Source organism: Pseudomonas sp. yb_5 (assembly GCF_043103865.1).
In the GTDB taxonomy this organism is placed as follows: Bacteria; Pseudomonadota; Gammaproteobacteria; order Pseudomonadales; family Pseudomonadaceae; genus Aquipseudomonas; species Aquipseudomonas putida_Y.
In genome coordinates this window covers 1-53,689 of the sequence record NZ_JBICKE010000030.1, presented here as the reverse complement: position 1 = coordinate 53,689, position 53,689 = coordinate 1, and the positions used below count along the sequence as shown (strand labels likewise).

Here is a 53,689-nt window from a genome sequence, read left to right as displayed (position 1 = left end):
GGGCCGGGCCTGCTAGCCAGTTTCCACCCGCCGTTCACCATTGTCGCAGCTACCGTATTCGCGGGTAAACCCGCTCCTACAGGGCCTGTGTAGGAGCGGGTTCACCCGCGAAAGGGCCGTGCCTGCTGGCCAATGTCCACCCGCCGTTCACCATTGTCGCGGCTACCGTATTCGCGGGTAAACCCGCTCCTACACCGGGGGTGGACATACATCGGTTTAGCGGCGAAGAGGCCCTGCCTGGCGAACTCAGTGCGGTCCGCGCGGGATGGTCTTGAGCAAGTCTTCCGGGCTGATATGCCCCACCACCTGGGCCACCGCGCTGCCCGGGGTCGGCAGGTCGATGATGTGGCTCTTCATCTTGCCGATCACATGCATCTCGCACGGCTTGCAGTCGAACTTCAGGGTCAGCACTTCGTCACCCTGAATCAGCTGCATCGGTGCCACCTTGGTGCGCACGCCGGTCACGCCCTTGGCCTGCTTGGGGCACAGGTTGAAGGAGAAGCGCAGGCAGTGCTTGGTGATCATCACCGGCACTTCGCCGTGTTCTTCGTGGGCTTCATAGGCCGCATCGATCAGTTGCACGCCGTGGCGGTGGTAGAAGTCGCGGGCCTTCTGGTTGTATACGTTGGCCAGGAATGACAGGTGCGACTCGGGGTACACCGGCGGTGGTGTGCTCTCGGCCTTGCGCCCGCCACGCGGATGCGCCTGCACACGCGCTGCAGTCAGCGCCTCGATGGCTTCGCGGCGCAGGGCCTTGAGCTGCGAGTTGGGAATGAAGTACGCCTGTGGGGCATCCAGTTCGATGTGGTCGGCGTGGTACAGGGTGGTGCCCAGCTGGCCGAGCAGGTCGTGCAGCTGCTCCAGTGCCTGCTGCGGCTTGTTGGCTACGCCGAACGGGCCGTCCAGGGCCACCTGCACACTCACGCCTTCTTCACTGCTCAGGGTCAGCATCAAGCGCTGCTCGCGCAGGAGCGCGTGCCACTCCACGCCGACCCGGCGTTCGGAGGAGGTGCGTTGCAGGGCCTGTTGCCAATTGTGGTCGAGATTGCGCGACAGCGGGTGGTTGGGCCGCAGCTTGTGCAGGCCTTCGGGCATTTCGTTGGGTTCGACGCGATAGCGGTAGCGCTTGTGGCCGTCTTCTTCGAATTCGCCCCGCGGTTCGGCGATGTTGGCGCGGAAGCCCACCACTTCGCGCTTGACCAGCACATTGAGGCCGTCGCCGTTGGTCAGCGGTACGTCGGTAACCACGTGCATGTCACGCTTGCCGACCTTTTCCACTACACCCACCGGCAGGCCGGTGAAGGTTGGCGAGTCGAAGGCGCCGATATCGACCTTACGGTCGGTCACGAAGTAGTCGGTGCTGCCGCGGTGGAAGGTTTTATCCGGGTCGGGCAGGAAGAAGTGTTGGGTACGGCCGCTGGACGCGCGGGCGTACTGAGGGCGGTCTTCAAGGATGGCATCGAGCTCTTTGCGGTAATGGGCGGTGATGTTCTTCACATAGCCCATGTCCTTGTAGCGGCCCTCGATCTTGAACGAGCGCACGCCGGCATCGACCAGGTCAGCCAGGTTGGCAGTCTGGTTGTTGTCCTTCATCGACAGCAAGTGTTTCTCGAACGCAACCACGCGGCCCTGGTCATCTTTCAGCGTGTAGGGCAGGCGGCAGGCTTGCGAGCAATCACCGCGGTTGGCGCTGCGGCCGGTCTGCGCATGGGAAATGTTGCATTGGCCGGAGAACGCCACGCACAGTGCGCCGTGGATGAAGAACTCGATGGCAGCATCGGTTTCGGCGGCGATGGCGCGGATTTGCTGCAGGTTCAGCTCACGCGCCAGTACCAGTTGCGAGAACCCGGCCTGGTCGAGGAACTTGGCCCGCTCCAGAGTGCGGATGTCGGTCTGGGTGCTGGCATGCAGCTCGATCGGTGGGATGTCCAGCTCCATCACCCCGAGGTCCTGCACGATCAGCGCGTCAACGCCGGCATCGTACAGCTGGTGAATCAGCTTGCGCGCCGGTTCCAGCTCGTTGTCGTGGAGGATGGTGTTGATGGTGGTGAACACGCGTGCATGGTAGCGATGGGCGAACTCGACCAGTTCGGCGATATCGCTGACTTCGTTGCAGGCGTTATGGCGCGCGCCAAAGCTCGGGCCGCCGATATAGATGGCGTCAGCGCCGTGCAGGATCGCTTCACGGGCGATGGCCACGTCACGGGCAGGGCTGAGCAGTTCCAGGTGATTCTTTGGAAGGGACATGTCGTTATATTTTCGGGCTGTCACGGTTTAGGCGGGCATTGTAGCGGTGAAACGGGCTGGCGGCATCATTGGGGTGCCGGGAGGTGCGGGATCGGCTGGGAGTACGCGCAACTGTGGGAGCGGCTTTGGGTCGCGAACGGGCCGCAGAGCGGCCCCGGCGATTTTGCGGTCAGTCAACGATGTCGGGGGCGCTGCGCACCCCGACAAGCGCAGCTCAGCGCTTGGCAGCCATCGCCGTCACTTCCACACGCATGCCTTCAAATGCCAGCGAAGCCACGCCCACCGCCGCACGCACCGGCCAGGGCTTGCTGAAGAAGCGCTGGTACACTTCGTTGAACGCCGCGCGGTCGGCCATGTCGGTCAGGTAGATGGTCAGGTGCAGCACGCGGTCCATACCGCTGCCGGCCTTTTCCAGGGCCACTTTCAGCGCCTGCAGGGTGCATTCGCTCTGCTCGACGATGCCGCCCAGTTCCAGGCTGCCGTCGGCGTGGGTCGGGATTTGCGTGGTGACCAGTACGCCGTTGTACTCGGCAACGTCCGAGGAAATCGACTCGGCGTCCGGGTCCGGGGTGTAGATGATGTCTGCATTTGCCATGGTGTGTTTGCCTTGCAACGGAAGGAAAACGGCAAGCCTACGCGAGCGCACCGGCCCGGTCGAGGGTGCCTCGGCGTTTGAAATGCGCGGCGTTCGCCGTCAGAATCGCGGCCGATTGCAAAACCAGGGGTTTACGTTGAACGAACAGACTTTGTCCAGGCGCCTGGAGCGCGTGGCCGCCCATGTACCGCAGGGCGCGCGCTTGGCCGACATTGGCTCGGACCACGGCTACCTGCCGGTGGCCTTGATGCTGCGTGGCGTGCTCGAGGCCGCTGTAGCGGGTGAGGTGGCACAGACGCCGTTCGCCTCGGCCCAGCGCAATGTGCGCAAAAATGGCCTGCAAGAGCGGGTCACCGTGCGCCTGGCCGATGGGCTGGCAGCGGTCGAGCCGCAAGACCGTATCTCGGTGGTGAGCATCTGCGGCATGGGCGGCGACACCATGTGCGAGATCCTCGAGGCCGGCAAGCAGCGCCTTGGCGGCGTCACGCGCCTGGTACTGCAGCCTAATGGCGGTGAGCGCGAACTGCGCCAGTGGCTGGCGGGCAATGGTTACCAGATCGTCAGCGAAGAGCTGTTACGGGAAAACCGCTTCGATTACGAGATCATCGTCGCCGAGCCGGGCAGGGGGGTGTATAGCGCTGAACAACTGTACTTCGGCCCCGTGTTGATGCAGGAGAAAAGCGAGGCGTTTGTGGTCAAGTGGCGGCGCATGCTGCGGCAGAAGCAGCAGACCCTGGCCAATTTCCAGCGGGCCCGCGATGCGGTGCCTCAGGCGAAGATCGACGATTTCAATCAGCAGGTGGGCTGGATCACCCAGGTGCTGGCCTGATTCACTGCTGCGAGCAGTTGCCCATTTCCCGGTAGTCGATTTCGCGCTTCTGGCCCTGATGGTCGACGTACACCATGTGTGCGGTGCCCACCTGGCAGTCGGCGGCGTTACTGGCCGGGGTGATGGAGATGACCTTGGCCACGTCCAGCGGCATGCCGTATTCATATTGGCTGCTGACTGGCTGGTTGTTGCCGGCATCGGCAAAAGCACCGAACGAGGCGAAGGCAGCGGCAATGGCAAGGACAGCGATCGAGCGTTTCATGACAGGCTCCTTTTTTAATGGATGGCTAATGATCTATTCATTGGTCATCCACAATAAATGGGCTAAACCGTGATAGATTCCTGCTTTTGACGCAACAATAAGGAGCACCCCTTCATGGACATGCTGCATGCCATGCGTACCTTCACCCGGGTGGTGGAATGTGGCAGCTTCGCTGCAGCTGCCAATGCTCTGGATATTTCTGCAGCGCAGGTTTCGCGCATCGTTGCCGAGTTGGAGAACCAGTTGCAGACCCGCCTGCTGCACCGCACCACCCGGCGCTTGCGCATGAGCGAGGCGGGTGAGCGGTTTCTGGAGCGTGCGCGGCAGATCATGCTGCTGACCGAAGAAGCCGTGGGCGAAGCGCGAGGGGCGCACCTCACGCCTCGCGGCCATCTGCGTTTGCACTGCCCACACGGCATGGGGCTGTTGCTGATGCCGCTGGTGGCCGGCTACAACATGCTTTACCCGGAAGTGGTGATCGAGCTGACGCTGTCGCAGCGCAACCCCGACCCACTGGCAGAAGGGCATGACGTGGTGATCACCGTGGACGGTGCGCTACCGGATTCGCAACTGATCGCTGTGCCACTGGGCAACATTTTCAGCATCCCCTGCGCGGCCCCCGGTTACCTGGATACCCACGGTGTACCGGAGCGCCCCGAAGACTTGCACGGCCATCGCTGCCTGCGCATGGCTTACCCGATGTACGAAGGTGACTGGGTGTTCCCGCAAGGGGTTGACCAGTGCGTGATCGCGCCAAACGACAGTTTCTCTACCAACGTCGCCGACGCCATGCTGGTGGCCAGCGAGCTGGGCATGGGCATAGGCCTGCTGCCGTTCTATACCGCCAGCCAGGCGATCGGGCAGGGGCGCTTGTGCCGGTTGCTGGCACCGTATCGGCTGCGGGAAAGTGCGCTGTATGCGATGTATCCGTCACGCCATTACCTGGACGCCAAGGTGCGCACCTGGATCGATTACCTCAAGGAGCAACTGCCGGCGCTGTTCGAGGGGCATGCCAGGGTGGTGGATGATACGCGGTATTGGCGCTGAGGCGAGAAGTTTGCCGCTGATACATCCCGGTGGGAGCGGGCGCGCCCGCGAACACCGGCAAAGCCGGTGCCATCCACCGCGTCGCCCGCTCCCCCAAAAAACCGCGCTGCCTTTGCGTTACAGCGGATAGTGCTTCAATTCCCGCGCAATCAGCATCCGCTGGATCTCGCTCGACCCTTCATAGATCTGGGTAATCCGCGCATCCCGGTAATAGCGCTCCACCGGGTAATCTTCCAGATAACCATACCCACCATGCACCTGGATTGCCATCGAGCACACCCGCTCGGCCATTTCCGAAGCGAACAGCTTGGCCTGTGACGCTTCCGACAGGCACGGCTTGCCGGCGCTGCGCAGGCGGGCGGCATGCAGGATCAGCAAACGTGCGGCGTTCACCTGCACCTGCATGTCGGCCAGCAGGTTGGCGATGCTCTGGTGTTCATTGATCGGCTTGCCAAACTGTATGCGCTCACGTGAGTAGACCAGCGCCGCTTCGAATGCAGCGCGGGCGATGCCCAAGGCCTGGGCGGCAATGCCGATACGGCCGCCTTCGAGGTTGGACAGGGCAATGGCCAGGCCCTTGCCACGCTCACCGAGGATATTGGCGGCAGGAATGCGGCAGTTGTCGAAAGTGACCGCGCAGGTGTCGGAGGCGCGGATGCCCATCTTGTGTTCGCTGCGGTCAACCTTGAACCCAGGGTTGTCGGTGGGCACCAGGAACGCCGACAGGCCTTTCTTGCCCAGCTCCGGGTCGGTCACTGCGAAGACGATCGCCAGGCCGGCACGGCGGGCATTGCTGACGAACTGCTTGGCACCGTTGATGACCCACTGGCCATCCACCAGTTCGGCGCGGGTGCGCAGGTTGTGCGCCTCGGAGCCAGCCTGTGGTTCGGTCAGGCAGAAGCAGCCAATCACCTCGCCGCTGGCCAGGCGTGGCAGCCACTGCTGTTGCTGTTCGGCGGTGCCGTAGGCCAGCAGCGGGCCGCAACCTACCGAGTTGTGGATGCTCATCATCGCCCCGGTGGCGCCGCAGCCGGCGGCGATCTCTTCCACGGCCAGGGCATAGGCGACATAGTCGGTGTAGCTGCCGCCGAAGTCCTCTGGCACCACCATGCCCAACAGGCCCAGTTCGCCCATCTTGCGCACCACGCCATCATCGATCCAGCCGGCCTTTTCCCAGGCCTGGGCATGGGGTGCGATCTCGCCACGGGCAAAGTCCCGGGCCATGTCGCGGATCATGATCTGTTCTTCGCTCAGTTCGAGGTCTTGCATCTGTGTACTCCCGGGCTCACAGGCCTTCGAAGAATTGTTCGACCCGCTGGCTTTGCAGCGCGGCCAGGGTCGGCGGGTTCCAGCGGGGCTGCTTGTCCTTGTCGATGATCAGGGCACGCACGCCTTCGATGATGTCGCCGTGCTGGAACCACTGGCGGTCCAGGTGCAGTTCCATGGCAAAGCAGTCGTCAATGCCCAGCTCGCGCCCTCGGCGCAGCATCTCCAGCGTAACCGCCATGGCCAGAGGCGAGCGTGTTTCCAGCTGATCGGCGGTGGCCACCGCCCAGGCGTGGCTGTCGCCAAGGCTCACCGCACGCAGTTGCTCGACGATGGCTGGCAGGTCGGGCAGGGCGAAAAAGTGGTCGATGACCGGGCGCAACTTTTCCAGTGGCGCATCGTCCAGTACCTGGGTACCGAGCCTGGCCAGCAGGTTTTGCAGGTCCTTCAGCGGGTGGTCGCTGAAGTCGAGCTGGTCGAGGCCCTGGTCGAGGGCGGCGAGCTGGTCGCTGGCCAGGTACCAGTCGGCCAGGCCGCAATACAAGGCGTCGGCCGCCTGAATCTGGGCACCGCTGACACCCAGGTAGATGCCCAGCTCGCCGGGGATGCGCGAGAGGAAGTAGCTACCGCCTACGTCCGGGAAGTAGCCGATGCCGACCTCGGGCATGCCCAGCCGGCTGCGCTCGGTGACCACGCGCAGGTCGCAGCCCTGGGCCAGGCCCATGCCGCCACCGAGGGTGAAGCCGTCCATCACCACCAGTATTGGCTTGCGGTAGCGGTGGATGACCAGGTCGAGGGCGTACTCTTCGACGAAAAAGGTTTCATGCAGCGTGTCGCCGGCCTTGAAGCTGTCGTACAACGAGCGGATGTCGCCACCGGCACAGAACCCCTTGGGGCCTTCGCCGCGCAGGACCACGGCGTGCACGTGCGGGTTGTCGGCCCACTGATCCAGGTGCTGACGCAGGCTGCGCACCATGTCCAGGGTCAGGGCATTGAGACCGGCCGGGCGGTTCAGGGTCAGGTGGCCGATCTGGTTGCGGACCTCGGCCAGTACGTGGTCGGTTGCTGCCGGGGTATGAGCGTGCGCAGTCATTGCGTTCTCCCTGCTTTGTTATTGATTTTCCAAGTGAAGTCTGGAGTTCGCTGGAGGATCGCTGGATCCTGGCATGCGAATTTGCCTTGTACAATCGACAATTGTGCAAGGGTACCGTGCGTTTTTACCTTGTGCGAGGCCAGCGCGCGCCTGTGGCGTAGCCTTTACCCTCACGGGATTTCGCCCCCCGATTCGGGGGAACCCGCTGGGGGATCCTCCCCAACCTGATTCGGTTGACATCGCAAGTTGCTGACGGATATGAAATTTTTCTTCTGGCACACACCTTGCTCCAGCTCCCCACAGAGATCCTGTGTCCCGGAGGTGCAGCATGTCGACGCCGCTCAAAGGCCCCATCGTGTCATCACTCGTACTGGCCTTGCTTGGCTGGGAAGCAACCAGCGAGGCGGCTGTGCAGTGCCAGCGCACCCTGGTCGCCAACGTGGTGGCACTGGATCAGCCACTGATGTTCAACCGCCTAGGCGCGCAGAACGCCAACGGCATGATGTTTGCCCTGCGCGAGGATGTGGTGGACGACAAGCTCGTCCCGCTGAGCATGGGCGGGGCCGCCGTGCCGGGCAAGGTCACCCTGCGCCCGGACAAGCGCCCGCGGCCTATCGTGCTGCGCGTGGCGGCCGGTGACTGCCTCACGGTCAACTTGACCAACCTGCTGGATTACAAGGCGAACCCCAACAAGCACGGCATCGAGGCCGAAGAGCCCGAGGGTGAGGAAGAGGGGCCGGAGGTTGAAAACGAAGGCGGCGAAGGCTTTGTCGCCGACGAGCAGGTGGCCGAGCGCATGGTCGGCTTCCAGGTCAACGGCATGCAGGCGGTGAACAGCATTGCCGATATTTCCGCCTATACCGGGCGCAACGGCAACTTCTTCGTCAGCCCCGGCAGCACCCGCAGCTACACCTTGTATGCCGAGCGCGAAGGCGCCTTTGCCGCCACCAGCAAAGCCGCTACATTCGGCGGCGAGGGCACGGCGGGCAACGTTTCCAATGGCCTGTTCGGCCAGGTGGTAGTGGTGCCCAAACTGGGCCGTACCTACCGCAATACCCTCACTGAAGAAGAAATGCGCCTGGCCACCACCGGTCGAACCGCCACCGGCCAGCCCGTGATCGACTACGAAGCCCGTTATCCGCAGGTCGAGCCGTGGATCGCCGAAGGCAAGGCCGGCAAGCCGATCATTGCCATGGTCAACGGCAACGAGATCATCAGCAGCGAGACCGATGCCATCGTCATGGGGCCCAACCCCGACGGCAGCTTCCCCAGCTCTACTTACCCGCTGGAAAGCACGGGCAAACGCAACCCGGCGCTGCCCAACCGACTGGAGGCGTTCCGTGATTTCGCCTCGCAGTTCGCCGACGAGGTTGCCGGTACCCAAGCCTTCCCTGGCTACTGGGCCGACCCGGTGATGGGCCATGTGCTGGAGCCTACGCGCGATTCGTTCATGATCAATTACGGTTCTGGTGGCATGGGCGCCGAAGTGGTGGCCAACCGCTTGGGGGTGGGCCCGATGCACGATTGCCTGTCGTGCGCCTATGAAGAGTTCTTCCTCAGCGCCCACACGGTTGGCGATATCGGCACCCTGGTGGATGTACCGGCAAACGTCGGCCTGGAACACATCCGCCCGGGCGAAGTGCCGCCGGCCAGTGCCGTCGGGGTCAAGGCCAGCATGGCCCTTTACCCCTCAGAGCCTGCCAACGTGCACCACAGCTATATCGGTGACTTCACCAAGTTCCGCAACACCCACAACGGGCACGAGCAGCACATCTTCCACTTGCACGGCCACCAGTGGCTGTTCAACCCCAATGACGACAACTCCGACTACATCGATGCCCAAGGCATCGGCGCTGGCGTCGGCTACACCTACGAAATCGCCAACGGTGGATCGGGCAACCGCAACCGTGTTGCCGGTGATGCCATATACCACTGTCACTTCTACCCGCACTTCGCCCAGGGCATGTGGGCCATGTGGCGGGTACATGACGTGTTCGAAGAAGGCACGCGCCTGGAGGTAAGCGGGCAGGGCGAGAATGGCTTCCACAGTACCCCGTTCGCCCTGCGCAGCGGTAAGCCGGCCGTTGGCGCCCGGGCCCTGCCCGATGGCGAGATCATTGCCGGTACGCCTATTCCGGCCATCGTGCCGTTGCCCGGCAAGGCAATGGCGCCCATGCCCGGCAAAGTCGTGGTCGTGCCCAAGCTCTCCGAGGCGTTGGTTGCCGCCAACGATGATGACCACGAAGACGAGGATGATGACGACTACGCCAGTGAGGCGCCCGTGCGCAAGGCCGTGGGCTCGCTGGCGCTGGTCGACCGCACCGAGGCCAACCGCAACGCCGACGGCACGTTGAAAAACCCAGGCTACCCGTTCTGGATCGGCGGTATGGAAAGCAGCGTCGGCAATCGCCCGCCAACCCCGCCCCTGGACATGCTCGACCCGGCCCTGGCCCGGCAACTGAAAGACAGCGGTAAAGCCCTGTGGGCCAACCTGGATGCGAACCAGGTCGATGGCTGGGACGGCGGCCTTGGCCGCCATGCACTGGACGGTGTGTCCGCCGGTGGTGTAGCGGATACCACCACCACCAAACTGGACTTCACCAAGGTCGTGCACAAGGCCAAGCCCATCTACCTGCCTGAAGAGGGCACCGATGTCGAGCAGGCAGCCATGCAGTTCCACGCCATGGGTGAACACCCCAGCTATGCACTGATCCCCGGTAACCAGCCAGTGGCCAAGGCGTTCCGCACCAACGGCGCCTTGCCGACTGCGGGTGCGCCGTACTACGAGCCCTGCATGGATGACCGTGGAAAACGCCTGACGCAGTCCTCCGGGGTCGGTGAGTTCAACAGTGGAGAGAGCCTGACGGGTGTGAACTTCCGTGGCGCCTCGGCCTTCACTGCCGACCGCCCACGCATCTACAAAGGGGCCAATATCCAGTTCGACGCGGTGTACAACAAAGTGGGCTACCACTTCCCGCAGGCACGCATCATCGCCCTGTGGGAGGACGCCTGGCCGGTCATTACCAAGCAGCGCCCGCCAGAGCCGCTGGTGATGCGCATGAACACCTTCGACTGCGCGATGTACCAGCACACCAACCTGATCCCAAACATCTATGAGATGGACGATTACCAGGTGCGCACCCCGACCGACGTGATCGGCCAGCACATCCACCTGCCCAAATGGGACCTGACCGCCGCCGACGGCTCGGCCAACGGCTGGAACTACGAAGACGGCATTCTTTCGCCCGGTAGCGTGGTCGAGCGTGTGCATGCCATTCGCACTTACAACGGTTGCACCGAAGGGGATAGCCGCGATGGCACCGCTGCCTGCCCGAAAGCCAGGCAGCACCCGTACTTCGGCCGCTTTGGCCGCGCCGACTGGCTGGGCGCACGTACAGCCATGCAGCGCTGGTTCGCCGACCCGCTGGTGAACGTGCATAACGTCGACCGTGGCCTGGGCACCATCTTCACCCATGACCACCTTGGCCCATCGACCCACCAGCAAGTGGGCCTGTATGCCACCGTGCTGGCCGAACCGGCCGGCTCCACCTGGTACCACGCCGAAACCGGCGAGCAGCTGTACAACCCGGCCACGCGCCAGGACGGCGGCCCGACCTCGTGGCAGGCGGTGATCCAGACCGGCGACCACGATGGCGACGGCAAGAACGACAGCTACCGCGAGTTCTTCCTGGAGTACAGCGACTTCCAGCATGCCTATGAAGCCGGCGTGTACGTTGGTGCCGGGCCGGACGGCATTCCCAATGCCCAGTCGTACCCGGCCACCGCCGACAGCTTCCGCTACGCCATCAACCCGCCCGTGCGTGGCAAGGCGTCGAGCCTGCTTGAGGCCATCGTCGAGGAACGTGGTGGGATCAACCCTGGCTGCCCAAGCCGGCCATGCCCGCAGGCGATCTCGGTGGATGACCCGGGGATGTTCGTCGTCAACTACCGTAACGAGCCCCTGGCCCTGCGCGTGTATGACCCGAACAAGGTTGGCCCGGACGGCAAGCGTGGCATGCAGGCCGACGGCCTGGCCGGCGACCTCAGCTATGCCCTGCAAACCCGTACCGACCGCGCTATCCCGGCGATGAACCTGTCGCCATCGGCGATCACCTCAGCGGTCGGCCCCACCGGCGGCACCACGCTGTTCCCGCCACATATCAACACGGCTGGCGCCGAGCCGGGCGACCCGTTCACCCCGTTGCTGCGTACCTACTCCGGTGACAACGTGCGCCTGCGCATGCACGCCGGAGGCCACGAAGAGGAGCACAACGTCACCCTGCACGGCGTGAAATGGCTGCAGAACGGTTCTGGCTTCGGTAGCAGCTCCAACTCGGGCTGGAAGTCGTCGCAAATGATCGGCATCTCCGAGCAGCTGGGCTTCATGGCGCCGGTGTCGATGATCTCCAGTTCGGCAGCCACCAACGGCGACTACCTGTACTCGCTGGACGCCGCCCTGGAAGGCTACTGGAACGGTATCTGGGGCATCATGCGCAACTACACCGCGCAGCGTGCCGACCTGTTCCCGCTGCCCAACAACCCGCAGCCGGTGGCCATGCGCAACACCGTGAACTTTAACGGCATCTGCCCGAAAACCACGGCCAACCCCAACGGCATTGGCACCCGCACTACGGTCAAGCGCAACTACGAGATCGTCGCTGCGCTGGCCAACGACATCCTCGAAAACCGTAACGGCGTCAGCATCAATGACCCGGCGGGCATCGGCCAGCATGTCGGCGGCGCGCTCAAGGCCGACGGTGGCACCCTGGTGTTCAACAGCCGCAAAACCGCCATCCCGCTGGTCAGTGGGGTAGACCCTGAAGATGGGGCGACCTTCACCATCGGTGGCCACAGTGCGCCGCTGCATGACCCGACTGCGATCCTGTACGTGCGCAAGGCTGACCTCGATACCACCACCGGTAAGCTCAAGCCGGGTGTCCCGGTAGAGCCCCTGGTACTGCGCGCCAATGCCGGCGACTGCATCAGTATCACCCTGGAGAACCGCTTGCCACTGGTGATGCCAGACCTGTCGAGCACTGCAGTAATGCACAACGTGGTCAAACGTGACCGCTTCGACAGCGAAGGCTCCACCGCCTTTGCCAACAACCTGATGCGGCCGTCCAGCCACGTGGGCCTGCATGCGCAACTGCTGGCCTACGACATCACCAAGTCCGACGGTGCCAACGTTGGCCTGAACCCGGTGCAGACCGTGCCACCGCGTGCCGGCACCAGCGGCGCTTACCCGACCAAGGAGTATCAGTACTACGCCGGCCACCTGGAGCGTGAAGGCAAACCGGTGTCGCAATTGGGCCGCACAGTGGACAACATCAAGACCACGCCTATCGAGTTCGGTGGCCTCAACCTGACCCCGTCAGACTTCATCAAACAGCCGCAGAAAGGTCTGGTGGGTGCCATGAGCATCCTGCCGCAAACCGCCACCTGGACCGAGGATACTGCGACCCGTACCCAGGCCACGGTGAAGGTCAGTGGCCAGCCGGACTACCGCGACTTCGTCACAGTGTGGCAGCGCGCACTGAACATGCGCTGGGCCGACGGTCGTCCGGTAGAAGGTATCAATGTCGAAGGCAACGGCGCTGCCGGTGACCCGCAAGACAACGGCAACATGGCGGTCAACTACAAGACCGAACCGTTGTGGCTGCGCTTCGGCATGGCGCCCGACTCGCCATTCGGCCGCGCCAATGGCCTGGGCTTTGGTGATGTACCCAACGCCCACATGGCCTACGCCAACGCCCTGGTCGGTGGCGACCCGCAAACCCCGGTGCTGTACGCCAAGCCTGGGCAACCGGTGCGCAACCATATCGTGATGCCCAGTGGTGGCAGCCGCGGCATGGTCTACCAACTGGACGGGCACGTATGGCCACTGCACAACTACCAGGCCGAGAAGAGCGATGCGGACGGTTACCCGATGAGCATGCCCGGTATCGGTTCGGTGCGCTTTGGCTACAACCCGATGGCCATGTACATCGGCGCGCAGGAAAGCGTACTGCCAGCGGCGCACTTCAGCTTCATGCTGCCGAGTGCCGGCGGTGCCAACGCGGTGGCGGGTGACTACCTGTTCCGCGACTACGCCGCCTACGGCAACCTCTCGGGGCTGTGGGGGATCTTGCGGGTGACCAACGAAGCGCCGCCGGCAACGGCCCCGGCGCAGTGACGGAAGGGGAACGCGAGCATGAACAAAAAGACTCGCCCTGCTTACCTGGGGGTAGTGTTGGGGGTAGCGCTGATCGGCCTGGGCGTGGCGTACGAAAAGCTATGGTGCGACCCGCGCGAGCTGTTGCAGGAACGGGCCAATCCGCAGGCCTTGCACCGGCTCAGCCGGGACGGCGTAACCGTGGAGTTCGAGGCCCGGCCATTGGCCGGAGGGGAACTGAAGGAGGGCGATTTCGCCAACATCCGCTTCAAGCTCAGCGACCAGACCAGTGGTCAACCGCTGTCGGGCATGGCCCCGGGAGCCTGGATCGACCCGGTGCAGTCGGCCCCGGCGGGGGACCGCGAGCAGAGCTGCAAGGCGCGTGTGGCGCTGTTTCTCAAGAGCAGCATCGGGGCCCGGCCGCTGCTCGACCTGAACAGCTACTTCTTGCTGATGTTGAACAATGACGCCAGCCTCACCGTGATCGACCCGACGGTGTCGGTGGGCGGCGTGACCAGCACCATGGCCCGCATCGAGCTGCCAGGCCGGCCCATGGACTGGGCGGCCATCAGCGATGACAAGCAGGTTTTCGTGTCGATACCAGAGCGGGGCAAGGTTTCGGTGATCGATACCGAGACCTTCACCCGCGTGGCCGACCTGGATGCCGGTGACCAGCCGCTGCGCGTGGCCCTGCAGCCGGACCAGCTTCGGCTGTGGGTCGGCAACAACAGCAGCGACCCGGCCAAAGGCGGGGTAACAGTGATCGACGTGCCGGGGCGCAGCGTCCTGAAACACTTCAACACCGGAACCGGGCACCACGAAATCGCCTTCAGCGCCGACTCGCGCTACGCCTACGTCAGCAATCGCGACAACGGCACCCTGAGCGTCATCGGCATCCCGGAAATGCGCCTGGCCAAGACCATCAAGGTGGGCCCGCACCCGCTGTCGGTCAGCTATTCGGCGCTGTCCCAGGCCGTGTACGTGGTCGATGGCGAGGAGGGCAGCGTAAGGGTGTTCGATGCCCGCAGCCACCAGTTGCGCCACACGGTCCAGGCCGAGCAAGGCCTGGGGCCGATGCGCTTCAGTCAGGATGGCCGCTACGGCATCGTGCTCAATACGTTGGAGAACCAGGCCCTGGTCATAGACGCCAGTACCGACAAACTGATCCACCACGTTCCGGTGGCGGCCGAACCGTACCAGCTGACGTTCACCAAAGGCTATGCCTATGTGCGGGGCCTGGCCTCACCGAGAGTGAGCATGATCAATCTGGCCAGCCTGGGAGAGGGGCGCTCGCCAATCGTGCAAAGCTTCGAGGCCGGCCCGGCAGCGCCGCGCCAGGCCGGTGACCTGCCACTGGCTCAAGGGCTGTCGGTATCGCGTGATGACAATTCGGTGTTCGTGGTCAACCCGGTGGACAACAACACCTACTTCTACACCGAAGGCATGAATGCGCCGATGTCCGGCTACAACAACCGCGGCCACCAGGCCCGCGCCGCCCTCGTCGTTGACCGCAGCCTGCGCGAAGTGGCACCTGGGGTGTATGGCTCGACGGTGAAGCTGCCCGCTGCCGGCAAGTTCGACGTTGCCTTCCTGCTCAACCAGCCGCAAATCATTCATTGCTTCAGCACCGAGGTGGCCGCAGGGGCCAATGCCAGCAAACCCAAAGGCGCGCGTGCCGAGTTCATCGGCCTCGACCAGCCGCTGCCGCAGCACAGCGACTTCACTGCGCGAGTGCGGATTGTCGGTGACGACGGGCAGCCGCGCCTGGGCCTGAACGACCTGAGCCTGCGCTACTTCCTGGCGCCATCGTCGATGCCGCGCAACCTGCAGCTGCAAGAGGTGGGCGAGGGGGTCTACCAGGCGGCGCTGAACTTGCCTGAGGCCGGTGCCTGGTACCTGCATGTGCAGTCGCCCTCGTTGGGGCGCAAGTTTGCCGAAGAAAACTACACCAGCCTGCGCGTTCTGCCGGCTGCTGCAACCAATGCTTCCCAGACTGACGTGAGGAATGTGCGATGAACGCCAAGCATGCTTGCACACTGTTGGCCCTGAGTCTGGCATTTGCCAGCAACCTGGTAATGGCCCACGCCGGTCACGACCATGACGGTCACGCCGGACAACCGCCGGCGGCGCATCAGGAAAAGACCAGCGTGCGCTTTGCCGATGTTTCGCTGCTGAACCAGGACGGCATGCCGGTACGCCTGGAGAAAGACCTGGTGGATGACCATCTGGTGGTCATGGGCTTCATTTACACCAGTTGCACCACGGTATGCCCGGTGGTGTCGTCGATCATGGGCAAGGTCCAGCAGCAACTGGGTGGCCGGGTAGGCGAGGAGGTCCGCATGGTGTCGATCAGTGTCGACCCCCAGCGTGACGACGCCAAGCGCCTGCAACATTATGCCAAGGCATTCCAGAAGGGGCCGGGCTGGAGCTGGTTGACTGGTACCCCGTACGCCATCACCGAAACCCTGAAGGGGCTGGGCAGCTTCAACGCCGACCTTAGCCAGCACCCACCGCTGATACTGGTGGGTGACGGGCGTAGCGGGCACTGGACGCGTTACTACGGCTTCACCGACCCGGCTGTCTTGATCGAAGAGATCAACCGCCTCAGTGCGCGCCGGGTACATGCCAAGAGCACCGCCATCGCCGACCATCACGAGGTGCAACCATGAGCACTGCAACCGCCCACCGCGCTGGCATGCGTGCTTTCGACTGGCTGGTGCTGGGTAGCTGCCTGTGGATCCTCACGTCGGTGGCGTTCGCCCACGAAGGCCATGCGCCGCAACCCCCGGAGCCGCAGCCGGCACCGCAGGCGATGGCCAGTGGTGGCGGTACCCGCGACGCCAAGACGTGGTTCACCGACACCGTGTTGAAGGACCAGAATGGCCGCGAGCTGCGCTTTTACAGTGACGTGCTCAAGGACAAGGTGGTGATGCTCAACGTGATCTTCACCCACTGCACCGATGCCTGCCCGCTGATTACCCGCAAGCTGCGCGAGGTGCGTGAGGCCATGGGGCCAGCGCTGGCCGGCCAGGTGACCTTCGTGTCGATCAGCAGTGACCCGCTGAACGACACCCCCGAGGTGCTGAAGGCGTTCGCCGCCAAGCAGGGGGTGGAGGGGCCGAACTGGTTGTTCCTGACCGGCGACAAGGCCAACGTCGACTTGGTGCTTGGCCGTATAGGGCAGTTCCTGCCGAGTCCCGAGCAGCATTCGACGCAGCTGATTGCCGGTGATGTTGCAGGTAAACGCTGGAGCAAGATTCGCCCGGATGCACCGCCAGCGGCGATTGCCCAGCGCATGCAGCTGCTGACCCAGCCACTGGCAGGTCGGTGAGTATCATGGGCCGCCTGGGGAATTGGCGTCTGTGGCATCAGCTGTTGTGGGAGCGGCCTTGCGTCGCGAAAGGAGCGCGCAGCGCTCCCCTCTTTCTGCGCTTGAGCTGCCACTGCCGGGGCTGCTGCGCAGCCCTTTCGCGACGCAAGGCCGCTCCCACAGGGCTTGCGATTTGGCTCACATGCGCGCTTGGCATGGCATCTTCGACCTCAGCCTTGGCCCTGAACCTGACCGACCACGAACAAGCCGGCAAACGCCTTTACCGCGAGGGCGTTTCCAGTAGCGATGCTCAATTGCAAGCCCGGGTGGGCGCCAGCGACATCACAGTCCCCGCCAGCGTGCTGCCCTGCGCCAGTTGCCACGGCAACGATGGCCGTGGCCGTGCCGAAGGCGGTGTGCGCCCCCCCGGCCTCGACTGGCAACGCCTGGCACTCGGCCAGGGCCTGCGCGAGGCCAACGGCCGTCGCTACCCGGCCTATACCGACAGCAGCCTGGCGCGGGCCATCCAGCAGGGTATTGACCCGGCTGGCAATCGCCTGGACCCGGCCATGCCACGCTTCGAACTGACCTTGGCCGACCAGCGCAACCTCACCGCCTATCTCAAACGCCTGGCCCAAGAACGCGACCCTGGTGTGGAGGAGGGCGTGCTGCGCCTTGGCACCCTGCTGCCCGCGAGCGGTCCGCTGGCCGAAGCCGGGCAGGTAGTGCGTGCCGTGCTGGAAGACGGCGTGGATCAACTCAATCAGCAAGGCGGCATTCACGGGCGGCGCCTGGAACTGGTCGTACTAGACCCAGGTTCCGACCCGGTCAATGCCGAACGCGCCCTGCAACAGTTGCTCGAGCAAAAGCGGGTGTTCGCCCTGATCGCGCCATTGGCGCCCATGCTGGACCTGCGCCTGACGACCTTGTTGGCGCCACAGAACGTGCCGATGGTCGGCAGCACCCCACGCAGCGGCGGCAGCGAACAGATCTTCGACCCGCTACCCGGCTTGCCCGAGCAGTTGCTGAGCCTGGCGGAGCATGCCCGTGGAGCGCTGGGCCTGGCACCGGATGAGTTACGTGTAGTGTTTGCCGGTAACGAACACGCAGCCTTGGCCGAGCAGGTACGCGAGCGCTTACGACAGCAGGGCTGGGCGCCACCCGCTATCCTGGCTTTCGACGGCCAGGCCGTGGACGGGCAGGGCATCGTCTTTCTTGGCCGCGCCCAGGCCTTTGCCGAGTTGGCGGCGGCGTTGCAGGAGGCCGGCCGCGAGCCCTACCTGTTCGCCGCCTCCAGTCAGGTAGCCGGCGCTGTGGCGCGATTGCCGGCGCAGTGGTCGCAGCGGCTGTTTCTGGCCTACCCCTACGTGCCTGAGGACTGGACCGAGCAAGGCCTGGCTGCGCTCGCCGGGCTTCAGCAGCGCCAGGGCCTGGACCCGCGTCAGGCGTCGTTGCAGGTCAATACGCTGTGCGCGTTGCGCCTGCTGAGCGAAGCGCTGAAGCAGATTGGTCGTGATGCCAGCCGCGAGCAACTGATCGCTGCGCTCGAAGGCCTGCACGATGTGCCCACCGGCCTGACCCCGGCACTGGGCTTTGGCCCTGGTCGCCGCCAGGGCATGGCAGGTGCCCATGTGGTGGCGGTGGCCCTGCCCGGGCCGCGCTTTACTTCGGTCAGCCCCTACCGGCCAGTGCCGGTCAGCCCTTGAGCGGAGGTTGTCATGCGTATCCTGTGGTTGTGCCTGTTGCTGGTGCTGACCAGGGCGAGCTGGGCCGATGTGCCGGCGGCGCGGGTCAATGGTGTCGAGATCGGGTTGATGCGCCTGGAACGCTACTTCAGCGAGTACCTGGACGCCCAGGGGCGGGCGGTGACCAGCATCCGCAACCCAGGCCTGTATAAACGCCTGCGTGACCAGGCGTTGGACGAGCTGATCGACAAGGAGCTGTTGTGGCAGGAAGCGCAACGCCAAGGCATTGCTGTCAGCGATGAACAAGTGTCGGCGCAGGTTGGCGAGATCGAAGCGGCATTTGGCAGCCCGGCGCTATTCGAAAGGCGGCTGGCAGAGGCGGGCTTCGACAGGGCGCAGTACACTGAATACACCCGGCATGAGATGGCGGCACAGCAAGTGTACGCCCTGCTCAGCGCAGTCGACGCGCCGAGCCAGGGCGAAGTGGAGGCATTTTATGATGCCAATCAGGAGAGGCTGCAAGGAGCGCAGAACCAAAGTGATAATCCATCGGTCATACGCGAGCAAGGCCTGGCCTTGGCCAGGGCAACGCTCATCGGTCAGCGGGAGGCGCAGGCGCGCCAATCCGTGCGCCAACGTTTGCGCGAGTCCGCTAAAGTGGAAATCGCCGACTGAGCCCGTTGATGGCGCTTGCCCCAATGCTGGGGAATTAAGGTTTGGCAATATGCCATCATTTTCCCCGCTTGTGGGGAACGGGTGGGGTGCGCCTGCTCAGCGTATGTCGGTTACTGGCCGGCACCCTAGTAAAATCAGTGGCTTACAGTGGTGCAACATGACTATTCACGCCTGGCACGAAGCCTGCTCAAGTCTTTACAAGGGCGTACTTCGCAGACCGGGGAACCGGGCAGTATTTGGGAGTCGACCTTGGTGAACAGAGTATTGGTAGTCGATGACGAACAGACTCTTGCGCAGAACCTGCAAGCGTATCTGCAGGCGCAAGGCCTGGAAGTTCATGTTGCCCACGACGGTGCCAGTGGTATCGAACAGGCTGAAAGCCTGGCACCGCAAGTAGTTGTGCTGGATTACCGCCTGCCCGACATGGAAGGTTTTCAGGTGCTGGAGGCTGTACGCAAGAACAGGCAATGCCACTTCGTGCTGATCACCGCCCACCCCACCGTCGAGGTGCGTGAGCGGGCCGCCGAACTCGGTGTGAGTCACGTCCTGTTCAAGCCGTTCCCACTGGTGGAACTGGCGCGTGCGATCTTCGACCTGCTGGGCATCGAGCGCCGGCGCAGGGCTACGGACAATCCGGCCGAAGGGTTCGTCGAACGACGCCAGAACAGGAACGAATCGTTCCCCCTGCAGTTGTACGATGGAAGCTGGGTGCTGGCCGACCGCCGCCGTAATGGCGCCAAGCCACCGGAGCCCGACGACGATCAACTGCTCACAGGGGAATAGCGGCGCCCGCACCCCTGGCCGAGCCAGCCTGCGACGCGCCCCTGAGCGGAGTCGCAGGCCATGCCAGAAGCATTCGATGCAACCCCGGAATCTGCAAAGCCTGCACCGATGTCTTCGCGGGCATGCCCGCTCCCACAGGATGTATGCAGCCCACAGACCTGTGATGTACCTGTGGGAGCGGGCATGCCCGCGAAGAACCCAGCAAAAATTTCCGCCTACCCCCGCGAACTGCTGGCCCAGGCCCGTTTGCAAGCCACTGACGAGCGCCTGCTCGACTGCCTGGAACGCCTGGCCTGCGACACCCCCGACACCTTCACCCGGCGCCTGGGCCTGACCCTGCATTATCCGGTACTCGACAGCCACAGCCTGCTGGCCAGCACCCCACGCTTCGACAAGGTGGCCTTGGCCCAGTGCCTCAAGCGCGAATGTGTGCTGATCGAAGAGGGCGGCCAGTTGCTGGGCGTGTTCGCCGACCCCTTCGATCCCGCTCGCCTGGCCTGGATCGACGACGTACTGCAAGGCGCGCCGCTTTACCTGGCCCACGCCGCCGACCTGGCCACCTTCCTGGCCCGTCATGAAGAAAGCTTCCACGCTGTCGATGCCCTTGACCACGACGCTGAAGCCAGCAGCGAAAGCGACCCGCTGCAACGCCTGTCGCTGGCCAGTATCAGCGAAGATCAGAGCCGCGTGGTCAAGCTGGTCAACTCCACCCTGTACGACGCCCTCAAGCTGCACGCCAGCGACATCCACCTGGGCATGACCGGCCAGGGCCTGACCATCAAGTACCGCATCGACGGCGTGCTCAACGGTGCAGGCAAGGCCAGTGGCAGCGCCTTCGCCGACCAGGTGATCTCACGTATCAAGGTCATGGCCGAGCTGGACATCGGCGAAAAACGCGTGCCCCAGGACGGCCGCTTCAAGGTGGCCGTGGGCGACCGGCAAATCGACTTCCGGGTGTCGATCATGCCTAGCATCTTCGGTGAAGATGCGGTGCTGCGGGTGCTCGACAAGCAGGACTTGTCCGACCGGGTCAGCGGCGTGCAACTGCAAGCCTTGGGCTTTGCCGACGAGACCTTGCGCGCCCTGCGTCGGTTGGCGGCAGAACCCTACGGCATGATCCTGGTCACCGGCCCTACAGGCAGCGGCAAGACCACCACCCTGTACGCCATGATCAGCGAGATCAACCATGGCATGGACAAGATCATCACCATCGAGGACCCGGTCGAGTATCAACTGCCCGGCGTCCTGCAGATCCCGGTCAACGAGAAGAAGGGCCTGACCTTCGCCCGCGGCCTGCGCTCGATCCTGCGTCACGACCCGGACAAGATCCTGGTCGGCGAAATCCGTGACCCTGACACCGCCCAGATTGCCGTGCAATCTGCGCTCACTGGCCACCTGGTGTTCACCACCATCCACGCCAACAACGTGTTCGACGTGATTGGCCGCTTCAGCCAGATGCAGGTCGACCCCTACAGCTTCGTTTCCGCGCTCAACGCGGTGCTGGCCCAGCGCCTGATTCGCCTGGCCTGCCCGCACTGCGCCACGCCCTGTGAACACGATGACGACACCCTGTATGGCTCAGGCCTGACCCGCGAGGGGGTGGCCGGCTGGACGTTCGTCCGCGTCAAGGGCTGCGGCCATTGCCGTGGCAGTGGTTACCGCGGCCGCAGTGCGATTGCCGAACTGCTGCACCTGGATGATGACCTGCGACAAATGATCGTGGAGCGCCGCCCGCTGGCGCAGATCAAGACGCTTGCCTGTCAGCGCGGCCTGCGCCTGCTGCGGGCCTCGGCCCTGGACCTGGTCCGCGATGGCCGCACCACCCTTGAGGAGATCAACCGTGTCACATTCATCTGACCGTTACTGCGCCGTATTGGGCGCCGAGGGTGTCGGCCTGGGTCGCTGGCACAAGAACCACCACCAATGGCTGGGCAGCCGCGCGTTCAGCAGCGACGCCACCCAACCGGCCTGGGATGCTGCCGTCGACGGGTTGGCCGCGCTGCTGGCCGAGCATGCGGTGCGGGGTGCCCAGTTGCGGGTGCTGCTGTCCGCCCGCTACAGCCGTTTCTGCCTGGTGCCCTGGAGTGACGCCATCGGCCACCCTCGCGAGCTGGACGCCTATGCCCGCGCTTGCTTCGAAAACCTCTACGGGCAGCCGTTGGACGACTGGCGCATCGTGCTGTCACCGGAGCCTGCCGGTGCCGCCCGCATCGCCACGGCGCTGCCCGAAGCCTTGCTGCGGCGGCTGCAGGCACTGGGCCAGGAAAGCCGCCTGAGCCTGCGCTCGGTGCAACCATACCTGATGGCTGCCTACAACCGCTGCTGGTCACAGCTGGAGCAGGGTGACTTCCTGTTCGTGCTGGCCGAGCCGCGCCGCAGTGTATTGCTGCTGGCCGCCGGCGGTGCCTGGCAGCAAGTGCTGGCACAAGGCTGCGCTGACAGCGACCAGGCCTTGCAAGCACTGATCGAGCGTACCTGTGAGCTGTACGGCGAGCACCTGCCACGGGTGTACCTGCATGCCCCGGGCCGCTGCGACGTGCCGCAACTGGCGGCCGTGCAACTGTGCCAGCCGGCCGGCGAAGCCGACCCGCTGTGCGCCATGTGGCGGGCGGTGGCCTGACATGCGCCGCCTCGACCTGGAATTTCAGCCACGACGCAGCGGCCCGCTGGTTTGGTCGCTGCTCGTCCTTGCCAGCGCCATGGTCGCCGGCCTGGTGCTGCTGCAGCAACGCTTGCAGACCGAGCAAGTGGCGCTGGAAGCCAGCGTCCATAGCCTGGAACTGCAACTGGGCCGCCGCCCGGCCAGCACCGAACCCAGGAACAGCGCCGCCAGCCGGGAGCAGGCTGAGCGCCTGGCACAAATGCGCAGTGTGTCGCAGCAACTGCAACGCCCCTGGCAGCAGCTGTTCGCCATGCTTGAAGCCATGCCGCAGGACGACGTCGCGCTGCTCGGTCTGACGCCGGATGCACGCAAGGGCCAGGTGCGCATCACTGCCGAGGCGCGCAACCTCGAGGCGATGCTGCAGTACCACCAGCGGCTGGAAGCCAGCGACGAGCTCAGCGACGTGTCGCTGCTCAACCACGAGGTGCTCGCTGCGCGGCCCGAGCACCCGGTGCGCTTCACCCTCACCGCCACCTGGGAGACCGGCCATGCGCGCCCTTGAATCGTTCAGCAGCCTGATCCTCCAGGAGCGCCTGCGCATTGTCGGCCCGGTAGGCCTGGCTGCCGTAGCCGTAGGCCTGCTCGCCATTGGCGTGGGGTGTGCCGGTGTGCTGCCGCAATGGCAAAGCGTACGCGAACTACGCGCCACCGAAGCGCAGGCCAGCGTACAGGTAGGGCGTGTCAAGCGGGGTGAGCTGAAGATTGCGACCCAGCCCGAGCAGCAGGCCCTCGACAGCCTGCGACAGCAACTGCCCGGGCAGCCCCAGGCCAGCGAACTGATCGAGCGTCTGTACCGCCTGGCCAGCGCCGAGCGCATCAGCCTGGCCCGTGGTGAATACGCGTTGGGCATCGACCCCAAGACCGAGCTGGCCCGCTACCAGATCGTGCTGCCTGTGCGCGGCAGCTACCCGCAGATTCGCGGCTTTATCAAAGGCCTGCTCAAGCAACTGCCGACCCTGGTGCTGGAAGACCTTGAGCTGCAACGCAAACGCATCGGCGACAGCGAGCTCAATGCCCGCCTGCGCATGACCCTTTACCTGTCGAGGTCGTGATGAACACACAACGTGCAGTCATCTGGGCCGGCTTCCTCGGCGTTAGCGCGGCACTGGCCTGGGCGCCGGACCATTGGTTTGGCCAGGACGATGGCGTCGCGGCCTTCGCGGGTAAACCCGCTCCTGCAACAGAAAGCGCTGCGCCCATCGTAGGGGCGGGCTTGCCCGCGAAAGGGCCGGAGCAGGCCTCCCGCGACCTGTTCCCAACCCAGCAATGGACCAAACCCAAAGCCCTGGCCACGGTCATCGAACAGCCCGTGGTCGCCGCGCCAGTACTGGCACCCGCTCCGACCGCCCCAGCCTTGCCATTTGAATTCATCGGCCGCATGGGTGACCGCGACGACCTGCAGGTCTTCCTGCAGAGCGGCGAAAAACTCTACGTCGTGCGCCAAGGCGACGTGATCGAAGACACCTATCGCCTCGATCGGGTATCGGCCAGCGAGCTGAACCTGGTCTACCTGCCTTTGCACCAGTCGCAGACCTTGTCTGTCGGGAGCGCACCATGAAGTCGTCAAAGCTGTGCAAGCCTGCTCCGTTTCTGCTCGTTGCGCTGTGCGTGGCCATTGCCGGTTGCGGCTCCAGCGCGGTACGCAAGGACAGCGATCAATTGATGAAGGAGGGCCAGTACGAAGCCGGCATCGCCCGCCTGGAAGAGGCGTTGCGCGACGACCCGCGTGACACAGAGCTGAACATCGCCCTGGCCCACAGCCGCCAGGCGGCTGTCGAGGCCCTGATTACCCAGGCCGACAGCGACCGTGTCCGCCACGACTTCGCCAACGCCCGCATGGGCTATGGCCGGGTGCTCACCCTGGAGCCGAACAACCGCCGTGCCCAGGAAGGCATTCGCCAACTGGAGCTGATCCGCACCCTGGACGAACGCGTCGCGCTTGGCCAGGCGGCACTGCGCCAGGGCGACCTGTTCGGTGCCGAACGCTACATGCGCGAAGTCTTGCGTCTGGACCCGCAGAACCAGAAGGGCATGACCCTGCGCAGCGACATCGAAAACGTGCAGGCACGCACTGCGCAGCCGTACCCGCAATTGCGCAGCAAGCTCGAGCGGCCGGTCACCCTGGAGTTTCGCGATGCCAACCTGAAGACCATCTTCGAAGTGCTGTCGCAGGTGGCCGGCATCAACTTCATCTTCGACAAGGACCTGCGCCCGGACATGAAGGCCACCATCTTCGTGCGCGAGGTGCGCATCGAGGACGCGATAGCGCTGCTGCTGGAACAAAACCAGCTGCGCCAGAAGATCGTCAACGACAACACCGTGATGGTCTACCCCGACTCGCCGCAGAAGACCAAGGACTACCAGGAACTGGTCATGCGCACCTTCTACCTGACCAGCATCGATGCCAACACCGCGCTGAACATGGTCAAGACCATGCTCAAGACCCGCGACGTGTTCGTTGACGAGCGCCTCAACACCCTGACCATGCGTGACACCCCGGACGCCGTGCGCATGGCCGAGAAGCTGCTGCAATCGCAGGACCAGTCCAATCCCGAGGTGGTGCTGGAGGTGGAAGTGATGGAAGTCGCCACCTCGCGCATCCTTGACCTCGGCCTGCAATGGCCCAACACCTTCGGCGTGCTGAGCAACGACGGCAAACCGGTCAGTGTGCTTGACCAACTGAGGGGCATCGACTCCGGCCGCATCAGCATTTCGCCGTCGCCGCAGGCCAAGATCAACGCCCAGGACAAAGACATCAACACCCTGGCCAGCCCGGTGATCCGCGTCAGCAACCGCGAACAGGCGCGCATCCACATCGGCCAGCGGGTACCGATCATCAGCGCCACCTCGGTGCCGTCAACCCAAGGCCCGGTCATTACCGAGAGCGTCACCTATCTGGACGTCGGTCTGAAGCTTGAAGTGCAGCCCACCGTGCACCTGAACAACGAAGTTGCGATCAAGGTGGCGCTTGAGGTGAGTAATGCCACGCCGCTGGAAGCCACGCGCCAGGGCACCATTCCGGTTCAGGTCGACACCCGCAACGCGCAGACCAGCCTGCGCCTGCATGATGGCGAAACCCAGGTGCTGGCCGGCCTGGTGCGCAACGACCACAACGCCAGCGGCAACAAGATCCCCGGCCTTGGCGACATCCCGGGCCTGGGCCGGCTGTTCGGCAGCAACAAGGACGACATGAGCAAGAGTGAGCTGGTGCTGGCGATCACCCCGCGCATCGTGCGCAACCTGCCGTACCAGAGCCCGTCGGACATGGAGTTCTCCACGGGCACCGAGTCGGCCATGCAGGTGCGCCAGATGGCGCCACTGCCGCCGATGGACATGCCCGGGAACGCGCCGGCCACTGATGCACCGGTCGTGGACAGCCAGATGGCGGTCGTCCCGACCAACGTGAGCCCACGGCCATGAACACCCGGCGCCGCATGCACGGCTTCAGCCTGATCGAGGTGGTGCTGACCCTGGCACTGCTCGGGCTGCTCGCCAGCATGGCCGCGCCGCTGACCGAAACCGTGGTACGCCGCGGCAAGGAGCAGCAACTGCGCGAGGCGCTGTACCAGATTCGCGACGCCATCGATGCCTACAAGCGTGCCTTTGACGCCGGCTACATCGAGAAACGCCTGGATGCCAGCGGCTATCCGCCGAACCTGCAGGTGCTGGTAGAGGGCGTGCGTGATGTGCGCAGTGCCAAGGGCGCCAAGTTCTACTTCCTGCGGCGCATCCCGCACGACCCGCTGGTGGCGGCAAAGGATGAAGACGAAGGCGGCTGGGGCCTGCGCGCCTACGACAGCAGCCCAGACAACCCGCGCGAAGGCGAAGACGTGTTCGACGTGTATTCCAGGGCCCGCGGCAAAGGCCTGAACAACATCCCTTACGGCCAATGGTGACAGCCATGAAACGCAGCAAAGGCTTCACCCTGATCGAACTGCTGGTGGTGATGGCGATCATCGCCACGCTGATGACCATCGCCATGCCGCGCTACTTCAACAGCCTGGAAAGCTCGCGCGAGGCCACCCTGCGTCAAAGCCTGGCAGTGCTGCGCGAGGCGCTGGACCACTACTACGGTGATACCGGCCACTACCCCGATTCACTGGAACAACTGGTGGAACAACGTTACCTGCGCAACACGCCGGTCGACCCGATCACCGAGCGCAGCGATGCCTGGCAGTTGGTGCCACCGCCCGAGGGCGTGGCCGGCGGTGTGGCCGATATCAAGAGCGGTGCCACAGGGAGGGCGCGTGATGGCAGCCTCTTCGCTGAATGGTAAAGCCAATGACGGCTTCACCTACCTCGGTGTGCTGCTGCTGATTGCGGTCAGCAGCGTGGCCCTGGCCGCCACCGGCACGATCTGGGCGAGCGCCGCCCAGCGCGACCGCGAACGCCAGTTGCTGTGGGTCGGCGGCCAATATGCCCAGGCCTTGCGCAGCTACTACCGCGCCTCGCCAGGGCTGGCCCAGTACCCCCAGGATCTGGCCGACTTGCTGCAGGACAACCGCTTCCCGCAGGCCAAACGGCACATCCGCAGGCTTTACCCTGACCCGATCAGCAACAGCGACGAGTGGGGCCTGCTGCGCTCGATCGACGGCCGTATCACTGGCGTCTACAGCCGCTCGGACGCCACCCCTTTCAAGCGCAGTGGCTTCAGCGCCGAATGGAGCGGTTTCGAGGGGCTGGAACACTACAGCGACTGGCAGTTCGTCGCCGAGCAGGCCTTTACCGAAAGTGCACGCGGTGTGCAGACGAATGCAGGCCCGGGAGACACGCCATGAAGCGCCTGGCTGCGCTGTGCCTGAGCCTGCTGCTGATGGCAGGGGTGGCCACCTGTGCCAAGGCGGGTGCCGAAGACGAGATGCAGGGCTTTATCGTCGATAACACCATCTCGCACATCGGCCACGAGTTCTACTACTACTTCGCCGACCGCCTGCGCGCCACCAGCCGTCTGGACTTCAACCTGGTGGTACGCGAACGCCCCGATGCCCGCTGGGGCAGCCTGGTGACGGTGGAATTCGAGCGTGAAGTGGTGTATCGCCGGTTCCTGCCACCGAACACCACCGAGCTCAAAGACGAGGCCGTCGCCGCCGCCGACCTGGTCAAGCAGCAGATCATTCAACGCAAGCTGCAGCGCCTGCTACAGGACACCACCGACTTGGAGAGGGACGAGCTATGAACCACCGCATTCCACGTTGCATTGCCGCCTGCCTGCTGGCCAGCGCCTGTGCTGCCCAGGCCACCGAGCTGGTGTACACCCCGGTCAACCCGGCCTTTGGCGGTAACCCGTTGAACGGCACTTGGCTGTTGAACAACGCCCAGGCGCAGAACGACTACGACGACCCGGACCTCAAGGACCGTGCCTCGGCCTTTACCGGCACCACAGCCCTTGAGCGCTTCAGCAACCAGCTGGAGTCGCGGATGTTGTCGCAGTTGCTGGACAACATCAGCAACGGCAACACCGGCAGCATGGCGACCGATGCGTTTCTCATCGACGTCATCGACGATTCCGGGGCCTTGAGCATCAAGGTCACCGATCGTGCCACAGGAGAAATTTCGATCATTGAGGTCAGCGGCCTGAACCCCTGAGAGGGAAGGGCTTTTATGTTGGGGAGAGAACACCATGAAACGTCTGCTGAGCACGCTGCTGATCCTCACCGCCCTGGGCCTGCAAGGTTGTGGCCTGCGCGAACCGATGCCCGCTGAACAGGACTCGGAAACCCCGACCCTGACCCCAAGGGCCTCGACCTACTACGACCTGATCAACATGCCACGCCCCAAAGGCCGGCTGATGGCCGTGGTGTACGGCTTCCGCGACCAGACCGGGCAGTACAAGCCCAACCCGGCCAGCTCGTTCTCCACCAGCGTCACCCAGGGCGCGGCCAGCATGTTGATGGATGCCCTGAGTGCCAGCGGCTGGTTCGTGGTGCTGGAGCGTGAAGGGCTGCAGAACCTGCTGACCGAGCGCAAGATCATCCGTGCATCGCAGAAAAAGCCGGATGTGGCGGAAAACATCATGGGCGAGCTGCCACCGTTGCAGGCCGCCAACCTGATGCTCGAAGGCGGCATCATCGCCTACGACACCAACGTGCGCAGCGGCGGCGAAGGCGCCCGCTACCTGGGGATCGACATCTCCCGCGAGTACCGGGTGGACCAGGTCACCGTCAACCTGCGCGCCGTGGACGTGCGCACCGGGCAGGTGCTGGCCAACGTGATGACCAGCAAGACCATCTATTCGGTAGGGCGCAGTGCCGGGGTGTTCAAGTTCATCGAGTTCAAGAAGCTGCTGGAAGCCGAGGTGGGGTATACCACCAATGAACCGGCGCAGCTGTGCGTGCTGTCGGCGATCGAAGCGGCGGTGGGGCACTTGCTGGCGCAGGGGATCGAGCGGCGGCTGTGGCAGGTGGCGGGGGATCCAGCTGATGGCAAGGCCACGGTGGACAAGTTCTTGAGCCAGAATCTGCAGCCGTGATTGACTGTTAGGGAAGCTCTGATCAATTCAGCACAGGCCGCCTGACCTGTGCTGAATTTGCTTGAAAACATTGCGAATTTCAGGTTTCGGGCAACTTGATTGGAGTTTCCCTAAAGCATTTCGAGACTTTAGCTTGTTCGATGCAGGCAATAGTACAAGCTACCGGCTAGGCGATCGGCTTTCATTGAGTTAGTGAGAAGTTGAAATGGGATGAGTGCGTTCTGTTTCTTAGTATTTTTACCTGCTCCTGATAGTTGCGCCCGTGAAGCGCACTTGGCCTGCTGAGTAGAGTAGTGGAACCCACTGTAGGGGGGGCATATAGGTTACCGATCTCAAGCAATCCACGGTATAGTGGTATGATTTCAGGGTCTGTCGGGGGCTTGCCAAGATATATCGCATCTCTAGCTTGGTCTCGTTGCTCTAGTGTAACTTCGTCGATACCTGCTAATATTAAGCGGTCTCGGTGCTTCTTTATTACCAGACGGCTGAAATCTTTGCTTCTAACCGAAAAGTAAGCATCACGTGCCGACGCTTTGATCATGACTTCTGTGTGTGGTCCCTTGAATATTTCGAGACTCTCCATGGTGTAGAGGTTTGGCTTTTTTTTGTTTAATATTTTTATGTAATCATCATACATTAATTGGGATGACCGCAGGTTGGATGCTCTTAAATTTCCTAGCCTTGACGAAGGCGGTAATTTTTGCGCGGCCAGAATTTGTAGTGGCAGAACGCTGGAATGGCCACTTGGATCAACAAAGTTGATCGGGTCTCCTTGGCAGTAGGCGTAGCTGTTGATGCCGCCTGATTGAAATGGACTTAAATTGTCCGGCGAACAAAAGCGCATCAAGCACGGCTTGTATCCGCGCCGACCATTCCCAAGTAAATATCCATCGGATATTTTGTCGAGCGGCTGATCGTTGAATGCGAGGGTTGAGTGGTTAGCCGCCATGTGCCAACCATAGGGGGTATAGCGTAGCATCGATCATTGCCCCTGGTTTATTTAATATTGTAGGTATATATAGATTAGTGAATAACGGGCCGCAATCGTTATTTTTAACAGTTGACATATACTGTTGGGGTGTGTGGCCCCCGGGTTAATCCATGCCAGTGGCTCTCACAGTGTTACCTAATATCGCCTCCGGCGCTCAAAGAGGATCTGGTAAGTATGCCCCGCGAGGGGGGACGGTCCCCGAATGAGATGGTGCGGATTGATAGGGAATCGCTCCGGCGTTTTCGTCCAGGCCTCACCGATCACCTTGAAAGGAGTGCGCCATCGCAGCCCTATCGCGACACAAGGCTCCCACATCGGCCGCAGCAGCCGGCCAGGAGTGCGATCAGGCAACAGAAGTGTTACTGCGCATGCCCTCAGCTTGAAACCCTTCCCTGACCTCGGTAGTCTTTGCCCGCTGCTGTCAATCCAGCAGTCGGGTTTGGTCACCCGCAATCATCAAGGCGCACAAGCGCCCGCTCTGCGATACAGTTGGCGCTTTTTTGTGCCCGGCTGTTTCGTTTTATGGCGGCTGTGCGTGGGGCGCCTCCGTGCGCGCCGGTTTCCTTGATTCCCGGTTGACCAACCCGCGTACAGTCGCCACCCATTCGTTTGGTCACGTTGTGTGGCGACTCCAGTGAATCAAGGAGCGACACAATGACAAAAGGCTTACCTGATCCTCCTGTACGCGCCACCACGGCGGCCTCCAGTTTCTCCACCTGCGAATGCAGCCATCCACCGTTGTTCGCCGTTCGTTCCGGCGTGGATTACGAAGATGCGCTGGTGCACCTGTCCACGCTGCTGAAAGGGGCGTTTGCGACCAACCTCAAGGCGCTGGAACTGGCCAAGGGCACCTGCCGTGATCTGCTGTTGAGCAATGACCATGGGTTGGATTCGGCCAAGGCGGTGGTGGAGGCGTTGCTGGATGGGGTTGAGAGGCAGCAGCTGGCTGGGCGGAAGGCGGCGTCGAGTGCCTGACGGGGCTTGGGTATTGGTGATAGCGATCGATATCCCTGATTGACCTCGAGGGCCTCTTCGCGGGCTCGCCCGCTCCCACAGGTACAGCGCAGTCCTCAGGCTTGGTGCGAACCCTGTGGGAGCGGGCAAGCCCGCGAAGCAGGCGACGCGGTGGATCGCACCGGCAACGCCGGTGATCGCCGGCAAGCCAGCTTCCACAGGGATTGCGCCAGCTTCAAGTAACCTGGCCAGCTACACCCCAATCCATCCACTACCAGATGACGCCCAGCCATTTCTCCCGCACACTGCGGAAAATTCCCAAGCCCGTACCCCGTCACATTGCGGGGCACAGCCGGAGTAGAAAATGGCGCGACAACTAATAACAAACGCCCACGACCCGCTGCACGAATCCCGCGAGGCCCGCCTGAAGCTGGCCAGCGAAGGCGAACTACCGCTAGGGATGCTGCGCGACGAGATCGACGCCTCCTGGCGCCGCAGCCTGGGCCACGGCCTGGACTGTCTGCAGGGCGAACAGGTCGGCCTGGGCCTGGAACAGGGCCATGACCTGCGCCTGCTGCTGGAGCGCAACCGCCTGCTGATCGATGCCGTCGCCCCCGAACTCGACTACCTGGTCGCGCGCCAGGGCAAGGCTGGCATCGTCATCCTCGGCGATGCCCAGGCCAACGTGCTGGCCATCGAAGGCCAGAAGCACGTGCTGCAACGCGAAGGCCTGCGCGATCTGCACCCGGGCAGTTGCTGGAGCGAATCGCTGCGCGGCACCAATGCCATCGGCACGGCCGTGGTCGAAGGCCGGCCGACGCTGATCAACTGCGGTGAACACTACCTTGACCGCCTCAGCCCGTTCTCCTGCACATCCGTCCCGCTGCGCGACCCGCGCGGCGAGGTGATCGGCGTGCTCGACATCACCCGCGAAGGGGTGATGGCGCAACCGCAGGACAGCCTGTCGACCCTGATGCTGGCGGCCGGCAACATTGAAAGCCGCCTGTTTGGCCTGTGCCATCCGGAGCACCTGGTGCTGGCCTTCCACAGCCGCCCGCAGTACCTCAACAGTGCCTGGCACGGCCTGTTGGCCCTGAGCCTGGACGGCGAAGTGCTGGCTGCCAACGACAGTGCCTGCCAGCTGTTGCAGGTGCCGCGTCACGAACTGATTGGGCGGCGCAGCACCGACCTGCTGGGCGAACGTTCCCCGGCCTTTATCGCTCGCCTGTGGCAGGGCGGGGTCAGCAGCGTGCAGACGGCCAAGGGCGAGTTCTATTTCCGAGCCCTACAGCTGCCGCGCCATGGCCGGGTAACCCCCAGCACACCATCCAGCAAGCCGGCCTTGAGCAAACAGTCGCCTGCACTCGATGCTCTGGCCGGTGGTGATCAACGCCTGGCGCGCAACCTGCGCATGGCTCGCCAGGGGCTGGGCAACGGTTTGCCAGTGCTGCTGCTGGGCGAAACCGGTACCGGCAAGGAAGTGGTCGCTCGGGCCTTGCACCAGGCCAGCCCGCGTGCCGACAAACCGTTCGTGGCGGTCAACTGCGCGGCCATTCCCGAAGGGCTGATCGAGTCCGAGCTGTTCGGCTACCGTGAGGGCGCCTTCACCGGTTCGCGGCGCGGTGGCATGGTCGGGCGGCTGATGCAGGCCCATGGTGGCACGCTGTTCCTCGACGAAATCGGCGACATGCCGCTCGCCCTGCAAGCACGCCTGCTGCGGGTACTGCAGGAGCGCCGCGTAGCACCCTTGGGGGCGGGTGACGAGCAGGACATCGACGTGGCGCTGATCTGCGCCACCCACCGCGACCTCAAGCGCCTGGTCCAGGAACAACACTTCCGTGAAGACCTGTTCTACCGGGTCAACGGCGTGTCGCTGCGCCTGCCGGCCCTGCGTGAACGTGAGGACCTGGCGGCGATCATCCAGGGCCTGCTGGACAAGGCCGATGCGCGTGGTGTAACCCTCGACCCGGCGTTGACCGCGTTGCTCGAAGGCTTCGACTGGCCTGGCAACATCCGTCAGCTGGAAATGGTGGTGCGCACCGCGCTGGCCATGCGCGAGGATGGCGAGCAGGTGCTGACCCTCGATCACCTTACCGACTGCCTGCTGGACGAACTGGCCAGCAGCACAGCGCCCTCCGGCAGCCTCAAGGACAGTGAACTGGAACAGATTCGCGGTGCCCTGGCGCGCCACCAGGGCAACGTCTCGGCCGCCGCCGCGGCACTGGGTATCAGCCGGGCGACGCTGTACCGCAAGCTCAAGCAGTTGCGCGGCTGACGTGGGCGGCCTGTTCGCAAGGCTGGTGGATTCCAGCGACCCTGTACTCATGCGCCAGGCGTTGGCCTGGCTGTATGGTTTCGTGCGCCCCCATCGGCGTGCCATCGGCCTGTTGCTCAGCTTGTCGCTGGGTGCATCGCTGCTGGCGCTGGCGCAGCCCTGGCTGGTCAAGACCCTGATCGATGAAGGGCTGCTGGCCAAGGATTACCAGACGCTTTGGCACATGGCGGCAATCATGATCGGCGCGGGCCTGCTGGGCACGGTGCTGGCCGGCGTCAACCGCTACCTGCATACGCGCTTGTCGGGGCGCATCCTGTTCGCCTTGCGCGACGATCTTTACCGCCATCTGCAGCAGTTGTCGCCGACCTTTTACGGGCGGCGGCGTATCGGCGACATTCTTTCGCGGCTGGATGGCGATGTGGCAGAGATCCAGCGCTTTGCCGTGGACTCGCTGTTCTCGGCGGTGTCGGCGGTGATCGGCCTGGTGGGCGCGGTGACGTTGATGCTGATGCTGTCGTGGCAGTTGTCGCTGTTGCTGGCGCTGCTGGTGCCGATCGAAGTGCTGTGGCTGCGCTGGATGCGGCGCAAGGTGGAGCGCGAAGTGCGCAACTTGCGTGAGCGCTCGGCGGATGTGTCGTCTTTCCTGGTCGAGACCCTGCCGGCGATGAAGTTCATTCAGGCGGCCGGCCAGCAAGGCCGGGAAGCAGGGCGCCTGGACCAGCTTGGGCAAGGTTACATGCGCCAGTTGCTGAAGGTGCAGGTGACCGAATTCTTCACCCAGGCCATCCCCGGCACGCTCACCTCGTGGTGCCGCGCCTGTGCGTTCCTGGTCGGTGGCTGGTGGGTGATCCAGGGCACCTGGCAACTGGGCGCGTTGATCGCTTTTTCTACTTACATGGGCATGGCGGTTGGGCCGGTCCAGAGCCTGTTGGGCTTGTACGTGGCGGTGCAGCGCATGGCTGTCAGCCTGGGAAGGGTGATGGAACTGAAGCAGGAAGCGGTAGCGGTGCATCAGACCGCCAACCCGCAGCCCATCCCCGATGGCCCCGGCGAGTTGCGCCTGGAGGCGCTGAGCTTTGCCCATGAGGGGCGTCAGGGGGCGGTACTGGACAACGTGCGGGTGAGCATCCCGGGTGGCCTGAAAGTCGCCATCAGCGGTGCCTCCGGGGTGGGCAAGTCAACCCTGATCGACCTGCTGCAGCGCTTTTACGACCCGGACGCCGGGCGCATCCTGCTGGACGGCGTCGATCTGCGCGACCTTGATCTGGCTGCGCTGCGCAGGCGAATCGCCGTGGTCAGCCAGGACATCGTGCTGTTCCGTGGCACCCTGGCGCAGAACCTGGCTTATGGCGTGCCCGAGGCCAGCCGTGATGAACTGGAACGGGTGGTGCGCCTGGCGCGGCTGGACAGCCTGGTCGACAGCCTGCCGTTGGGCCTGGATGGCTTGCTGGGCGAGCGCGGCCAGCAGTTGTCCGGGGGGCAGAAACAACGCATCGCCATTGCTCGTGCAGTGTTGCAGGCCCCGGCGATCCTGGTGCTGGACGAGGCCACTTCGGCGGTGGATGAGGCCACCGAACGTGAAGTGATCGCGGCCATCGACCAGCTGTTCGCTGACCGCACGCGCATCCTGATCAGCCACCGGGCTTCGACCCTGGCCGATGCCGACCTGCACCTGCAACTGCATGACGGCCAGTTGCAGGTACTGGCGCAGGAGGTGATCAATCATGGGCACTGACGTGCGCGTTGGCATCATCGACAGCGGCTGCTCGCCGGAGCAGGCCAACGGCTTGCTGGATGCCCGCCGTTTCTGGCTGGAAGACGGCCAGTTGCGCGAAGGTGAAATGCTCCCCGACCCGCTTGGGCACGGCAGTGCGGTGCTCGCCAGCTTGCAACACGAGGCCGGTCCGGTGTCGGTGCTGGTGGCCCAGGTGTTCAGTGCCCAGGCCAGCACCAGTGCGTTGCAGGTGGCTGCTGCATTGCTGTGGCTGGTGGAATCGGGGGCCACGCTGATCAACCTCAGCCTGGGCTTGCAGCAGGACCGGCCCGTGCTGCACCAGGCTTGTGCCGAGGCGCTGGCAGCTGGTGTGCTGTTGTGTGCATCCAGCCCGGCGCAGGGTGGGCCGGTGTACCCGGCCAGCTACCCTGGGGTATTTCGATTGACCGGTGATGCGCGTTGTGCGCCCGGCCAGTGGTCCTGGCTTGGCACCCGGCAGGCGGACTTTGGCGGTTATGTGGGGGCGGGCGGCCGAGCGGGTGCGAGCTTGGGCTGTGCAGCTTTGAGCGGAAGGATTGCGGCTTTGCTGCGTGACGAGCCGGGTAGGGATCGCCAGCAGGTCCATGACTGGTTGCGCGATCACGCGGCGTTCATCGGCCCAGAGCGTCGGGGGCCCAGCCATGGTTGAGCCGCGCATTGTGGTGCTGGGTGCCGGCCCTGCGGGTGCCGCCACGGCCATTGGCTTGCGGCGGCTGGGTTACACCGTGACGGTGGTGTCGGAGTGGCGCCGTTTCGCGGCCGTAGAAGGCGTTTCGCAGCGGGTGCTGGAGGGCTTGCGTCATGCAGGCCTGGGCGGGGCCTTGAGCCAGGCGGCCATGCCGGCCACCCGCCAGGTGCACTGGAATGGCCAGCATCTGCAGATGAACCAGGAGTTTTTGCTCGACCGGCAACGTTTTGACCAAGCGCTGCGCGAAGACCTTCAGCGCGCAGGCGTGAGTGTGGTCGAGGGGCGGGTGCGTGAGGTCGTGCAGGGGGGCGGTCATCATGTGCGCCTGGACGATGGGCAGGTGCTGAGCGCTGATTTCCTGGTCGAGGCCCGAGGCCGCCAGGCACCCCTGGCCGCAGACCGCCTGCGTGGGCCGGAAACGGTTAGCCTGCTCAATGTCTGGCAAGGTAGCCCGGGTGCGCCTGCGTCGGCGGTGGAAAGCCTGGAGGATGGCTGGGCGTGGATGGCACGGCTGGAAGATGGCCGCTGTTACTGGCAAGTCACCCAGGACGCTGCCGGGCTGCCGGGGAAAGCTGGGTTGGCAGCGTACTGCGTGGCGTTGCGGGGCCGCAGCGCGTTGGTAGCCGAGCTGTTCGACGATCAGGCATTGATACCGGCACAGGTGCATGCACGTAGCAGTACCGCCATTCTGGCGGGTGAATGTGTCGGGCAGGACTGGATCCGGGTGGGGGATGCCGCCATGGCCGTTGACCCGCTGTCGGGCAACGGGATTTTTCAGTCGCTCTCTTCGGCATTGCAGGCGCCGGTGGTGATCAATACGTTGCTGCGCAGGCCTGAGCGGGCCGAATTGGCGCGGCAGTTTCACCAGCAGCGGGTCGAGCAGCTGTTCTCGCGTTTTGCCCGCATTGGCCGGGACTTCTATGCCCAGGAACAAAGCCGGGTGGGGCAACCGTTCTGGGCCCGGCGCCAGGGTTGGCCGGATGCGCAACCCCTGCATGAGGCGCCTGATTGGCGAGCGGTGCGGGTTGAGCGGCGGCCTGTACTGCGTGATGGGCTGGTGGATGCGGCCGAGGTGGTGGTGACAGCGGATCAGCCGTTGGGGGTGTGGCATTTGCAGGGGGTGGAACTGGCGCCTGTGGTGCGACAAATACGCAGTGGGCGGCCTGTTGAGGCGGTGTTGTCGGGGCTTGCGGGTGAACAGCAGAGGAGGGTGCGGCGGTGGCTAAGGGAGCAGGGGTTGGCTTGGTTTGAGATCACGAAGCGGTAAATCAGCTCTACTGGACACCGCACTTGAGGTCTGGGTCATGGGGTGGCACGTTCACTCTTACGGCCGTCTGATGTTATTGCTTAATGAGTAATTATCCCTGGGGTGAAGAGCTAAGGCCTCTATATTGCCTGGAGAAATTGTCACCGGATGGTAGAGAAATTTCTTATGGTTTTCTGAGCCTGGCTTGAAAGTGTTGGACTCGACAATTTCGATTGCATAGCGGTCAGGGGTATACACCTCACGGACGTGTACGGGGCCCTGATATCCCGTCACAGATGATTGAGTCTTGTTCATGAGTTGTTCCATCATCGAAAGTCCACCGCCATGAGGACGGGTTGCAGAGTAACAGGAGATTAGATGGATGGGTTGTTGGGAAGCATCGATGCCCAGCTCATCGTTGAGGGCCGCTAGCATCTTGGTACCCGATATCATGTTACCCCGACTTATCTGAATTTTTCCTGGTGCTCCATGCCCGTAGATGTTCAAGACGAGCCCGGTGGGACTTGACAAGTCCGAGGTCCAGAAAACTGCAAGATCATCCAACCTCGCAGCCCAGCCTTTATAGCTAAAGGCTATTTTTCCGATACCGATGGGTTGATGCCCAGAAGGGTCTCGTAAGTTTATGGGGTCGCCCAACACGTAGGTATAGGCATTAATTCCACCCCGATCGAATGGAGCATCATGATCGGGACTTTGGAATCGCATAATAACCGGATTGTATAGCCTGTAGCCGTTGCCCAGAAGATAATTTCCCGTGAGTGTATCGCGGTATTCTCCTTTGAATCCGAAATAGATGGGGTTTTTCAGTCCGTCATGGCCATAAGGGGAATAGGCGATAGCTCTGCGTTCATGTTCAAAAACGGAGTTGGCCACGTCTGTTGGCATTAACGAGGTACGCGGCAGCAAAGCTGATTGCTGCAGTGCGAGCAGTTGCTCGCCCTGGCGAAAAGCTGTACGGGCAGTGGTTTTCTCGATGCAGCTATGTTGATGTGCGCCTTGATAAAAAAATCTCATGTCAATCTCCGGTTCTCTCAGAAAATCATCCATGGGAGATGAATGATGTGCAGCTTGAGAGACAAGAAGCTACTGGCAAAATTGACAGGGTCTATGGAGGCATTGCCTGCTGAAGCTCAGAGCTCACTCGTTCGTGGCTCGATCAATAAATTCCCCCCGGTTGATTATCGGGTGTTAAATTGCTGCCTACATTGCCCGAAGATATTAAAGTCTGGGCGCGACAAGGCGGACCACAAGCGCATTACCCAATATATGGGGGGCTTCCTCGCGGTGTGCCGGTCAGGTACTGCAAGATGAAAAGTATGAGAAAAAATCGGCGAGCCATTACGCTTGAGCGCCTGCTTTGGCAGATGTGCTGATGGGCCGCAAAGCGGCCCGGGATTTCTAATCAGAAAAAGGTCCCGACAATCAACTGCAGGTAAGTCCCGGTATCCCGCCCGCCCAACTGCGTACCGCCATTGGCCGCACTGCGCTCCGGCTTGTAGAACCCCACCACCGGGCTGATCAGCAGGTGGTCGTTGACCATCCATTCCACATACAGGTCCAGCTCGCGTCCGCCAAGGTTGCCCTGGTCGGTCTCCAGCGTGTCGAAGTCGAAATACAGTGCGCCGACGGTCAGGTTGTCCCGTGGCTTGCCCTTCAGCGCTACATGGTGCACCTGGCTGTTCTTGTTGAACGGCCCGGCATAGTTGGCTGCCACTTCACCCTGGAACCAGGTGCCGTAGCCCCGGCTCAGGCCATAGAACAGCGGGTCGAAGCCTTCGGAGAAGCGGCTGTAGCGGTAGGTGGCCGTAGGTGACCAGGGCAATTGGGAGAAGGTCCAGTTGCCCTCCAGGTACCAGGCATTCTCGCGCCCGCCGGTCTTGTCCTGGGTCACGTACTCGGCGGCCAGCTCCAGGTCTTTGACGCCCAGGTTGCCGCGCCCGCGCAGGCTGGCGGTGTCCATGCCGTCGCGGTGTTCAAGGCCCATGATCTGTGCGTAGCGCTGGTCCACGTCGAGGCCGCGGATCCAGCTCAGGCCGACGGTGCCGGTATCGGCGACGTGCTCCAGGTTGGCTACCGCCAGGGAAGTGTCGGCTTGGTAATGGTTGTCGGACTTCAACCACATCAGGTCACCGCGCCAGCCCTGGTTACCGCCCAGGCGCAGCACGGCGGTGCGGTCGAAGGCCTTGCGCGCGGCCAGGTAGTAGGCACCGCCGCGATCGAAGTTGGCCCCCAGGTCGACCTTGCCCAGGTTGACCGGGTCACCCTGGATCAGGAAACCATCACCCAGGGTGACGACCTGGCGGCCACCGGAAATGTCGACGCCATCTTCGCCCAGCGCCGGAAACAGGTTGGCCGAGCGCCAGCCCAAATACAGGTCTTCGGTGGCGGTGCGGCGTTCGTCGCCCAAGGTCAGGCCGGCGGCGTCGCCATCGCCCCAGGTGGCGGAACTGAGCAGGCTGAAGGCGCCGTAGAGGGTGCCGCTATCGGCCAGGGTCTGGCTGCCGCTGAGGCCGTATTTTACGTAGCCTTCCTGCCAGGCGGTGCTGCCGGGTTGGCGGTTGCCGGCCTGGTTGAAGCTTTCGTCGCTGTGGAAGACACCGAACAGGGCTTCGAGGTTGGCGTTGAGGCTGGTGCCATCGTGGTTGTACAGCTCGTAGGCTTGGGTGGCGGGGGCGGTTAACAGCAGGGCCAATGTGCAGGCGAGTGTGTGCCTCATGGGTTTGCTCCATGGTTTTTATTGTTGTTTTTCTGTTGCCTGTGCCGGCCTCTTCGCGGGTAAACCCGCTCCTACAGGGCATGTGATACCTGGTGTAGGAGCGGGTTTACCCGCGAAGAAGCCGGTACAGGAAAAAGATCAGAGCTTGATCAACACCGATTTCAGCTCCGTGTAATGCTCGATGGCCGCTGAACCCATCTCACGACCAACGCCAGACATCTTGTAGCCACCAAACGGCAGCGCCGGGTCGAGCGCGCTGTGGCAGTTGACCCACACCGAGCCAGACTTGATGCGCGGGATCATGCGGTGCACGGCGGCCAGGTCGTTGGACCAGATGCTTGCACCCAGGCCATAGGGGTTGTCGTTGGCCATGCCGATCACTTCGTCGATGTCATCGAATGGCATCGCCACCAGCACCGGCCCGAAGATTTCTTCCTGTACCAGGCGGTGACGCTGGTCCACATCGACAATCACCGTCGGCTTGACGAAGTAACCAGGCCCGAAACCTTCACCCCCGCAGGCGATGGTGGCGCCCAGTTCGCGGCCAAGCTCGATGTAACCAGTGACGCGGTCCTGCTGCTTGGCTGAAATCAACGGGCCCATCTGCACCGACGGGTCCAGCCCGTTGCCCAGCTTCATGGCATTGGCGATCCCGGCGATGTCGGCCACCACGTTGTCGAAGTGCTTGCGGTGCACATACAGTCGCGAGCCTGCGCAGCACACCTGGCCCTGGTTGAAGAAGATCGCCGTGGCCGCACCGGCTGCGGCTTCCTGCAGGTTGGCGTCGGGCATGACGATGGTCGGCGACTTGCCGCCCAGCTCCAGGGTGACGCGGGTCATGTTGTCCATGGCCGCCTTGCCGATCAGCTTGCCGACCTCGGTGGAGCCGGTGAAGGTCAGCTTGTCTACGCCGGGGTGGCGGCTGAGCGCGGCGCCGGCGTTCAGGCCGGTACCGGTAACCACGTTGAACACACCGGCCGGGTAGCCGGCCTCGTCGACCAGCTCGGCCAGCTTGAGCACGCTCAGTGGGGTTTCATCGGCAGGCTTGAGCACCACGGTGCAGCCGGTGGCCAGTGCCGGGCCGAGCTTCCAGCAGGCCAGCAGCAGTGGGAAGTTCCAGGCAACGATGGCGCCAACCACGCCCACTGCCTCGCGGCGCACGAAGCCGTGGAACTGGTCGTTGGGCATCAACGGCATGGACGCTTCGACGGTGCTACCCTCGATCTTGGTGGCCCAGCCCGCCATATAGCGCAGGAAGTCGATGGCCAGTTGCACGTCCATCACCTGGGCCACGGCGGCGCTCTTGCCATTGTTCAGGCATTCCAGTTCGGCCAGCTGACGCGCATCGCGCTCCATCAGGTCGGCCAGGCGCCACAGCAGGTTCTGCCGCTCGCGTGGGCGCATGCGGCTCCAGGGCGAGTCGTCGAAGGCCTGGCGCGCAGCGCGCACGGCGCGGTCGACATCTTCGGCCTCGGCGGCCGGCACTTCACCCAGCACTTCGCCGGTGGCCGGATTGCGGAACGACAGGGTGCGACCGCTGGCGGCGTCCTGCCAGTCGGCACCGATGCGCATCTTCAGCTTGCGTTCGAGAAAGGCGCGGGTGGTGGGCAGGATGGGCAGTTCGGAAAGCATGGGGCTGTGCCTCTTGTCATTGGATGTGACGGGCACTGGCGCAATGGCCGTGCCAACCTGGGCTGATGGCCGCAAAGCGTTGTGGGCGTTGGGTTTTGCCTGAGCGCAAGGTTGCGATTGCCGGGTTGCGCTGTTGCACATTGAGACGGTGTGAGACGGTGGTGAAACAGTGGCTGTTCGGCCTCTTCGCGGGCCCTGTCTCAACATGAAACACCCTGTCGCGAAATGGCACGCTGCAAATGGCCATCCCGGCTCCTGGCCAAGCCCCGAAAACCGCTTAAAAGGTTGAAAGGAAACGCTTTTACCCTAACTGGCACAGTTCCTGTATCACAACCGTCACATGCACACCTGCTGTACCAAAGCGTGCGAAAACGATAAGAACAACAACCGTGGAGGTCTGACCTTGAAGACGACTCGACTCCGGCGGCATGCGGGCAAACTGGCGCTGGTCGCCGCCGCGCTGCTGAGCACCCAGGCCATGGCGGCCGAGCAGGGCCCGAGCCTGTTGCAGAACAAGTGCATGGGGTGCCATATCCCCGAAGGCAACGACACCTATAGCCGCATCAGCCACCAGCGCAAGACGCCGGAAGGCTGGCTGATGAGCATCGCCCGCATGCAGGTGATGCATGGCCTTCAGATCAGCGACGACGACCGTCGCACGCTGGTCAAATACCTGGCCGACAAACAGGGCCTGGCGCCCAGCGAAACCGATGGCGTGCGTTACGCCATGGAGCGCCGGCTCAATACCGTCGAGCACTTCGACACCCAGCTCAGTGAGACCTGTGGCCGTTGCCACTCGGGTGCCCGTGTCGCCTTGCAACGGCGCCCGGCCAAGGAGTGGGAACACCTGGTCAACTTCCACCTTGGCCAGTGGCCGTCCCTTGAATACCAGGCCCAGGCGCGTGACCGCGACTGGCTGCCGATCGCCCTGCAGCAAGTGGTGCCGGACCTTGCCAAGCGTTACCCGATGGACAGCGCGGCCTGGGCCGAATGGCAGAAGGCCAAGCCCAAGGCGGACGTACTGCCGGGGCAGTGGGCATTCAGCGGCCATATGCTGGCCAAGGGCGATGTACGTGGGGTGATGAGCGTCACGGCCGGAGAGGGCGACACCTTCAAGGTCGAGGTCAAGGGTGCTTACGCCGACGGTACACCGTTCAACGGCAGCGGCTCGGCCATCCTGTACAACGGTTATGAATGGCGGGGCAATGTGAAGGTTGGCGATGCCAACCTGCGCCAGGTGTTCGCCGCGCTGGATGGCGAAATGAAAGGCCGCATGTTCGAAGCCGATCACGATGAGCGCGGCCTGGACTTCAGCGCCGTAAAAGAAGGCAAGGCGCAGTTGCTGGCGGTACAACCGGCGTTCATCAAAGCCGGAGGCGAAAGCGAAATCACCCTGGTTGGCAGCGGCCTGACTGGCAAGCCGGACCTGGGCGCCGGGGTGGAAGTGACCGAAGTGCTGGAGCAGACCCCGACCCTGGTAAGGATCAAGGCCCGCGCCGCATCCGATGCCAGGCCAGGCCTGCGCGAGGTGGCGGTAGGTGCGCTCAAGGGCGTGAACCTGGCGGTTTACGACAAGGTCGACGAAGTGAAGGTCGTGCCGGCGTTTTCCATCGCGCGCATTGGCGAGAACGGCGCCTCCGTGCCGAAAGTGCAGGGGCGTTTCGAGGCCGAAGCCTGGGGCAAGGATGCCGATGGCCAGCCGCTGCGTATCGGCTACCTGCCGGCCAGCTGGAGGGTCGAGCCGTTCAACGAGCGTGCTGTCGAGGATGAAGACGTCAAGTTCGCCGGGCAGATGCAGGCCGATGGCGTGTTCGTGCCAGGCGGTGCCGGGCCCAACCCGGAGCGCAAGATGATGACCAACAACGCCGGTAACCTCAAGGTCATCGCCACGCTGGCCGACGGTGGCCAGACCGGCGAAGGGCACATGATCGTCACCGTACAGCGCTGGAACAACCCGCCGCTGCCGTAACGGCAGGCTGCAACGGTTTTCCAACGGATCGATTATCGGGAGGTCGCCATGGGCGTACTACTGAACCTGGTCGAACGCAACCTGCACGAAGTACAGGTTGATGCCGACCGCATGCTGTTTCATATCCCCAGCAGTTCGCTGTTCACCGCTGATGCGGTGACCGGCGGCATCATCGACACCTTGCGCCAGCAAGGCTGCTCGGCCGAGGAGCTGATGCAGCGCCTTGGCCAGCAGTTTGCCGGCGAGGATATCCAGGACACCCTGCGCGAGCTGATCGCGCTGGAGCTGGTCAGCGACGGCTCGCCGCTGACCCCGGAAATCGCCCTCAGGCAGGTCGAGCGCACCGCGCTCAACACCGTGGTGCTCAACGTCAACACCGGCTGCAACCTCAGCTGCACCTATTGCTACAAGGAAGACCTGGACAAGCCTTCCGCCGGCAAGAAAATGAGTACCGCCACCGCCGAAGCCTCGGTGGAGATGCTGCTCAAGGAGTCACCCAACGAGCAGCGCTACAGCGTGGTGTTCTTCGGTGGCGAACCGCTGTCCAACCGGCCGTTGATCGAGCACATGGTGGCTTACTGCGAGCGGCGGTTCGCCGAGGCGGGCAAGCAGGTGGAGTTCATCATGACCACCAACGCTACCTTGCTGACCGAAGAAATCATCGATTGGCTCAACGCCCACCGCTTTGGCCTGTCGATCAGCATCGATGGCCCCAAGACCGTGCACGACCGAAACCGTATCACCGTGGGCGGGCAGGGCACCTATGATGTGGTGCGGCGCAAGGCCGACCTGCTGCTGTCCCGCTACACCAGCCGGCCGGTGGGGGCGCGGGTCACGCTGACCCGTGGCATTACCGACGTTGAAACCATCTGGAACCACCTGTTCAACGAAATGGGTTTTGCCGAGGTTGGCTTTGCCCCGGTTACCTCTGGCGACATGGCCGACTTCAACCTCACTGGCGAAGAGCTGGTGCAGGTCTTCGCCAACATGAAGGCACTCGGCCGGCGCTACCTGGAGGCGGCACTGGAGCACCGCAACATCGGCTTCTCCAACCTGCACCAGTTGATCACCGACATCCACGAAGGCCACAAGAAGGCCCTGCCGTGTGGCGCCGGGTTGAAGATGCTGGCGGTGGACCATGAAGGTGAGCTGAACCTGTGCCACCGCTTCACCGGCTCCAGCCTGCCCACCTTCGGTAACGTGCACCAGGGCGTGAAGCAGGCGCAGCTCAACGACTTTCTGTCGCAGCGCCTGGACCGCAGCAACACCGGCTGTGAAAGCTGCCGCATTCGCAACCTGTGCTCCGGCGGCTGCTATCACGAAAGCTATGCGCGCTACGGCGACCCGCAGCACCCGACTTATCACTACTGCGAACTGATGCGCGACTGGGTGGACTTCGGCATTGAAGTTTACAGCCGCATCATGGCCGCCAACCCGGCCTTCATCGATCGCTACATCACCCCGCGGAAGGCGCACTGACATGAAGCACTTGAAGCCCCTGAACAACAAGGCGCGCATCCTGGAGCAGGCCGCCGCCGAAGACCGTGTCGAAGAAGTGATGGCAATGAGCGCGGTGGCAGGCTGTACGGCCACTACCGACCCGGGCTGGGAGGTGGACGCCTTTGGCGGCGTGAGCTCGCTGTGCCAGCCGATGGAAGCCGACCTCTATGGTTGTTCGGACCCTTGCTGGTGGCCGGCCCAGGTGCCGGACATGATGAGCACCTACCAGGACTGGAACGCCCAGGCGACCAACTCGGCAGAGGACTGGCGCAACCTCGGCACCGTGTTCCCGAAAGACAAGTGACGGCCCAACAAGAATGACAAGGGGAAACCGCATGAAAGCTGGACGCTGCGCGCCATTGGCGCTCACCATCGCCGCCATGGCTTGCGCCGGGCTGGCACAGGCCGACGACACTGGCCCGGCACTGAAGGCTGGCCACGAATACATGATCGTGACCAACTACCCGAACAACCTGCATGTGGTCGATGTGGCCAGTGACACGGTCTTCAAAAGCTGCCGGATGCCCGACAAGTTTGGCCCGGGCACCGCAATGATGGCGCCGGACAACCGCACCGCCTACGTGCTCAACAACCATTACGGCGACATCTACGGCATTGACCTGGACACCTGCAAGAACACCTTCCACGCCAACCTGTCCAGCGTAGCCGGTGAAGTTGGCCGGTCGATATACTCGTTCGCCATCAGCCCCGATGGCAAAGAGGTGTACGCCACGGTCAACCCGACCCAGATGCTGAACGACCATTACGTGGTCAAACCACCGCGGCTGGAGGTGTTCAGCACCGCTGATGGCCTTCAGGCCAAGCCCGTACGCACCTTCCCGATGCCGCGACAGGTGTATCTGATGCGCGCCTCCGACGATGGCAGCCTGTACGTTGCCGGGCCGGACATTTACAAGATGGACGTGAAGACCGGCAAATACTCGGTGGCCCTGCCGTTGCGCAACTGGAACCGCAAAGGCTACAGCGCCCCGGATGTGCTGTACTTCTGGCCGCACCAGAGCCCGCGCCATGAGTTCACCATGCTGTACACCATTGCCAGGTTCAAGGATGACAAGCAGGACCCGGCCACCGCCGAACCGCTGTATGGCTACCTGAGCATCGACCTGAAGACCGGCAAGACCCACACCCAGGAGTTCGCCGACCTGACCGAGCTGTACTTCACCGGCCTGCGCTCGCCCAAGGACCCGAACCAGATCTACGGCGTGCTCAACCGTCTGGCCAAGTACGACATCAAACAGCGAAAGCTGATCAAGGCGGCTAATCTGGAACACACCTACTACTGCGTGACGTTCGACAAGAAGGGCGACAAGCTTTACCTGGGCGGCACCTTCAATGACCTGGCGGTGTTCAACCCGGATACGCTGGAAAAGGTGAAGAACATCAAGTTGCCGGGTGGTGACATGTCTACCACGACGCCGCAGGTGTTCGTTCGCTGAAACGGTGTGTGCTTCTTCGCGGGTAAACCCGCTCCTGCAAAAACCACCGCAGGCCCCAAATGTGGCGCCGTCCGGTGTAGGAGCGGGTTCACCCGCGAAGAAGCCAGCACAGAAAACACAAGAACAACAAGAGAACGCCCATGCCCCAGCCAAGCTACACCCAGGGCAACCAGGACAAGCCCCTGCTGACCCAATGCATCGGCGACGCGTTCGATGCCACCGTGGCCCGCTTCCCCGACCGTGAGGCGCTGGTGGTTCACCATCAGGCCCTGCGCTACACGTGGCGGCAACTGGCCGACGCCGTCGACCAGCACGCCCGCGCGCTGATGGCCCTGGGCGTGCAGCCCGGTGACCGTCTTGGCATCTGGGCACCCAATTGCGCCGAGTGGTGCATTACCCAGTTCGCCAGCGCCAAGGTTGGCGCGATCCTGGTCAACATCAACCCGGCCTACCGCTCCAGTGAACTGGACTACGCCCTTGGCCAGTCCGGCTGCCGCTGGGTGATTTGTGCCGACGCCTTCAAGACCTCCGATTACCACGCCATGCTGCAGGGCCTGCTCCCGGGCCTGGCCAGCGGCCAACCGGGCGCGCTGATCTGCGAGCGCTTCCCCGAGCTGCGTGGCGTGGTCAGCCTGGCGCTGTCGCCACCGCCAGGGTTTATGGCCTGGCACGCATTGCAGGCCCTTGCCGAGGTCGTCAGCGGCGAGGCCCTGGCCGCACGCCAGGCACAACTGCGTTGCGACGACCCGATCAACATCCAGTACACCTCAGGCACCACCGGTTTCCCCAAGGGAGCCACCCTTAGCCACAGCAATATCCTCAACAACGGGTACATGGTCGGTGAAAGCCTGGGCCTTACCGAGCACGATCGGCTGGTGGTGCCGGTGCCGCTGTACCACTGCTTCGGCATGGTCATGGCCAACCTTGGCTGCATGACCCACGGCAGCGCACTGATTTATCCTAGCGATGCCTTCGACCCGCTGGCCACGCTGCGTGCAGTGGCGCAGGAAAAAGCCACTGCATTGTATGGCGTGCCGACCATGTTCATTGCCGAGCTGGACCATCCGCAGCGTGGTGAATTCGACCTGTCGAGCCTGCGCACCGGGATCATGGCCGGCGCGACCTGCCCGATCGAGGTGATGCGCCGGGTGATTGGCGAGATGCACATGGCCGAAGTGCAGATTGCCTATGGCATGACCGAGACCAGCCCGGTGTCCTTGCAGACCGGTGCCGCTGACGACCTGGAGCGTCGCGTGACCAGCGTCGGTCGCACCCAGCCCTGGCTGGAGAGCAAGGTGGTGGATGCCGAAGGCAACATTGTCCCGCGCGGCGAGATCGGCGAACTGTGCACCCGCGGCTACAGCGTGATGCTGGGTTACTGGAACAACCCCAAAGCCACCGCCGAGAGCATTGACGCAGACGGCTGGATGCACACCGGCGACCTGGCGGTGATGGACGAGCAGGGCTATGTGTGTATTGTCGGGCGCAGCAAGGACATGATCATTCGCGGCGGCGAGAACATTTACCCGCGCGAGCTGGAGGAGTTCTTCTTCACCCACCCGGCGGTGGCCGATGTGCAGGTGATTGGCGTGCCGTGCAGCAAGTACGGAGAAGAGATCGTGGCCTGGGTGCGGCTGTACCCGGGGCATGGTGTCAGTGAAGAAACGTTGCGTGAGTGGGCGAGGGCAAGGATTGCGCACTTCAAGGTGCCCCGGTATTTCCGTTTTGTCGACGCGTTCCCGATGACGGTTACGGGCAAGGTGCAGAAATTCCGGATGCGCGAGATCAGTGCCGAAGAGCTGTCTGCCAGATGACCTTTTACGCGCGCAAGGTGAAAGCAACGACCTTGTGCGCGGTGGCGGACACACATCGGTGGTTGGACACAGGCCGTCGTAGGAGCGGGTTCACCCGCGAAGGGGCCGGCCCTGCTGGCCAGTATCCCTGGCTATTCACCGTTGCAGCGGCCACCGTATTCGCGGGTAAACCCGCTCCTACACCTGATCGGTGGCGGACACACATCGGTGGTTGGACACAGGCCGTCGTAGGAGCGGTTTTACCCGCGAAGGGGCCGGCCCTGCTGGCCAGTATCCCTGGCCATTCACTGTTGCCGCCGCCACCGTATTCGCGGGTAAACCCGCTCCTACACCTGATCGGTGGCGGACACACATCGGTGGTTGGACACAGGCCGTCGTAGGAGCGGGTTTACCCGCGAACACCGGCAGAGCCGGTGCCATCCACCGCGTTGGCTTTTTCACGGGCATGCCCGCTCCCACAAGATCACCACAGTCCTGGCGTGTCGTGGATTACCCGTGGTAGCGGTGTCATACGCTCAGTCCTGCAGCCGTTCCGGGCTGTTGAAGTTGCTTAGCCGGCGATCATCCTCGGTGCACTCCAGCCCTCGCACCGCCTCGCGCAGCAGGGCCTTCTGCAAACTCCGCTCACCCGCTGCCCAGGCCTGCTCCAACACCGGCAACACCCGCTTGGGCAGTACGCTGAACATCGGCTGCCAGAAACCACCCTGACGCACCATTGCCGCGCTGTTACCGGTCACTGCCAGCCGCAGCAGGTCCTCGATCAATTCGCGATCAACCAGGGGCGCATCGCAAGCCAGCAACACCACCCACCCATGACGTGCCACCTTGAGCCCGGCAATCACCCCCGCCAGTGGCCCAGGGAAGTCGGCTTCTGCATCGCCCACCAACCGGTCAGCGTATGCCCGGTAAGCCGCCTGGTTGCGATTGCAGGAAATCACCAGGTCGTCGCTCAATGGCCGCACCACTCGATGAACATGTGCAATCAATGGCTCGCCTTGCCAGTCCACCAGGCCCTTGTCACGGCCGCCCATGCGCTGGCCACGGCCACCGGCGAGAATGAGGATGGAGCAAGGGGGGAGTGCGTCAGGCATGAAAAAGGGTTCCGGGCAGTCACTGCCGGGAACCCTCCCATTTCACGGCGGGCTTGTCCAGTCAGCTTTCGCGGGGCACGGGTTGCCCGTCGCTGTCATGCGCCTGGCGTCGCCCGGACAGGCGCATCACCACCACGAAGAACACCGGCACGAACACCACCGCCAGGGTGGCGCTGAGCATGCCGCCGATCACCCCGGTGCCAATCGCCTGCTGGCTGGCCGAGCTTGCGCCGCTGGCGATGGCCAGGGGCACCACGCCGAGGATGAACGCCAGCGACGTCATCACGATCGGCCGCAGACGCAGGCGGGCCGCTTGCACGGCGGCGTCGGCGGCGTCCACGCCCTGGTCTACCAGATGCTTGGCGAACTCGATGATCAGGATGGCGTTCTTCGCCGACAGGCCGATCAGGGTAATCAGGCCAACCTTGAAGAACACGTCGTTGGGCATGCCGCGCAAGGTCACCGCCAGCACCGCACCGAGCACACCGAGCGGAACCACCAGCAGCACCGCAGTCGGGATCGACCAGCTTTCGTACAGCGCAGCCAGGCACAGGAACACCACCAGCAGCGACAGCGCCATTAGCAGGGGGGCCTGGCTACCGGACAGCCGTTCCTGCAGTGACAGGCCGGTCCATTCCAGGCCGCTACCGGCCGGGAGCTGCGCCACCAGCCGCTCGACTTCGGCCATGGCCTCGCCCGAGCTGTAGCCGGCGGCTGGCTCGCCTGAGATCGATACCGCCGGGTAACCGTTGTAGCGGGTCAGCTGCACCGGGCCGCTGACCCACCGGGCCTGAACGAACGCACCCAGTGGCACCATCTTGCCGCTGTCGTTGCGCACGTGAATGTTCAGCAAGTCCTCGACCTGGCTGCGCTGGTCACCTTCGGCCTGCACCACCACCCGCTGCATACGGCCCTGGTTGGGGAAATCGTTGACGTAGCTGGAGCCCACGGCCACGTCCAGCACCGTGCCGATATCGGCAAACGACACGCCCAGTGCATTAGCCTGACGGCGGTCGATTTCCAGTTGCACCTGCGGGCTTTCCGCCAGCGAGGCTTCGCGCACGTTGGTCAGCACCTTGCTTTTGCTGGCGCTTTCGAGCAACTGGTCACGGGCTGCCATCAGCTCGGCGTGGCCCATGCCGCCACGGTCCTGAAGGCGAAATTCGAAGCCGGTCGACTCACCGAGGCCGTCGATGGGCGGCGGCAGTACCGAGTAGGCTATCGCGTCCTTGAGCTGGGTGAAGGCCATGGTCGCGCGGTCGGCGATCGACTGGGCGCTGTCGTCGGCGCTGCGCTCGGACCAGTCCTTGAGGGTGGTGAAGGCCAGCGCCGCGTTCTGCCCGCTACCGGAGAAGCTGAAGCCGAGGATCAAGGTGGTGTTGCCCACGCCCGGTTCTTCGGTGTTATGCGCCTCGATCTGCGCGGCTACCTGTTCGGTGCGCATGCGGCTGGCGCCCGGCGGCAGTTGAATGTCGGTGATGGTGTAGCCCTGGTCTTCGGTGGGCAGAAACGCCGTAGGCAGCTGGCTGAAACCGTAGCCCAGCACCGCCAGCAGCACCGTGTACACAAACAGGTAGCGGCCGCTGCGCTTGAGCGCCTGCACCACCCAGCGCTGGTAGCCGTCGCTCATGCTTTCGAAGCGGCGATTGAACCAGCCGAAGAAGCCTTTGCGTTCATGGTGCTCGCCCTTGGCCACGGGTTTGAGCAGGGTGGCGCACAATGCCGGGGTCAGGCTGAGGGCGAGAAACGCCGAGAACAGGATCGATACCGCCATCGACAGCGAGAACTGCTGGTAGATCACCCCCACCGAGCCTTGCATGAAGGCCATGGGCAGAAATACCGCCACCAGCACCAGTGTGATGCCGACGATTGCACCGCTGATCTGGCCCATGGCCTTGCGCGTGGCTTGCTTGGGCGGCAAGCCTTCTTCGGCCATGATGCGTTCGACGTTCTCCACCACCACGATGGCATCGTCGACCAGAATGCCGATGGCCAGCACCATGCCGAACAGTGTCAGCACATTGACCGAGAAGCCCAAGGCCAGCATCACGGCGAAGGTGCCCATCAATGCCACCGGCACTACCAGGGTCGGGATCAGCGTGTAGCGCAGGTTCTGCAGGAACAGGAACATCACTGCGAATACCAGCAGCATGGCCTCGAACAGGGTGTTGATGACCTGCTCGATCGACACCTTGACGAACGGCGAGGTGTCGTAGGGGATGTCGTACTTGACGCCTTCCGGGAAGTAGCGCGCCAGGTCCTGCATCTTCGCCCTTACCAGGGTGGCGGTTTCCATGGCGTTGGCGCCGGGCGACAACTGCACGCTGAAGGCGGTGGCCGGTTTGCCGTTCAGGCGCGTGCCGTACTGGTATTCCTGGGCACCGATTTCAACCCGGGCGACATCCCCGATGGTGACCGTTGAGCCGTCCGGGTTGGCACGCAGGACAATCGCAGCAAACTCTTCGGGGCTGCTCAACTGGCCTTTGACCACCACGTTGGCGGTGATTTCCTGGGTGCTGCGGCTGGGCAGGTCGCCGATGCTGCCAGGGGCGACCTGGGCGTTCTGCGCGGCGATGGCTTCGGCCACATCGTTGGGCGTGAGGTTGAAACCGATCAGCTTGCGCGGGTCGATCCAGATGCGCATGGCCCGTTCGGAGCCATACAACTGGGCCTTGCCGACGCCCTTGAGGCGGCGGATTTCGTCCATCACGTTACGTGCAAGGATGTCCGACAGCGCGGTTTCATCGAGCATGCCGTCTTCGGAGGTGAGGGTCGCCAACAGCAGGAAGCCGGTGGACACTTTCTCTACCTGCAGGCCCTGCTGGGTGACTGGGCGTGGCAGGCGCGACTCGACCACTTTCAGGCGGTTCTGCACATCGACCTGAGCCAGGTCCGGGTGGGTGCCCGGAGCGAAGGTGGCAGTGATGGTGGCGCTGCCCAGGCTGCTCTGCGACTCGAAGTACAGCAGGTTGTCGGCGCCGTTGAGCTCCTGCTCGATCAGGCTGACCACGCTTTCGTCCATGGTCGCTGCCGAGGCGCCTGGGTACACGGCGTAGATTTCCACCTGCGGCGGTGCCACGTTGGGGTACTGGGCCACCGGCAGTTGCGGGATGGCCAGCGCGCCGGCCAGCAGGATGAACAGTGCGACCACCCAGGCGAATACCGGGCGATCGATGAAGAATTGCGGCATGAATCAGGCCCTCACTGGCCGGTATGCTGTGCGATGGGGGGGGCAGCGGGTGTATTGTCAACCTGCACCTGGTCACCGGCCTTGACGTGCTGAAGGCCCTCGACCACCACCCGCTCGCCGGCCGCCAGGCCCTCGCTGACGATCCAGCGGTCACCCTGGGCGCTGCCCAGTACAACCTGGCGGTCGCTGATCCGGGCTTGCTGGTCTACCACCAGCACCTTGGGCACACCGGCGCTGTCGCGCAGGATGGCGCGTTGCGGCACGCTCAGGCCCTTGGGTTGGACTGCCTGCTCCAGGCGTACCCGCACGTAGCTGCCTGGCAGCAGGTCGAGGTCCGGGTTGGGGAACTCGCTGCGCAGGGTGATCTGGTTGGTACTGGGGTCGACGCTGATGTCGGAGAACAGCAGCTTGCCCGGCAGCGGGTAGGCGCTGCCGTCATCCTGGATCAGCGTGGCGCGTGCCTGGCCGTCGCCCACCTGCTGCAATTCGCCGGCGCGCAGGGCGCGGCGCAGGGCGTTGAGCTCGCGGGTAGACTGGGTGACATCGGCATGGATCGGGTCCAGTTGCTGGATGGTCGCCAGCGGGGTGGTTTCGTTTTGCCCGACCAGCGCGCCTTCGGTGACCTGGGCGCGGCCGATACGGCCGGAAATCGGCGCGGTCACGGTGGCATAGCCGAGGTTCAGCCGGGCGCGCTCCAGCGCCGCCCTGGCTTCGGCCACTTCGGCATCGGCCTGCAGGAAACTGGCCTTGGCGTTGTCGTACTCCTGGCGGCTGACGGCTTTATCGTCGACCAGCTCGCGGTAGCGCTGCTCTTGCAGGCGCGCCTGGTACCGGGTGGCCTCGGCCTTGGCCAGCGTGGCGCGGGCGCTGTCATGGTCGGCCTTGAACGGCGCCGGGTCGATCAGGAACAGTACATCACCCTGCTTGACGTCGCTGCCTTCGCGGTACACTCGTTTGAGCACCACGCCTGCGACCCGCGCACGCACTTCGGCGGTGCGTGGAGCGAGGATACGGCCGCTGAGTTCACTGCTGATGGCCAGTGGCTGCAGTTGCAGGGTTTCCACGCGCACTTGCGCAGTGGGGGCCTGTTCGTCTGGTTCGGCGCTGTCGCTGCAACCGGCCAGGGACAGGCTCAGGAATGCCATGAGCGCCAACGGGCGCAGGCACGGGGAGAGGGTAGTAGGCATGCGGATCTTCCGATGATGACCCTGTATATGCTAAGGCACACGCTGCCTGGGCGGCTGTTAATACCTGTAGGGCGAGTGTGAAAAAGTGTGAAGAATGATCCTGTCGAGTGGTTGGGTTCTATATTCTGCAT

General features: G+C 63.6%; 43 protein-coding genes. 31 read left to right on the top strand and 12 right to left on the bottom strand.

Annotated features, from left to right (window positions below):
• Window positions 1-246 precede the first annotated feature (246 nt).
• Window positions 247-2,247 carry a U32 family peptidase gene (locus ACF8GF_RS04040; protein ID WP_392487701.1) on the bottom strand — a complete coding sequence of 667 codons (2,001 nt, stop codon included), beginning with the start codon at window positions 2,245-2,247 and terminating at the stop codon, window positions 247-249.
• Between the two features lie 214 nt (window positions 2,248-2,461).
• Window positions 2,462-2,842 carry a RidA family protein gene (locus ACF8GF_RS04035; RefSeq protein ID WP_003247927.1) on the bottom strand — a complete coding sequence of 127 codons (381 nt, stop codon included), beginning with the start codon at window positions 2,840-2,842 and terminating at the stop codon, window positions 2,462-2,464.
• Window positions 2,843-2,978: 136 nt separating this feature from the next.
• Here ACF8GF_RS04035 and ACF8GF_RS04030 point away from each other — a divergent pair, with 136 nt between their 5' ends.
• Window positions 2,979-3,671 (top strand): tRNA (adenine(22)-N(1))-methyltransferase TrmK, encoded by a 693-nt coding sequence (locus ACF8GF_RS04030; RefSeq protein ID WP_339443877.1) that lies wholly within the window; start codon window positions 2,979-2,981, stop codon window positions 3,669-3,671.
• 1 nt (window position 3,672) lies between these two features.
• On the opposite strand, the gene ACF8GF_RS04025 is transcribed toward ACF8GF_RS04030, so the two are convergent.
• Window positions 3,673-3,933 carry a DUF2790 domain-containing protein gene (locus ACF8GF_RS04025; RefSeq protein WP_003247932.1) on the bottom strand — a complete coding sequence of 87 codons (261 nt, stop codon included), beginning with the start codon at window positions 3,931-3,933 and terminating at the stop codon, window positions 3,673-3,675.
• A gap of 114 nt (window positions 3,934-4,047) precedes the next feature.
• Between ACF8GF_RS04025 and ACF8GF_RS04020 the strand changes: the two genes are divergently transcribed.
• A complete protein-coding gene (locus tag ACF8GF_RS04020; protein WP_339533515.1) occupies window positions 4,048-4,980 on the top strand; it encodes a LysR family transcriptional regulator in 933 nt (310 codons plus the stop codon).
• Window positions 4,981-5,097: 117 nt separating this feature from the next.
• Here the strand turns inward: ACF8GF_RS04020 and ACF8GF_RS04015 are convergent, their stop codons facing one another.
• Both ACF8GF_RS04015 and ACF8GF_RS04010 read right to left on the bottom strand, forming a co-directional pair.
• Window positions 5,098-6,249 carry an acyl-CoA dehydrogenase family protein gene (locus ACF8GF_RS04015; protein WP_176683352.1) on the bottom strand — a complete coding sequence of 384 codons (1,152 nt, stop codon included), beginning with the start codon at window positions 6,247-6,249 and terminating at the stop codon, window positions 5,098-5,100.
• Window positions 6,250-6,265: 16 nt separating this feature from the next.
• The gene (locus ACF8GF_RS04010; protein WP_176683353.1) at window positions 6,266-7,339 is read right to left on the bottom strand and encodes an enoyl-CoA hydratase/isomerase family protein; all 1,074 of its coding nucleotides are present in this window, start codon (window positions 7,337-7,339) and stop codon (window positions 6,266-6,268) included.
• Window positions 7,340-7,667: 328 nt separating this feature from the next.
• On the opposite strand from ACF8GF_RS04010, the gene mnxG reads away from it, so the two are divergent.
• The 19 genes from mnxG to ACF8GF_RS03915 all read left to right on the top strand — a co-directional run bounded on the left by mnxG (window position 7,668) and on the right by ACF8GF_RS03915 (window position 29,074).
• Window positions 7,668-13,511 (top strand): manganese-oxidizing multicopper oxidase MnxG, encoded by a 5,844-nt coding sequence (mnxG, locus tag ACF8GF_RS04005; RefSeq protein WP_392487700.1) that lies wholly within the window; start codon window positions 7,668-7,670, stop codon window positions 13,509-13,511.
• Window positions 13,512-13,529: 18 nt separating this feature from the next.
• Window positions 13,530-15,506 carry a cytochrome D1 domain-containing protein gene (locus ACF8GF_RS04000; protein ID WP_176683355.1) on the top strand — a complete coding sequence of 659 codons (1,977 nt, stop codon included), beginning with the start codon at window positions 13,530-13,532 and terminating at the stop codon, window positions 15,504-15,506.
• On the top strand, window positions 15,503-16,159 hold the full coding sequence (locus ACF8GF_RS03995) for an SCO family protein (RefSeq protein WP_176683356.1): 657 nt from the start codon (window positions 15,503-15,505) through the stop codon (window positions 16,157-16,159). Before ACF8GF_RS04000 ends, ACF8GF_RS03995 begins: the two co-directional genes overlap by 4 nt.
• Window positions 16,156-16,821 carry an SCO family protein gene (locus tag ACF8GF_RS03990; protein WP_176683357.1) on the top strand — a complete coding sequence of 222 codons (666 nt, stop codon included), beginning with the start codon at window positions 16,156-16,158 and terminating at the stop codon, window positions 16,819-16,821. Before ACF8GF_RS03995 ends, ACF8GF_RS03990 begins: the two co-directional genes overlap by 4 nt.
• 194 nt (window positions 16,822-17,015) lie before the next feature.
• Window positions 17,016-18,506, top strand: a complete 1,491-nt coding sequence (locus tag ACF8GF_RS03985) for an ABC transporter substrate-binding protein (protein ID WP_256122339.1) — start codon at window positions 17,016-17,018, stop codon at window positions 18,504-18,506.
• A 12-nt stretch (window positions 18,507-18,518) separates the two neighbouring features.
• Window positions 18,519-19,160 (top strand): SurA N-terminal domain-containing protein, encoded by a 642-nt coding sequence (locus ACF8GF_RS03980; protein ID WP_176683359.1) that lies wholly within the window; start codon window positions 18,519-18,521, stop codon window positions 19,158-19,160.
• Window positions 19,161-19,409: 249 nt separating this feature from the next.
• Entirely contained in the window at window positions 19,410-19,943 is a 534-nt protein-coding gene (locus tag ACF8GF_RS03975; protein ID WP_176683360.1) for a response regulator, read from the top strand.
• A gap of 183 nt (window positions 19,944-20,126) precedes the next feature.
• The gene (locus ACF8GF_RS03970; protein ID WP_176683361.1) at window positions 20,127-21,800 is read left to right on the top strand and encodes a GspE/PulE family protein; all 1,674 of its coding nucleotides are present in this window, start codon (window positions 20,127-20,129) and stop codon (window positions 21,798-21,800) included.
• Window positions 21,784-22,563: a hypothetical protein gene (locus ACF8GF_RS03965; protein ID WP_176683362.1), complete on the top strand. Its 780-nt coding sequence runs from the start codon at window positions 21,784-21,786 to the stop codon at window positions 22,561-22,563. The genes ACF8GF_RS03970 and ACF8GF_RS03965 overlap by 17 nt, the downstream gene beginning before the upstream one ends.
• Window position 22,564: 1 nt before the next feature.
• Entirely contained in the window at window positions 22,565-23,107 is a 543-nt protein-coding gene (locus ACF8GF_RS03960) for a pilus assembly protein (RefSeq protein WP_176683363.1), read from the top strand.
• On the top strand, window positions 23,094-23,657 hold the full coding sequence (gene pilO, locus ACF8GF_RS03955) for a type 4a pilus biogenesis protein PilO (RefSeq protein WP_176683364.1): 564 nt from the start codon (window positions 23,094-23,096) through the stop codon (window positions 23,655-23,657). Before ACF8GF_RS03960 ends, pilO begins: the two co-directional genes overlap by 14 nt.
• A complete protein-coding gene (locus tag ACF8GF_RS03950) occupies window positions 23,657-24,163 on the top strand; it encodes a hypothetical protein (protein ID WP_392487699.1) in 507 nt (168 codons plus the stop codon). Before pilO ends, ACF8GF_RS03950 begins: the two co-directional genes overlap by 1 nt.
• Entirely contained in the window at window positions 24,160-26,025 is a 1,866-nt protein-coding gene (locus ACF8GF_RS03945; RefSeq protein ID WP_176683366.1) for a secretin N-terminal domain-containing protein, read from the top strand. Before ACF8GF_RS03950 ends, ACF8GF_RS03945 begins: the two co-directional genes overlap by 4 nt.
• Window positions 26,022-26,501: a type II secretion system protein gene (locus ACF8GF_RS03940; RefSeq protein WP_176683367.1), complete on the top strand. Its 480-nt coding sequence runs from the start codon at window positions 26,022-26,024 to the stop codon at window positions 26,499-26,501. The genes ACF8GF_RS03945 and ACF8GF_RS03940 overlap by 4 nt, the downstream gene beginning before the upstream one ends.
• 5 nt (window positions 26,502-26,506) lie before the next feature.
• A complete protein-coding gene (locus tag ACF8GF_RS03935) occupies window positions 26,507-26,881 on the top strand; it encodes a type II secretion system protein (protein WP_003247965.1) in 375 nt (124 codons plus the stop codon).
• On the top strand, window positions 26,856-27,383 hold the full coding sequence (locus ACF8GF_RS03930; protein WP_176683368.1) for a type II secretion system protein: 528 nt from the start codon (window positions 26,856-26,858) through the stop codon (window positions 27,381-27,383). The genes ACF8GF_RS03935 and ACF8GF_RS03930 overlap by 26 nt, the downstream gene beginning before the upstream one ends.
• Entirely contained in the window at window positions 27,380-27,781 is a 402-nt protein-coding gene (gene csgE / locus ACF8GF_RS03925) for a curli production assembly/transport protein CsgE (protein ID WP_209965542.1), read from the top strand. Before ACF8GF_RS03930 ends, csgE begins: the two co-directional genes overlap by 4 nt.
• Complete coding sequence (locus ACF8GF_RS03920) at window positions 27,778-28,191, top strand: curli assembly protein CsgF (RefSeq protein WP_003247970.1); 414 nt, start codon at window positions 27,778-27,780, stop codon at window positions 28,189-28,191. The genes csgE and ACF8GF_RS03920 overlap by 4 nt, the downstream gene beginning before the upstream one ends.
• Window positions 28,192-28,225: 34 nt before the next feature.
• Window positions 28,226-29,074 carry a CsgG/HfaB family protein gene (locus ACF8GF_RS03915; RefSeq protein ID WP_176683370.1) on the top strand — a complete coding sequence of 283 codons (849 nt, stop codon included), beginning with the start codon at window positions 28,226-28,228 and terminating at the stop codon, window positions 29,072-29,074.
• Window positions 29,075-29,255: 181 nt separating this feature from the next.
• Here ACF8GF_RS03915 and ACF8GF_RS03910 read toward each other — a convergent pair whose 3' ends face one another.
• Window positions 29,256-30,053 carry an RHS repeat-associated core domain-containing protein gene (locus ACF8GF_RS03910; RefSeq protein WP_392462123.1) on the bottom strand — a complete coding sequence of 266 codons (798 nt, stop codon included), beginning with the start codon at window positions 30,051-30,053 and terminating at the stop codon, window positions 29,256-29,258.
• A gap of 750 nt (window positions 30,054-30,803) precedes the next feature.
• On the opposite strand from ACF8GF_RS03910, the gene ACF8GF_RS03905 reads away from it, so the two are divergent.
• From ACF8GF_RS03905 to ACF8GF_RS03885, 5 genes are all read left to right on the top strand, one after another.
• The gene (locus tag ACF8GF_RS03905) at window positions 30,804-31,040 is read left to right on the top strand and encodes a hypothetical protein (RefSeq protein ID WP_029380666.1); all 237 of its coding nucleotides are present in this window, start codon (window positions 30,804-30,806) and stop codon (window positions 31,038-31,040) included.
• Window positions 31,041-31,383: 343 nt separating this feature from the next.
• Complete coding sequence (locus ACF8GF_RS03900; RefSeq protein WP_176683372.1) at window positions 31,384-33,294, top strand: sigma-54-dependent Fis family transcriptional regulator; 1,911 nt, start codon at window positions 31,384-31,386, stop codon at window positions 33,292-33,294.
• A 1-nt stretch (window position 33,295) separates the two neighbouring features.
• Window positions 33,296-35,029, top strand: a complete 1,734-nt coding sequence (locus ACF8GF_RS03895; RefSeq protein WP_392487698.1) for an ABC transporter ATP-binding protein — start codon at window positions 33,296-33,298, stop codon at window positions 35,027-35,029.
• On the top strand, window positions 35,019-35,696 hold the full coding sequence (locus ACF8GF_RS03890; protein WP_392487697.1) for a peptidase S8 and S53 subtilisin kexin sedolisin: 678 nt from the start codon (window positions 35,019-35,021) through the stop codon (window positions 35,694-35,696). The genes ACF8GF_RS03895 and ACF8GF_RS03890 overlap by 11 nt, the downstream gene beginning before the upstream one ends.
• Window positions 35,689-37,002, top strand: a complete 1,314-nt coding sequence (locus ACF8GF_RS03885; protein ID WP_176683375.1) for an NAD(P)/FAD-dependent oxidoreductase — start codon at window positions 35,689-35,691, stop codon at window positions 37,000-37,002. Before ACF8GF_RS03890 ends, ACF8GF_RS03885 begins: the two co-directional genes overlap by 8 nt.
• Before the next feature lie 57 nt (window positions 37,003-37,059).
• On the opposite strand, the gene ACF8GF_RS03880 is transcribed toward ACF8GF_RS03885, so the two are convergent.
• The 3 genes from ACF8GF_RS03880 to ACF8GF_RS03870 all read right to left on the bottom strand — a co-directional run bounded on the left by ACF8GF_RS03880 (window position 37,060) and on the right by ACF8GF_RS03870 (window position 41,350).
• Window positions 37,060-38,016, bottom strand: a complete 957-nt coding sequence (locus ACF8GF_RS03880) for an RHS repeat-associated core domain-containing protein (protein WP_256122340.1) — start codon at window positions 38,014-38,016, stop codon at window positions 37,060-37,062.
• Window positions 38,017-38,404: 388 nt separating this feature from the next.
• On the bottom strand, window positions 38,405-39,718 hold the full coding sequence (locus ACF8GF_RS03875) for a hypothetical protein (RefSeq protein WP_176683377.1): 1,314 nt from the start codon (window positions 39,716-39,718) through the stop codon (window positions 38,405-38,407).
• 138 nt (window positions 39,719-39,856) lie between these two features.
• Window positions 39,857-41,350, bottom strand: coding sequence for an aldehyde dehydrogenase (locus ACF8GF_RS03870; protein ID WP_176683378.1), 1,494 nt, complete (start codon window positions 41,348-41,350; stop codon window positions 39,857-39,859).
• A 403-nt stretch (window positions 41,351-41,753) separates the two neighbouring features.
• Here ACF8GF_RS03870 and peaA point away from each other — a divergent pair, with 403 nt between their 5' ends.
• The 5 genes from peaA (at window position 41,754) to ACF8GF_RS03845 (ending at window position 48,090) form a co-directional block, all read left to right on the top strand.
• Window positions 41,754-43,319 carry a quinohemoprotein amine dehydrogenase subunit alpha gene (gene peaA, locus ACF8GF_RS03865; RefSeq protein ID WP_392487696.1) on the top strand — a complete coding sequence of 522 codons (1,566 nt, stop codon included), beginning with the start codon at window positions 41,754-41,756 and terminating at the stop codon, window positions 43,317-43,319.
• 48 nt (window positions 43,320-43,367) lie between these two features.
• Window positions 43,368-44,798, top strand: coding sequence for a quinohemoprotein amine dehydrogenase maturation protein (gene peaB / locus ACF8GF_RS03860; RefSeq protein ID WP_064492342.1), 1,431 nt, complete (start codon window positions 43,368-43,370; stop codon window positions 44,796-44,798).
• Window position 44,799: 1 nt separating this feature from the next.
• Window positions 44,800-45,123: a quinohemoprotein amine dehydrogenase subunit gamma gene (qhpC, locus tag ACF8GF_RS03855; RefSeq protein WP_014590799.1), complete on the top strand. Its 324-nt coding sequence runs from the start codon at window positions 44,800-44,802 to the stop codon at window positions 45,121-45,123.
• Window positions 45,124-45,154: 31 nt separating this feature from the next.
• A complete protein-coding gene (peaD, locus tag ACF8GF_RS03850) occupies window positions 45,155-46,276 on the top strand; it encodes a quinohemoprotein amine dehydrogenase subunit beta (protein WP_392462103.1) in 1,122 nt (373 codons plus the stop codon).
• 140 nt (window positions 46,277-46,416) lie between these two features.
• Complete coding sequence (locus tag ACF8GF_RS03845) at window positions 46,417-48,090, top strand: fatty acid CoA ligase family protein (protein WP_392487695.1); 1,674 nt, start codon at window positions 46,417-46,419, stop codon at window positions 48,088-48,090.
• Window positions 48,091-48,605: 515 nt separating this feature from the next.
• On the opposite strand, the gene mobA is transcribed toward ACF8GF_RS03845, so the two are convergent.
• The 3 genes from mobA to ACF8GF_RS03830 all read right to left on the bottom strand — a co-directional run bounded on the left by mobA (window position 48,606) and on the right by ACF8GF_RS03830 (window position 53,558).
• Complete coding sequence (mobA, locus tag ACF8GF_RS03840) at window positions 48,606-49,181, bottom strand: molybdenum cofactor guanylyltransferase MobA (RefSeq protein ID WP_392487694.1); 576 nt, start codon at window positions 49,179-49,181, stop codon at window positions 48,606-48,608.
• A 61-nt stretch (window positions 49,182-49,242) separates the two neighbouring features.
• Window positions 49,243-52,371 carry a multidrug efflux RND transporter permease subunit gene (locus tag ACF8GF_RS03835; RefSeq protein WP_392487693.1) on the bottom strand — a complete coding sequence of 1,043 codons (3,129 nt, stop codon included), beginning with the start codon at window positions 52,369-52,371 and terminating at the stop codon, window positions 49,243-49,245.
• A gap of 11 nt (window positions 52,372-52,382) precedes the next feature.
• On the bottom strand, window positions 52,383-53,558 hold the full coding sequence (locus ACF8GF_RS03830) for an efflux RND transporter periplasmic adaptor subunit (protein WP_392487692.1): 1,176 nt from the start codon (window positions 53,556-53,558) through the stop codon (window positions 52,383-52,385).
• Window positions 53,559-53,689: the final 131 nt, after the last annotated feature.

Coding starts and splice junctions, on each gene's coding strand:
- ACF8GF_RS04035 (WP_003247927.1), bottom strand. CDS start 2,842: ATGGCAAATGCAGACATCATCTACACCCCGGACCCGGACGCCGAGTCG.
- ACF8GF_RS03915 (WP_176683370.1), top strand. CDS start 28,226: ATGAAACGTCTGCTGAGCACGCTGCTGATCCTCACCGCCCTGGGCCTG.
- mobA (WP_392487694.1), bottom strand. CDS start 49,181: ATGCCTGACGCACTCCCCCCTTGCTCCATCCTCATTCTCGCCGGTGGC.
- ACF8GF_RS04000 (WP_176683355.1), top strand. CDS start 13,530: ATGAACAAAAAGACTCGCCCTGCTTACCTGGGGGTAGTGTTGGGGGTA.
- ACF8GF_RS04010 (WP_176683353.1), bottom strand. CDS start 7,339: ATGACTGCGCACGCTCATACCCCGGCAGCAACCGACCACGTACTGGCC.
- ACF8GF_RS03845 (WP_392487695.1), top strand. CDS start 46,417: ATGCCCCAGCCAAGCTACACCCAGGGCAACCAGGACAAGCCCCTGCTG.
- peaD (WP_392462103.1), top strand. CDS start 45,155: ATGAAAGCTGGACGCTGCGCGCCATTGGCGCTCACCATCGCCGCCATG.
- ACF8GF_RS03885 (WP_176683375.1), top strand. CDS start 35,689: ATGGTTGAGCCGCGCATTGTGGTGCTGGGTGCCGGCCCTGCGGGTGCC.
- ACF8GF_RS03830 (WP_392487692.1), bottom strand. CDS start 53,558: ATGCCTACTACCCTCTCCCCGTGCCTGCGCCCGTTGGCGCTCATGGCA.
- ACF8GF_RS04015 (WP_176683352.1), bottom strand. CDS start 6,249: ATGCAAGACCTCGAACTGAGCGAAGAACAGATCATGATCCGCGACATG.
- qhpC (WP_014590799.1), top strand. CDS start 44,800: ATGAAGCACTTGAAGCCCCTGAACAACAAGGCGCGCATCCTGGAGCAG.
- ACF8GF_RS03935 (WP_003247965.1), top strand. CDS start 26,507: ATGAAACGCAGCAAAGGCTTCACCCTGATCGAACTGCTGGTGGTGATG.
- ACF8GF_RS03900 (WP_176683372.1), top strand. CDS start 31,384: ATGGCGCGACAACTAATAACAAACGCCCACGACCCGCTGCACGAATCC.
- ACF8GF_RS04020 (WP_339533515.1), top strand. CDS start 4,048: ATGGACATGCTGCATGCCATGCGTACCTTCACCCGGGTGGTGGAATGT.
- ACF8GF_RS03890 (WP_392487697.1), top strand. CDS start 35,019: ATGGGCACTGACGTGCGCGTTGGCATCATCGACAGCGGCTGCTCGCCG.
- mnxG (WP_392487700.1), top strand. CDS start 7,668: ATGTCGACGCCGCTCAAAGGCCCCATCGTGTCATCACTCGTACTGGCC.
- ACF8GF_RS03995 (WP_176683356.1), top strand. CDS start 15,503: ATGAACGCCAAGCATGCTTGCACACTGTTGGCCCTGAGTCTGGCATTT.
- csgE (WP_209965542.1), top strand. CDS start 27,380: ATGAAGCGCCTGGCTGCGCTGTGCCTGAGCCTGCTGCTGATGGCAGGG.
- ACF8GF_RS03835 (WP_392487693.1), bottom strand. CDS start 52,371: ATGCCGCAATTCTTCATCGATCGCCCGGTATTCGCCTGGGTGGTCGCA.
- ACF8GF_RS03980 (WP_176683359.1), top strand. CDS start 18,519: ATGCGTATCCTGTGGTTGTGCCTGTTGCTGGTGCTGACCAGGGCGAGC.
- ACF8GF_RS03920 (WP_003247970.1), top strand. CDS start 27,778: ATGAACCACCGCATTCCACGTTGCATTGCCGCCTGCCTGCTGGCCAGC.
- ACF8GF_RS03970 (WP_176683361.1), top strand. CDS start 20,127: ATGCCCGCGAAGAACCCAGCAAAAATTTCCGCCTACCCCCGCGAACTG.
- peaB (WP_064492342.1), top strand. CDS start 43,368: ATGGGCGTACTACTGAACCTGGTCGAACGCAACCTGCACGAAGTACAG.
- ACF8GF_RS03950 (WP_392487699.1), top strand. CDS start 23,657: ATGAACACACAACGTGCAGTCATCTGGGCCGGCTTCCTCGGCGTTAGC.
- ACF8GF_RS03945 (WP_176683366.1), top strand. CDS start 24,160: ATGAAGTCGTCAAAGCTGTGCAAGCCTGCTCCGTTTCTGCTCGTTGCG.
- ACF8GF_RS03990 (WP_176683357.1), top strand. CDS start 16,156: ATGAGCACTGCAACCGCCCACCGCGCTGGCATGCGTGCTTTCGACTGG.
- ACF8GF_RS03880 (WP_256122340.1), bottom strand. CDS start 38,016: ATGAGATTTTTTTATCAAGGCGCACATCAACATAGCTGCATCGAGAAA.
- ACF8GF_RS03930 (WP_176683368.1), top strand. CDS start 26,856: ATGGCAGCCTCTTCGCTGAATGGTAAAGCCAATGACGGCTTCACCTAC.
- ACF8GF_RS03940 (WP_176683367.1), top strand. CDS start 26,022: ATGAACACCCGGCGCCGCATGCACGGCTTCAGCCTGATCGAGGTGGTG.
- ACF8GF_RS03910 (WP_392462123.1), bottom strand. CDS start 30,053: ATGCTACGCTATACCCCCTATGGTTGGCACATGGCGGCTAACCACTCA.
- ACF8GF_RS04025 (WP_003247932.1), bottom strand. CDS start 3,933: ATGAAACGCTCGATCGCTGTCCTTGCCATTGCCGCTGCCTTCGCCTCG.
- pilO (WP_176683364.1), top strand. CDS start 23,094: ATGCGCGCCCTTGAATCGTTCAGCAGCCTGATCCTCCAGGAGCGCCTG.
- ACF8GF_RS04040 (WP_392487701.1), bottom strand. CDS start 2,247: ATGTCCCTTCCAAAGAATCACCTGGAACTGCTCAGCCCTGCCCGTGAC.
- ACF8GF_RS03870 (WP_176683378.1), bottom strand. CDS start 41,350: ATGCTTTCCGAACTGCCCATCCTGCCCACCACCCGCGCCTTTCTCGAA.
- ACF8GF_RS03960 (WP_176683363.1), top strand. CDS start 22,565: ATGCGCCGCCTCGACCTGGAATTTCAGCCACGACGCAGCGGCCCGCTG.
- ACF8GF_RS03985 (WP_256122339.1), top strand. CDS start 17,016: ATGGCATCTTCGACCTCAGCCTTGGCCCTGAACCTGACCGACCACGAA.
- ACF8GF_RS03875 (WP_176683377.1), bottom strand. CDS start 39,718: ATGAGGCACACACTCGCCTGCACATTGGCCCTGCTGTTAACCGCCCCC.